Source organism: Stieleria mannarensis, from assembly GCF_014154935.1.
Taxonomy (GTDB): Bacteria; Planctomycetota; Planctomycetia; order Pirellulales; family Pirellulaceae; genus Stieleria; species Stieleria mannarensis.
In genome coordinates, this window is record NZ_JACEHH010000004.1 from 230687 (window position 1) to 288357 (window position 57671).

32 protein-coding genes (2 of these 32 running past the window's edge) are annotated in these 57671 nt (G+C 60.0%); 17 read left to right on the plus strand and 15 right to left on the minus strand.

Annotated elements, in window-relative coordinates; genetic code table 11:
• From H1B37_RS04465 to H1B37_RS04490, 6 genes are all read right to left on the minus strand, one after another.
• Nucleotides 1-1103: the 5' portion of a Gfo/Idh/MocA family protein gene (locus tag H1B37_RS04465; protein WP_182865409.1), read on the minus strand. It extends 214 nt beyond the left edge of the window; the window shows 1103 of its 1317 coding nt (coding positions 1-1103); its start codon is at nt 1101-1103; the stop codon falls past the left edge of the window.
• Nucleotides 1104-1292: 189 nt separating this feature from the next.
• A complete protein-coding gene (locus H1B37_RS04470) occupies nt 1293-2144 on the minus strand; it encodes a methyltransferase domain-containing protein (RefSeq protein ID WP_182865410.1) in 852 nt (283 codons plus the stop codon).
• 9 nt (nt 2145-2153) lie between these two features.
• Nucleotides 2154-3407 carry a glucuronyl esterase domain-containing protein gene (locus H1B37_RS04475; protein WP_220498034.1) on the minus strand — a complete coding sequence of 418 codons (1254 nt, stop codon included), beginning with the start codon at nt 3405-3407 and terminating at the stop codon, nt 2154-2156.
• A gap of 256 nt (nt 3408-3663) precedes the next feature.
• Nucleotides 3664-4935 (minus strand): outer membrane protein assembly factor BamB family protein, encoded by a 1272-nt coding sequence (locus H1B37_RS04480; RefSeq protein WP_182865411.1) that lies wholly within the window; start codon nt 4933-4935, stop codon nt 3664-3666.
• Between the two features lie 187 nt (nt 4936-5122).
• Entirely contained in the window at nt 5123-6502 is a 1380-nt protein-coding gene (locus tag H1B37_RS04485; protein WP_182865412.1) for a Gfo/Idh/MocA family protein, read from the minus strand.
• 276 nt (nt 6503-6778) lie between these two features.
• Entirely contained in the window at nt 6779-9328 is a 2550-nt protein-coding gene (locus H1B37_RS04490) for an alpha/beta hydrolase-fold protein (RefSeq protein ID WP_182865413.1), read from the minus strand.
• A 29-nt stretch (nt 9329-9357) separates the two neighbouring features.
• On the opposite strand from H1B37_RS04490, the gene H1B37_RS04495 reads away from it, so the two are divergent.
• The 3 genes from H1B37_RS04495 (at nt 9358) to H1B37_RS04505 (ending at nt 11193) form a co-directional block, all read left to right on the plus strand.
• On the plus strand, nt 9358-9612 hold the full coding sequence (locus tag H1B37_RS04495; protein ID WP_182865414.1) for a hypothetical protein: 255 nt from the start codon (nt 9358-9360) through the stop codon (nt 9610-9612).
• A 10-nt stretch (nt 9613-9622) separates the two neighbouring features.
• Nucleotides 9623-10162, plus strand: coding sequence for a Uma2 family endonuclease (locus H1B37_RS04500; RefSeq protein ID WP_182865415.1), 540 nt, complete (start codon nt 9623-9625; stop codon nt 10160-10162).
• Between the two features lie 173 nt (nt 10163-10335).
• Nucleotides 10336-11193 carry a hypothetical protein gene (locus H1B37_RS04505; protein WP_182865416.1) on the plus strand — a complete coding sequence of 286 codons (858 nt, stop codon included), beginning with the start codon at nt 10336-10338 and terminating at the stop codon, nt 11191-11193.
• Nucleotides 11194-11218: 25 nt separating this feature from the next.
• Here H1B37_RS04505 and H1B37_RS04510 read toward each other — a convergent pair whose 3' ends face one another.
• The 3 genes from H1B37_RS04510 to H1B37_RS04520 all read right to left on the minus strand — a co-directional run bounded on the left by H1B37_RS04510 (nt 11219) and on the right by H1B37_RS04520 (nt 15755).
• Nucleotides 11219-13306: an alpha-amylase family glycosyl hydrolase gene (locus H1B37_RS04510; RefSeq protein WP_182865417.1), complete on the minus strand. Its 2088-nt coding sequence runs from the start codon at nt 13304-13306 to the stop codon at nt 11219-11221.
• A 254-nt stretch (nt 13307-13560) separates the two neighbouring features.
• Entirely contained in the window at nt 13561-14262 is a 702-nt protein-coding gene (locus tag H1B37_RS04515) for a beta-xylosidase family glycoside hydrolase (RefSeq protein WP_182865418.1), read from the minus strand.
• A 41-nt stretch (nt 14263-14303) separates the two neighbouring features.
• Nucleotides 14304-15755 carry an FAD-dependent oxidoreductase gene (locus H1B37_RS04520; RefSeq protein ID WP_182865419.1) on the minus strand — a complete coding sequence of 484 codons (1452 nt, stop codon included), beginning with the start codon at nt 15753-15755 and terminating at the stop codon, nt 14304-14306.
• A 179-nt stretch (nt 15756-15934) separates the two neighbouring features.
• Between H1B37_RS04520 and H1B37_RS04525 the strand changes: the two genes are divergently transcribed.
• On the plus strand, nt 15935-18502 hold the full coding sequence (locus H1B37_RS04525; protein WP_353620777.1) for a sulfatase-like hydrolase/transferase: 2568 nt from the start codon (nt 15935-15937) through the stop codon (nt 18500-18502).
• Nucleotides 18503-18564: 62 nt separating this feature from the next.
• On the opposite strand, the gene H1B37_RS04530 is transcribed toward H1B37_RS04525, so the two are convergent.
• The gene (locus H1B37_RS04530) at nt 18565-19521 is read right to left on the minus strand and encodes an acetyltransferase (RefSeq protein WP_182865421.1); all 957 of its coding nucleotides are present in this window, start codon (nt 19519-19521) and stop codon (nt 18565-18567) included.
• Nucleotides 19522-20059: 538 nt separating this feature from the next.
• Between H1B37_RS04530 and H1B37_RS04535 the strand changes: the two genes are divergently transcribed.
• The 6 genes from H1B37_RS04535 (at nt 20060) to H1B37_RS04560 (ending at nt 33249) form a co-directional block, all read left to right on the plus strand.
• The gene (locus H1B37_RS04535; RefSeq protein ID WP_182865422.1) at nt 20060-23950 is read left to right on the plus strand and encodes an outer membrane protein assembly factor BamB family protein; all 3891 of its coding nucleotides are present in this window, start codon (nt 20060-20062) and stop codon (nt 23948-23950) included.
• Entirely contained in the window at nt 23947-24969 is a 1023-nt protein-coding gene (locus H1B37_RS04540) for a hypothetical protein (RefSeq protein ID WP_182865423.1), read from the plus strand. The genes H1B37_RS04535 and H1B37_RS04540 overlap by 4 nt, the downstream gene beginning before the upstream one ends.
• Nucleotides 24970-25185: 216 nt before the next feature.
• Nucleotides 25186-26100 (plus strand): ATP-binding response regulator, encoded by a 915-nt coding sequence (locus H1B37_RS04545; protein ID WP_182865424.1) that lies wholly within the window; start codon nt 25186-25188, stop codon nt 26098-26100.
• A 247-nt stretch (nt 26101-26347) separates the two neighbouring features.
• Nucleotides 26348-29044, plus strand: a complete 2697-nt coding sequence (locus H1B37_RS04550) for a peptidoglycan DD-metalloendopeptidase family protein (protein ID WP_182865425.1) — start codon at nt 26348-26350, stop codon at nt 29042-29044.
• A gap of 214 nt (nt 29045-29258) precedes the next feature.
• A complete protein-coding gene (locus H1B37_RS34285; RefSeq protein ID WP_182865426.1) occupies nt 29259-30647 on the plus strand; it encodes a vWA domain-containing protein in 1389 nt (462 codons plus the stop codon).
• Nucleotides 30648-30666: 19 nt separating this feature from the next.
• Complete coding sequence (locus H1B37_RS04560; protein ID WP_182865427.1) at nt 30667-33249, plus strand: hypothetical protein; 2583 nt, start codon at nt 30667-30669, stop codon at nt 33247-33249.
• A 25-nt stretch (nt 33250-33274) separates the two neighbouring features.
• Here the strand turns inward: H1B37_RS04560 and H1B37_RS04565 are convergent, their stop codons facing one another.
• The gene (locus H1B37_RS04565; RefSeq protein ID WP_182865428.1) at nt 33275-34681 is read right to left on the minus strand and encodes an eCIS core domain-containing protein; all 1407 of its coding nucleotides are present in this window, start codon (nt 34679-34681) and stop codon (nt 33275-33277) included.
• Between the two features lie 312 nt (nt 34682-34993).
• Nucleotides 34994-35896, minus strand: coding sequence for an alpha/beta hydrolase (locus tag H1B37_RS04570; protein ID WP_220498035.1), 903 nt, complete (start codon nt 35894-35896; stop codon nt 34994-34996).
• Nucleotides 35897-36151: 255 nt separating this feature from the next.
• On the opposite strand from H1B37_RS04570, the gene H1B37_RS04575 reads away from it, so the two are divergent.
• The 4 genes from H1B37_RS04575 to H1B37_RS04590 all read left to right on the plus strand — a co-directional run bounded on the left by H1B37_RS04575 (nt 36152) and on the right by H1B37_RS04590 (nt 44462).
• Nucleotides 36152-37681: a glycoside hydrolase family 183 protein gene (locus H1B37_RS04575; protein ID WP_182865430.1), complete on the plus strand. Its 1530-nt coding sequence runs from the start codon at nt 36152-36154 to the stop codon at nt 37679-37681.
• A 118-nt stretch (nt 37682-37799) separates the two neighbouring features.
• Entirely contained in the window at nt 37800-39347 is a 1548-nt protein-coding gene (locus H1B37_RS04580; protein WP_182865431.1) for a Gfo/Idh/MocA family protein, read from the plus strand.
• 530 nt (nt 39348-39877) lie between these two features.
• Complete coding sequence (locus H1B37_RS04585; RefSeq protein WP_182865432.1) at nt 39878-41938, plus strand: protein kinase domain-containing protein; 2061 nt, start codon at nt 39878-39880, stop codon at nt 41936-41938.
• A gap of 379 nt (nt 41939-42317) precedes the next feature.
• Nucleotides 42318-44462 carry a sodium:solute symporter family protein gene (locus H1B37_RS04590; RefSeq protein WP_182865433.1) on the plus strand — a complete coding sequence of 715 codons (2145 nt, stop codon included), beginning with the start codon at nt 42318-42320 and terminating at the stop codon, nt 44460-44462.
• A gap of 420 nt (nt 44463-44882) precedes the next feature.
• Here the strand turns inward: H1B37_RS04590 and H1B37_RS04595 are convergent, their stop codons facing one another.
• A complete protein-coding gene (locus H1B37_RS04595; RefSeq protein ID WP_182865434.1) occupies nt 44883-46283 on the minus strand; it encodes a DUF1501 domain-containing protein in 1401 nt (466 codons plus the stop codon).
• A 9-nt stretch (nt 46284-46292) separates the two neighbouring features.
• Nucleotides 46293-49244 carry a PSD1 and planctomycete cytochrome C domain-containing protein gene (locus H1B37_RS04600; protein WP_182865435.1) on the minus strand — a complete coding sequence of 984 codons (2952 nt, stop codon included), beginning with the start codon at nt 49242-49244 and terminating at the stop codon, nt 46293-46295.
• A 185-nt stretch (nt 49245-49429) separates the two neighbouring features.
• Here H1B37_RS04600 and H1B37_RS04605 point away from each other — a divergent pair, with 185 nt between their 5' ends.
• From H1B37_RS04605 to H1B37_RS04615, 3 genes are all read left to right on the plus strand, one after another.
• A complete protein-coding gene (locus H1B37_RS04605; protein WP_182865436.1) occupies nt 49430-50359 on the plus strand; it encodes an alpha/beta hydrolase in 930 nt (309 codons plus the stop codon).
• A 238-nt stretch (nt 50360-50597) separates the two neighbouring features.
• The gene (locus tag H1B37_RS04610) at nt 50598-53321 is read left to right on the plus strand and encodes a PSD1 and planctomycete cytochrome C domain-containing protein (protein ID WP_182865437.1); all 2724 of its coding nucleotides are present in this window, start codon (nt 50598-50600) and stop codon (nt 53319-53321) included.
• Nucleotides 53322-53323: 2 nt separating this feature from the next.
• Nucleotides 53324-54721: a DUF1501 domain-containing protein gene (locus H1B37_RS04615; RefSeq protein WP_182865438.1), complete on the plus strand. Its 1398-nt coding sequence runs from the start codon at nt 53324-53326 to the stop codon at nt 54719-54721.
• A 121-nt stretch (nt 54722-54842) separates the two neighbouring features.
• Here H1B37_RS04615 and H1B37_RS34290 read toward each other — a convergent pair whose 3' ends face one another.
• On the minus strand, nt 54843-57671 hold the 3' portion of the coding sequence (locus H1B37_RS34290) for a sulfatase-like hydrolase/transferase (RefSeq protein WP_436298211.1). The gene runs 186 nt beyond the window's last position; only the last 2829 of its 3015 coding nucleotides appear in the window; the start codon falls outside the window, past its right edge — the gene reads right to left on this strand; it ends in the stop codon at nt 54843-54845.

The window sequence follows — 57671 nt, forward strand, 5'->3', positions numbered from 1 at the left end:
CATTCCTGGTGGAATCCCGGTGACTTGGGAATTGTTTTTTCGGGAGCCTCGGGGTGGCCGCCGTCTTGGAGCGTGACCTTGTATCCGTTGAAACCTGCGTCGATCGTCCCCTTGGTGCCGACGAACAGAGTGTTACTGCCCTTTTGGGGGACCGTCTTGTGTCGCTTGAACACTTCGCTAAGCGATCCGTGCCACCAGTGCAACGTCAACGCTCCGTGACCTTGTTCGGCGGGGAACTCCAGCCGGGTCTTCATCGACTTGGGTGTCCGCAGGGGATCGATTTGGTCGGCACTGGGGACTTCATCCAGATCGACACGGTCGGGGTACTTCAGTTGCAACGCCCAGAAGGGGATGTCCAGGATGTGGCAACCCCAGTTGCCGGTTTCGCCGGTGCCGTAGTCCCACCAGAAACGCCATTTGTACGGGCAGTACTCGGGTGAATAGGGGCGTTCTTGGGCCGGCCCCTGCCACAGATCCCAGTTCAGATGGCTGGGGACCGGGGGAAACTCTGTCGGCATGTCCGGCATGCCACGTGAGCCGCCGATCGCGCAGTACACCTCGGTGACATCGCCGATCATTCCCGATCGGACCGCTTCGACGGTGCGGGCCATGCCTTCGTTGGCGTGCCGTTGGTTGCCGAGCTGGGTGGCGACGTTCATCTTCTTGGCGATCTTGGTCAGCTCGCGCGCTTCCCAGACCGTGTGGGCGAGCGGCTTTTCACAATACACGTGCTTGCCCATCAGCATCGCCTGGCGGGCCGGGTGAAAATGGGTGTGATCGGGCGTGCTGATGACGACGGCGTCGATTTGCTTGTCCATTTGATCCAGCATCACGCGGAAATCTTGGAACTTGCGCGCCTTGTCGAATTCTTGAAAACGCTTGCCCGCTTTGACCTCGTCAACGTCGCACATCGCAACGATGTTTTCACCGTCAACGCCGCTGACGTTTGCCGACCCGCGTCCGCCGACCCCAATGCAGGCGACGTTCAGTTTGTCATTGGGCGATGCCGCACGGGCCGTCGCAGAGGAGCCCAGCCAGTAGCCGCCGGAAAGGACAGCGGAGGTTTTCAGAAAGTTCCGTCGCGAATCGGAAGGGCGTTTCATGGTTGAATCCGGATGAAATGCGAGGGGGAATGAATCAGGTGGGTGCGGATACTATAGTCTACGGCCTGTCCGACGATCCTGCACGTGTGGTGCGGCTTCCGAACTCGGTTTGTCACCAACGGCGCTGGTGTGCAGGCTTTAGCCGCCCGGGTCGCTGCTTCGCAGCGAGGGGAATCTTCTGAAGGCTAGCTAGACACCAACGTGCGTTGCTGGGCGATGCAGCAAGATGAGGTCGGCGGCCAGGGTGACGGTCATGGCGGTCAACGTTTCGGCACGGGTTTGCTGGCTGTGCCTGACCGCGCGGTAGGTCATTGCCAATGCGTCGGCGATCGCGTCGGGTTGCAGCTCCACTCGTTGCTGCCAAAGCTTGTGCCGGGCAAGCTCCAGCCCCGCGGCGGTCAGTTCGTCCACGACCGCCTCCCAGCGACTGCGCCGTCGCCCCTCTTGTTGGACGCTCTCACGCAATTCGATCAGGTCGTCTTCGCCGGGAACGGCAATGATGCACGCTCCGCCTGGAACCAGCACTCGCGCGATCTCTTCGGCCGGACGGCGCCCGAACAGCGAAATCACTTGATCCACACTGGCGTCCGCCGCCGGTAGCGTCCGGTCTGCATTGGCCAACACCCACGTCGCCTCGGGCCAACCGCGGGCGGCAAGTCGGATCGCTCGCTTGGAAAGGTCAATCCCGCAATAGCTGCTGGGGTTGTCCGAAAATAACGCCGGCCCGAAGGAGCCTTCGCCACAGCCGAGGTCAAGCGTCCTGATCGATGACGACTCGTCCCCAGGTTTCGGTGACTTGATCCAAGGCCGAAGCGTTTCGACAAGCCCCGCAGCAAGTCCCCGACTGAGCCAGCGGTGACGTGCCAGGACCGCATCGTCCGAGTCGCCTGCCTTGGTCGACCTTCGGTCTTGTGGTTGCAGCAGACTCCAATAGCCCGCTTTGGCGCGATCGAAATGGTGCCCGGAATCGCAACGCAACGCGTTGTCGCGCAAACGGAGTGGTTGACAACAATTCCGGACGGTGCAGCGCAGTTCAAACATCAATCAAAACTACTTCAGCAACGTGTCGGCAAAGTCCAGGAACAGACCCCAGTCCAGTTCGCCCAGGCCGTGTCCGCCGCTGCGGATGTGATAACCGGTTTGGCCCTTGATCCGTTGCTGTCCCAGCGGCGGCATGCGAGGGGATTCAATCGACCGTTTGCCCAGCAGCTCGAAGACCGGAGCGGCCGCGACGAGCGATGCGTACTCGCCTTTCGGATCGGCCCAAAGGTCTTCGTCGGCACTGGCCACATAAACGCCTCGCGGCGCGATCAATGCGATGACCTCGTGCTGATCAATGGGCAGTTCGTGTTCACGCCCGGCGTAATTCGAGAACGGCTTGCAGAACCAGTGTGGGAAAGAACTTGTGATTCGTCCGACCGTTTCCCCATAAGCACGACGTGACAGCGCGGCCCCGCCACAACCCGAGTTGTTGCTATAGGCGATGGCGAAACGTTCGTCTTCGCACGCCGCCCACAGAGATGTCTTGCCGCCGCGGGAATGGCCCGACACGGCGACACGCGCGGCATCAATCGAATCAATCGTTTCCAAATGGTCCAGCACCCGGCTGGCCGCCCAGCCCCAGGCAGACAGGCTTCGCCACGCGGTGTCGCTGGGTGGGTCACCGCCGGCGAAAAATGCTCGAATCCCGTCCGCATAGCCGTCTTTCTTGTCGGGGTCGACGTGGGACGTATGGAAGGATGCGGTGGCGTAGCCGCGGTCGATGAGCATTTTCACCGGCCAAAACGGATCCGGTTTTTCCAGGGCGGTCGCCAGCGGAACAAAGTAGCGGTTGTTGATGTGGACCACGGCCGGCGTCGGCCGCGACGCGTTGTTGGGCAGAAAAACAACGAACGGAAACGAAAAACTGCGCTCGCCGATTTCAACGATCGCTTTCATTTCCCGCCCCGTCGCGGCGCCGTCAAACGCTTGCGTCACTTCGGCCGTTTGTTCGAATCGCAACGAGTACTCCGTGTCGGGACGACGTCCATAGACCTGATCGCGAAACAGATCCAGCAACTCACCACGGCGGCCGTCATGCCACTCCTTCGGCGAACCGACGTGCTGGCCGGTGCGGGTCACCAGCGGATCGGGCAACGTGTACGTCGGGACCTTGGATTCGACGTAATTAAACTCGCGACGTTGCCGGGTCAGTTTTTCGACCAAGTCGGGGTCGGCTTGCCAGGAGCTTGACGCGTCTTGGCTGATGGAGGCTCGCGCCGTGAACATCATCGTGGCGATAGTCAGGACGATGGGAATAAGCAAAAGATTTCGTTGCATGTTGTCGCAGGCGGTGGTGGGGTTCGCTTGGTGGAGGGGAACTATCGAACACGCGACGTTACCGTCCCTTCCAGTGCGTTGGTGTCTAGACAAATCGGTCCGCAATTTAGAGCATGGCTCCCCTTCTCCCCCACAAAGCCGGGGGAGAAGGGAGCCATTGTACGTTGTGTTGACATCAATGCTTCCAGAGTCGGTTTCGTCTTAACTTGATGCCTTTGAGGTCGGCATGAGACGAACAAGTCTACTTCGACGAAAAACAAAACAGGTGTTTTTCACCGCGGACAAACAAGTGATCTTGGATCGGAACGGGCGATCCGATCACGGACTCCTCCAGATCGTTTTCGGAAAGCAATCGGAAGTCATTGTCGGCCACATCGGCAACGTAGACGACACCATCTTCGCGCGGTGCGTAAAGTTTTCCGGCCGCGATGGTCGGTGACGCGTAGTACGAGTTGCGGTTTTTGGGCAACGCGTCGCTCCAAACCGTTTTTCCGCTGGCCGGATCGATGCACTCGACTTCCCCGCGATCGCGGACCAAGTACACGTTTCCGTTGTAAGCCGCCGGCGAAGGGACGAACGTCGAGATGTCATCACGAAACCAGTTGTGGTTCGATTCCGTAACATCCCCGCTACCGTCCATGCGGATCCCGTACAACAACGGCGAGCCTTTGTCGTTGCGTCCAAAAGCGACGACGGCCATGTCATCGACCACGACCGGTGATGCGACGACCGGCCAGAGTTGGTTGCCGTCAGGATTGAAACCACCGCAGGTCCACGTCACGCGCCCGTCCTTGGCGTCGTGGATCGTCAGATGCTGCGCGCCCCAGACCAGCAATGACTCCCTGCCCTGATGCTCGATCACCAACGGCGTCGAATAGCCGTGATCGCACTCGCGAGGCGTTTCGTAGTTTCTCGCGACCTTCCATGCGATCTTGCCGGTGTGTTTGTCAAACGCCGCCAACCAGGATTCTCCGTTGTGCATCCGGGCAAAGACGACGTGCCGCTGTGTCAACACGGGTGAGGTGCCGTGATCCCAATACAGGGTGTCTTTGCCGAACCGATCGACGAGGTTCGTTTGCCAGCGCACGGTACCGTCGGGCTCCACTGCGGCCAGCGTCCCGCTTTTGAAGTACACGAACACCGCTTCACCGTCGCTGACCGGGGACGCGTTGCTGCCGGATCCGTTACGATGTTTGCCCTTTGCTTCGGGGCCGAACTGCGTGTTCCATTTCCGGGTTCCCGACCAATCAAACGCCAACAACGAATCGACGCCGTCGGTCGGCGCGGTCACGTAGATGGTTTGATCGACCACGATCGGCGTGGAACACCCCTTGCCGGGCAGCGGTGCTTTCCATCGCAGGGTTTGTGAGTTCAGTTCGGATGGGTAGTCACCCGAGTTGACGCTGCCGATATCCTTGGGCCCACGCCAGCGAGGCCAGTCCGCATCGGCATTGGACGGGACGAGCGTGATCGCCAAAACAAGTGTCAGCAGGATGTAGCAATTGCGATTCATGATTGGTTTCTATATTGTTTCTCGGTCTTGAATGTCAGACATCGGACAGACATTCGACAATGGCACTTCGTCGTGGCAACGCGCGCCAGAGCGTGGAGAGTTCCAGGGCTGCACCTTCTGGCGAAGCTCGCTACGTTTGATCTGCGATTCACAATGATTGAATTTCAATGTGGACTTGCCCTTCACATTAGACCACGTCGGGAACCGTAAACGCACCGCGGGGCGGACGGGTGAGCAACTGATCCGCCTGGGCGTCGTCTTTGAACGTTTCACTCTGACCGTCAAAGTGCAGTGTGCGGTCGACGCGGTAAGCGATGTTGGCCAAGTGGCACAGTGCGGCCGAATAATGGCCTTGTTCGATTTCCGCCGACAGAAACTCCTGCTTGCGGGCACGGACGGCCAGGGCCCAGTTGCGGAAGTGCGGCAGGTTGGAAATCGGGCTGCCCTCTTCAAACGCACTCGGTCCAGGTTCGCGATTGCGTCCCAGGAACGTGTAATAGCTGGAGTAATCGGGGATGATCATCGTGCCTTCGGTGCCCAGGAAGATCGTTCCGACGGGGAAGTCCTTTTGCACGAAGGGGTATTTGTCGCGAAATCCGGCTTCGGCGTTCGTGTACCAATCCCGCACCGCGAACTCGATCATCTTTCCGTCGGCCCACTTCATCGACGTGGACAAGACGCCCGGCGTTTCGGCGCTGCTTTGATGGACCTTTTCTTGCATGTAGTTGGATCCGATCGACGAGATCTGCATCGGGTGGCTGTCCAACTTCAACCCCCAGCGCAGGATGTCCATTTGGTGGACGCCTTGATTGCCGATTTCTCCGTTGCCGTAATCCCAGATCCAATGCCAGCGACGGTGTTGAAAGTTACTGAACGGGTGCACGGCCGCCGGACCACACCAAGCATTCCAATCGAGTCCATCGGGAACCGGGCGTGGTGCGTGTTTGCCCAGGTCACCGCGGATTTTGTAGGCGATGCCGCGGGCAAAGTAGACTTTGCCGATCACCCCCTGATGCAGTTTGTCGATACCTTCGACGATGTTCGGTGACGACCGGCATTGGGTGCCGTGCTGGACGATCCGGTTGTACTTGCGTGCGGCCTGGACCATCTTTCGGCCTTCGAAGATGTTGTGCGATCCGGGCTTTTCGACATACACATCCTTGCCGGCCTGGCAGCCCCAAATCACGTTCAGCGAGTGCCAGTGGTTGGGGGTGGCGAAGGTGACCGCGTCGATGGACGGATCATCCAACACCCGTCGCATGTCATCGTAGGTGTCGATCTTGTGGCCGCTGCGTTCAGTCCAAACCGTTTCGGCGGACTTGAGTTTGTTTTCGTCGCAATCGCACAGACCGGCCAGCGTGACGCCGGCGGTCGATTCGTTTTCCAGTTCGACCAGGCTTTCCGCGTGGGCTTTGGCGCGTCCCCCCATCCCCACGATCGCGACGCGAATCTTGTCGTTCAAGTTTTGTCCGCGGACGATCGCCGGGGCGGCGAACAGGCTGGCCGCGCCCGCGGCGGCGGTTCGAATGGATTGGCGACGGTTGATCCGCGAAGGCGTCTCGGTCATGTCTGTCTCGCTCGATCGGGGAAACGGGAGGCGGCGTCTCTCGCCGCTGAGGATGCCTGGGATTGTAGCATGAAACGACCACAGTCTCTTATGCTCGGTCTGTGGTACGACGTCCCTTCTGGGGCGTCGCAGTGACGGTGTACGACGTCGTTTCTAGGTCGTCGTGCAGAGCCCCGCGGGCGACCGCCCGGAAGGACCGTCGTACTTGGGGGCTCGCTGCGCAGCAAGGGGAATCGCCTGAAGGCTAGACACCAGCGTGGAATCTCGGTTGCCGCGTTACTGGACGGTCAGCTTGCGGCGGTAAATGGTCGAGCCGTTGGTGATGTACAATTCATCGCGATTCGTTCCGGCCAGCGTGCAGCTGGTCAACGGCTGAGTCGGATCGGGGGTTGGCAGGACGCCGCAGGGTCGGCCGGTGGGATCAAAGATCTGCACTCCGACCGCACTGGTGACGTAGAAACGTCCGGCCGCGTCGACGGCCATGCCATCGCCTCGTGAGGCGGTCTTGTACGACGGCGGCTCATTGAATTTGAACTCGCCCTCCTCATCGATCGCCAATCGCATCGGCATCGTTGGCATCTTGGCGTCCAAACTGCCATCGGGGTTCACCCGGAACGTCCACGTGTTCTGGCCACCGGAATCAGAAACCGCAAGCGTGCCGCCGTCACCTGAAAGCGCGATTCCGTTCGGCCGCGTGATCCCGGTGTCGACCACTGTCGTCGCGCCGGTCTTCGGGTCGATTCGTGTGACCTGTTTGGCTCGGGTTTCAGTGATGTAAATCATGCCGTCAGCGGTGATGGCCAAGTCATTCGGTTTGACGCCGGTGGCAACCACGTTGACCGCACCGGATTCGGGATCGATGGAGATCACGCGACTTTGCGCCCCCTGACACCCATACAGCAATCCGTCGGGTCCGAGCATCAGCCCGCTGACCGATTCCTTGGCGATCAACGTTTGTTTTCCATCGGCGGCATCGACGCGGTAGACCGCCGGCGCCTTCATGTCGCTGAAAATGAAGTTTCCTTCGTCGTCGCAGCACGGCGCATCGGCAAACCCCAGGTCCGACGCGACGACTTCCCACGACTGGCCGGGGATCAGCAAATTCACCAGCGTCAGATCGCCGCGCAGATCATCGCTCGTGTCTACCTCTGGGGTGTGCGTCTCGCCGCGCCACAGCCACTTCATCGCGTCGGGAAACCGCGCACTGCCGAAATCGGCGTTGTGCGCATAACCCTCGGCCCAATCAAAACGGATGTCGTATCCCATGTACTTCAGTGCCGACGCCATCCGCTGATTTGCCCACGGCCAGCTTCCGAACGCGTTGTCGACGTCGCCGCTGGTGTCGGACATGTAAACGCGAATCGGCTTGGGTTCGGTTTTTCGCACCAGCGCCGGGTAGACGTTGCCGCCGCGCAAATTGGTAAAGCTGCCGACGTTCGAATAGACCTTGCCGAACTGGTCGGGGCGTTGCCAGGCGACGGTGAAGGCGCAAATCGCCCCGGAGCTGGATCCGCCGATGGCCCGCATCGCCGGATCGGACGAAATTTTGTATCGCTGTTGAACTTGGGGCAGGATCTCTTCCAGCAAAAACCGCGTGTAACGGTCGCCCAAACTGTCGTATTCGAAGCCGCGATTGGATGATTTTTTACCGCGGCGCGGCTTGGATTTATCGTGCCCCGGGTTGAGGAACACGGCGATCGTCGGAGGCATCTCGCCCCGAGCGATCAGGTTGTCCAACACGGTCGGGATTCGCCATCGGCCCTTGACGTCGCGCATCCGCTCGCCGTCCTGAAACACCATCAACGCCGCCGGTTGCTCGTTTTTGTACTGGGCCGGGACATAGATCGCCCAGTCGCGGACGGTGCCGGCAAAGATGTCTGATTCCCACGGCTCCATCTGCTCGACCGTGCCTTGGGGAACCGAGTCGTTGGCGATGGCATCAGGGTGCGGTTGCCACTCGGGCTTGGTTTGCGTTTCGGGAATCACGGTCGGCTGGGAATCGTCCGACCACAGCCAACGCAGCGCGTCGGGAAGGACCTCGCCGCCCCATTTGGCACTATGACCGCCTTCGGTCATGACCAGTTTGTAGTGGTAACCGGCGAACTGCAACGCGGCTGCCATGTCACGGTTCCCCAGCGGCCAGTTGCCGTGCAGGTTATCGAGGTCGTCTTTGCCTTCCTGCAGATAGACCTTGATCGGCTTAGGATTGTCCTTGGTCTTGCGGACCAATCCGGGATAAGCCCATCCGCCGCGGATGTTGGTGAAGCTTCCGATGTGGCTGAGCACTTTGCCGAACTGTTGCGGCTTTTCCCAAGCGACGGTGAACGCGCAAATCCCACCGGAGGAAATCCCGCACACCGCTCGACGATCGGCGTCCTGAGAAACGTTCAAGCCTTTCAATGCGACGGGCAAAAACTCATCAACCAGGAACGTTGCGTAGCGGTCGCCTAACGAATCGTATTCCAGCGAACGGTTACTGCGATCTTTCGCACCGGGTTTGGTGGCGGGAATCGTTCCCGGGTTGACGAACACGGCGATCGTGACCGGCATCGCTTGCTGGTCGATCAAGTTGTCAAACACCTCGGGCACGCGAAAGGCACCGCCCGGTCGGGCATAGTTCTTGCCGTCCATGAACACCATCAAGTTGGCCGGTTCGTCGGCGTTGTACTGCGCCGGAACGTAGACGCTGTATTGACGCGTTGTGCCGGGGAAGGTGCGACTGTCGGCAAAAACGCCTTCGGTGATCGTCCCCGTGGGGACGTCGGCGGCATTGACAGGGCTGATCGCCAGAAGGATGGCGAGCGGAAGCAAGGCGAGTGACTTCATGACGGTTTGGCGGGGCGGAAGGCGGGGAGATGCATCGCTCGAAGAACGAGAATGCGGTTACACATCATCGTTCGCCGATCTCCGCGAAGCAAGTGCCGCAAGTGATCCGGCGCCGCAGGATTGATGGTAGACTGATCAGCGGGCGGAAAATCGGTGGGATAGGCTTCCAGCCTGTCGATCCAGGGATCGACAGGCTGGAAGCCTATCCCACAAGAAATTCGACGATTGCTTTCCACCCGATCGCCGTTGACGCCTTCGCCCCGTTCCCCACGCATCCCACTTGAGCCATAACTGATGAGTTCATCCGCCCGGTATCACCCGCACTACACGATCGAAGACTATCGTCATTGGGAGGGGGACTGGGAATTGTGGCACGGAACGGCCATCGCGATGACCCCCAGCCCATTTGGCCGGCACGGTGGCCTGCTGGCCAAACTGTGTACCGTGCTGACCATTGCGATCGACCAAGCCGGCTGCGATGCGTCGGTGCTTGCGGAAGTGGATTGGATCGTTGCCGACGACACGGTCCTTCGTCCGGATGTGAGCGTGGTGTGCGGTGATCCGCCCGAGGGACACATCGAATCGACACCGGCCATGGTTGCCGAAGTGCTTTCCGATTCAACACGAGATCGTGACTTGATCCACAAGCGCGCGCTGTATCAAGAGAATTGTGTTCCGTGGTACCTGATCGCCGATCCGCTTGACAGTTCAGTTCAACTGCTCCGCCTCGGTGAAAATCAGGAATACATACACGTTGCGATCGATCCGGAGGTGGAGTTGACGATCTGCGAGACGTGTCGGTTGTTGCTGGATCTGCGTTGGTTGTCGCGCTAGTGCCGGCGGGGTCGATTGACAAACATTTTGCCGCATGAATCCGTCTCAGCTACACTGTCTGGGGAGACACTGTCTGGACACGGAACGTTGGGGGTGGGACACCAGCGTTCCCGTGTGATTCGGCGTGCCCCAAACCGTACCCTCCTTTTTATGGTGTGCAGATGTTTCGTGCGATGAACCTGACCCTGGTTGTCGGCATCCTCGTCTTGGGTGTTGGAAAATCGCCCTCAGGAACTTGTCAGGCGGCAATCACTCAGCAGATCTCCTTTACGTTTGATCCCACGCCTGACGATCTCTTTAACAACGACGATGTACGTGGCGGCGACTTTATTTCTGGCAATACACCGACAGATATCAATCGCTCGCTGATCGCGGGGCTCAATGATAACGGGGTCTCGGCGAGCGGTTCGGTCGGTGAATTCGGAAATTATGGGCTTCAGGCGAGCACCTCGCGGACAGGCGAACTGCGTGCCCAAGTGGTGATTGAAGCCGATGTCCAGGCCCCGCCGATCGGAGGTTCGCCGCGAGAAGCGTTCGCGAATTTCATCATCGACGGCGGCCAGTTTGTGTTCGTAGCCGGTGAAAACTCGACGCTCGAATTCATTCTGACGCTGTCGGCCGATCGCAGTGCAGTCTTCCAAAGCGCATTGGAGATGACGGGGTCGCCCGGTGGCAACACGCCCACGCTTACTCAGTTTGGCGCCGACATCGGCGCCGAACAAAATGGGTCGACAGTCGACATTCCGTTCAGCTTCCAGAATGTCAGCCTTGGTGTCCTGAATCCCGGCCAATCCATCCTCTTGGAATATCAGCTTGACATCATCGCTGACATTCAAGATTTCAGCGAAGTCACGATCTTCGAGTTCCAAGACCCGCTATCGGTCGAACCGCCGCTTGCGACGATTGACCAGTTGCGCCCGACGATCTCATTTGTCAGCGCCGTGCCCGAGCCTTCGTTTGCGATGATCGGTCTGGTCGCTTGCGGTATCGTCATGGTTTCACGCAAGCGGCCCGGAAGGGCGCGGAAGTGAATCTCACTCTGTGTGAAGCGTTCTGCTATTTGCGTCGCATCGCGATGACGGAAAACTTGGGGACGTTCAGATAGAGTTTGCCATCGGCTTGGACCGTTGGTTCGTAGAACGCATTTCCGGCGCCGTCCCAGCCGCCGAACCGCGCGTCTTGGCTGCACAAGACCTGCGTCCACTGGCCGTCAAGCCCCGCGCGGACTCCGTAGCTGTGATTGGTGAAGTTGGTGGGGCTGAAATTGACCACCACCAGGATGTGGTCATCGCCCCAATCGCGGCGGAAGGCGATCACTTTGTTGTTGGTGTCTTCATGAGTCCACTCCAATGATCCGCGGCGGATCGCGTCGCTGTCCCAACGCAGTTGGATCGTGTGCTTGTACAACTCCTTCATCTTCCAGCCGTCGGAATCGCGTTCGTATTTCCAATCGACGGCGTGATCGTAGTTGTCGTCAAACCAACCGTCCTGGGCAAACTCTTCGCCTTGCCAAATCATCGGGATCCCGGGCGAGAGCAGACTGATTGCCGCCGATGCCCGTGACTTGGCGTGGGCATGCCAGCTACCGCGTCCGCCGAACTCGGAAATCAGGTACGAGCCGCCGTTACGACACTCGTCGTGCGACATCGCAAAAATCACACGCTGGGTCGGGTCTGCGTAGTCGCCACCGTTGATGCCGTTGCGGACGTCGTTCAAATTTGCATTCGCCTCATCCTTGAAAGCTTTTTCGATTTGATGATGTAAATTAACCCACCACCCGGAATGAAAATTCCCCGATCGCACCATTTCACTTTCATAGGGCAGGTTCTCGCAAATCATAATCTTGCTGGGGAATTCCTGACGCATGCTCCAAACGATGTCGCGCATCGCGTCCCAGCCACCGGGTTTGTTCTTGATCTCCGTTGTCGCATCCCAGCGCAATCCGTCCAAGTGAAACTCGTTCAACCAGTACTGACAATTCTTTTTGATGTAGTCCCGTACTTCGTTTCGATCCCAGTCCGGAGCGATTCCCCATTGGGTGTGCTGGTTGTCGAAGTAGATCCCGCCATCGTTTCCTTCGCTGTCACCGTCGTAGTCCCAATACCAATTGTCGCGTCCGCCGTTGGTGCTGAAGTGGTTGTAAACCACATCCATGATGACGCCCAATCCTTTGGAATGGGCGGCATCCACGACCGCTTTCAGTTCCTGGTAGGACGGCGCGTTGCGACTGGAGTAGCTTGATTCGACCGCAAACAACCCCGTCGGGGCATAGCCCAGGTAAGGCGTCGGATTGGGATGGTCGGGACCTGGCGTTTCGTGGACCGGCAGGAGTTCGATCATGTTGGCGCCAAGGCCTTTGATGTAGTCCAGCTTGGTCAACAGGTTTTGAAAGCTGCCCGGATAGTTTTGGCCGTCGTTCTTGCCCACAAACGTCCCGACATGAAGCTCATAGATGATCATGTTCTCAAACCGAGGCGTTTTCCATTGGCCGTCGGTCCAATTGAACATGTCCGTTGACACGATGATCGAGGCGCCGGCGGAATGTTCCATCTGTCGGCCATAGGGATCGGGGCGATCGATCGTTCCGTTGATCGCGTACTTGTACTTGTGCCCCATGTTGGCCTCCGGTTCAAACCCGAACCACCAACCGCCGGCGTTCCATAGCAGGTGATCGCTGCGATCCCATTGATTGAAATCACCGATCAGTGCGACTTTGTTTGCGTGCGGTGCCCAAACCTTGAAGAACGCTCCGTTGTCGCTGAGCGTGCCGCCCGGCGGCTGGAAGCTGTGCTTGGGTTTGCGGACGTCAATCGCCGCGGCGGTCTCGTTTCCGGCGGTGTCTTTCGCGACGATCTTGATCTGGTAGGTTTGATCGGGCGTATCGGCGTTGAAGTCGAACCCGGCCGAGAAGGGGCTTTCCGTGTCGGATTTGATCAGCGTGTCGTCTTTGTAAAACGTCACCTCGGCCACCGCGACGTTGTCACTGGCGTCGGCCGCGATGTCGACCTTTCCCCCGACGGCGTCCTGGTCCTTCAAGGACGTGATCGTGACCACCGGAGCCTCGGTGTCGTGCGTCGTGTCCTCTGCCCATCCACACGCCGGCACCATCAGCAACAGCAGACTGATTGTTCTTGCACGCCACATGATCTTCGCCCCCATTACGATCGGTTGGGTGGAACGGAACCGATGCGCTTTTTAACAGGTGGGGACGCGGTCCGCAGTAGAAAAGTTTCAAGAAGAACGATTCATGGTTGCAGGCAAGTGAACAAAAAACACTTGCCGGTGAGTATGCCGGGAGAAATGGCGGAATGATTCGGGGCAGAATGATGGGGCGCGTGGGCTGGTGCGAAACGATTGATTTCAAACGGGGTGAACGGAATTGCCTCTCTCACTTTCCGCTAGCGCGGCATCATTTCGAAATGACTGGCAGTCGCCCAGCGGCCGGAGTCTTCTTCGCCTTGATAGAATTGCAGGCTGACCTGTGGCGATTGGGAAACTTCGTCGGGCAAAGTGGTCTTGCCGACGGCGATCCAATCCGGTTCACCGGGAATGCGATAGAACCCCTGCAAATCGTGGCCTTCCACCACGATCCGCAACTCGACCGATTCGGCCGGATAGGGAATGATCGCGATGGTCCGCGTGCGGTCGTTTTCTTCGCGGCCCATCACGATGTTGGTCACCCCGTGTTCGATTTCCAGCCCGATTTTGACCATCGTCGAATCGCTGTAGTACCAGACCAGATTGGTTTGTTCCCAGCGTTTCCTGGGGTGTTGCTCTAGCTGAACGCGGACGTCCACCGAATCCTGCCAAGCGGCGGGCACGGGATGAAGCAACACGTTCTTCGCATCATTGGCTCTACCCCACATGTTTCCCGGCTCGACCAAGACCTTCAGCCCGGAATCGGTCAATTTCCATCCGGCTTGATTCTCGCGCAGCCACCGCCACTCATCTCGCATCGAACCGTGAAAGGAGTCGGTGATCGCTTGCGTCGGATCGTCCGATGAATCCTGGGGCCGTTCGGTTTGGCCGATGACAAGAGTTGGCAATCCGAGGATCAAAACCGCGGTCGCCCAAGTTTGTCGAAGTGAAGGTCGTTGCATGATGATTGAACCCTTGTGGATGGAGATTCCCCCGTGGACGCTTACGAGTTGGTTTTGGAGGTGGCGGTGTTCCACGTCAATTCGTGGGGCATGATGCCTTGGTCGATCGATGCGGCGGCGGCTTTGCCGGCGGCTTCGCCCATCGGGACGGCGTTGCCGGTGACTCGGTAACTGGCGTGGGCGAAGAAGTCGCCGCTGATGCAGCGTCCCGCCATCAGCAAACCGTCCACGTCGGCGGCGACCAGTGCCGGATAGGGGATGTCGTATTGCCGAACGCCGCGTGCCCGCAGCGCTTCAATACTCTCGGGGTTTCCGGCGATTTCCAGCGAGTGCACGTCGATCGAAAACTTCGACCGGCAGACGGCTTGGGGATGCTTCAACCCGGTCGTGATGTCGTCACTGGTGATCGTGTAACGCCCTTTGATGCGGCGACCTTCGCGAATGCCGATCTGTTCTGCCGTTGCGACCACCGCCAAGTCTTTCCAAACGCCGCCCAAGTCTCGCAGCCCACGCACGATCTCGTGGACTTCGCGTCGGCCTTCGATGGTGGCTTTGGTGATCGCGCCGGCATCGAAGGCAGAGACGCCGTATTGGTGGTTGGTCATGATCGAATAGATGCCGCTGTGCAGATGCCGCAGCGTGGGCGCTCGATAGGACGGATTGATCCCGGCGTCTTGCATGAATTTGTAGAGTCTCGCTTTGGCCTCGCGTCCGGTTTCGCGGATGAATTCTTGCACGTCTTCCGGACGCGGGCCGGTGACCAGCGCCATCATCGACATCGGCTGGCAAGTACAGTCCTCGCCGAACCCGAGGTCAAAGCGGCAGCCGGCCTGGGCCGCGAGATCGCCGTCGCCGGTGCAGTCGATGAACCGATCGGCGGTCCACCCCTGGCGTCCCGACTTTGATTCGGTGATCACCGCGACCAGACGATTGCTTTCGTCGGTCACGGCGCCGACCACCATGGTGTGCAACTGGATCTTGACCCCGGCTTCGACACACATTTCTTCCAAAACGACTTTCGCCAGTTCGGGGTCATAAACGGTACCCGCGGAGCGTTTGGCGACGTCGCTGCCCCTGGCCGCCAACGCTGCGAGCACTTCCTGCATGATGCCGGATTTTCCCGAGACATCCAGGATCTTCGTCAGCATTCCGGCCGTCCAGACGCCTCCCAAGCAGCCGGCCAATTCGAGCAATTGGACCGTCGCGCCGCTGCGGGCGGCCGCCAATGCCGCCGCAATCCCGGCCGGCCCGCCACCACAAACCAACACTTGGCTGTGTCCGGCAACGGGGAGGTGCCTGCTGTTTTCTTGCAGCTCCGAATCCGACTCGGTCAGCTGACCGCTGGTTCGGAGCACATGGCCCCGGGCGGCATCGGGAACCGAACCGATCGGTTTTTCGTTGTCGCTGGCAATGGCGTTTCGATTCACCAACAATCCCGCCGGCCCCAGCACGGCTGCGGTCTTCAGAAACTGTCTTCGCTTCGATTCGGTCATGGTGATCCTTGAGGTGTGGCCTGGAACAGACGCGGTGCATTGATCGATCGGTCAAGTCTGCCTCGCGCGGGCGCATCTACTACAATCTCGATCGGTGAGTCGTGTCTTAAGTTTTTTGCGTGTTTTCGATCATAGCCGATGGTAACATCATTTTCCGGCTGTTCGAGAGGTTGAATGTTGTGCCCCGGATCATCTTTTTCATCTTCGTCACCTGTTGTTTGCCGCTGCTCGCGACGATTGCCCGTGCCGGGCGGCCCAACGTCTTATTCATCGCGATCGATGACCTGCGCGTCGAACTCGGCTGTTACGGCCAAACGTGGGTGAAGTCGCCGCACATCGACCGGTTTGCTTCACGAGGTATGCTGTTCGAGCGCGCGTATTGTCAACAAACCGTTTGCAATCCGTCGCGAGCTTCGCTGTTGACGGGGATGCGACCGGACACGCTTCGGGTCTGGGACTTGCCGACCCATTTTCGCCAGAACGTGCCCGATGCGGTCACCTTGCCAGAGCTGTTCAAGACCAGTGGCTATCACACCCAATGCGTCGGCAAGATCTTTCATAACTGGCGGCAAGACGATTGGAAGGGCGATCCGCAGTCTTGGAGCGTCCCATCGGTGCTGCATTACAACAGCCACTCCAATGACAAGCCGCTGGTCGACGGTGTCGTGCCGCCGAATTTGGCGTCCGGCAGAGGCGGCATCGAATGTCGTGAGGTTCCCGATGAAGCCTACTTTGACGGGCGAGTTGCCAACACCGCGGTCGCGACGATGCGGGAGTTGAGTCGCGGTGATCAGCCGTTTTTCCTGGCCGTCGGATTTTGGAAGCCACACACGCCTTTCAACGCTCCCAAAAAGTACTGGGATCTGTACGATCGCGAGGAGGTGCCGATTCCCAACGACGTGCAGCCACCCAAAGACGTTCCCGACCTTGCGTTGACCAGCGCGCGATTCACCGACGGGGCAGCGTCGGATGCATTGCGCGAGATGCATCACGGGCACCTGGCGGCAATCAGCTACTTGGATGCCCAAGTGGGACGCGTGCTAGATGAACTGGATGCACTCGGCTTGCGAGACGACACGATCGTGGTGCTATGGTCGGACCACGGGCTGCATCTGGGCGAACACGGATTGACGCGAAAGACGACCGCGTTTGAACTCGACGCGCGGATTCCCTTGATCATCGACGCACCGAAGCATCCGGCGTCGGGACGCACCAAAGCGTTGGTTGAATTATTGGACCTGTATCCGACACTCGCCGAACTCGCCGGTCTGCAAGCCCCCGAGGACGTCGAAGGCGTCTCGTTGGTGCCGCTGCTGGACGATCCCTCGAACCGCCACCATGATGTCGCGCTGACGCAAACACCGCGTCCGAATTATCCGCGCGGCAAACGACCCGAGGTGATGGGGTATTCGATTCGCAGCCAGCGGTTTCGCTACACCGAGTGGCGGGACTTCCAGACCAAACGTGTGCTGGCCAAGGAACTTTACGACCATCGCACCGACCCGCACGAGAGCGTCAACGTGGCCGAGCGGGATGAGCACCAAACCACCATCGCCGAACTCGCGGAAAAGCTGTCGGAAAAGCTGGCCGTGCGGCCGACGGTAGCCGCCTCACACCGTGACGAATCTCCGCACCCGGTGACGAATCCGACCAGCCCACACATGTTGGACTTGGTGACCACCGGTTCGGATCCGTCGCAAATCGATTTTGCAAATCTGCCCCGCATTGCTTCGCAGCATGCTGTGATCAGCGACGTCCGAGAACGAGCCGGGACCTGGGTTCACCAACACGCATATCTGGCACACTTCGACGACAAGTACTGGGCGATGTGGAGCGATGGTCCGGGGGTGCCGAAACGGGGACTGACGCCGCAGCAGCATCGCAACGTGGTCCCGGGGCATGACCGACCGGGGACGCGTGTTTCTTACGCCACCAGTGAAGACGGACTGCATTGGAGCGCGCCGGCGGATCTGTCGGGGCCGCCGCGACGTGAGGGATTCGGCTGGATCGCGCGTGGGTTGTGGGTCCGCGAGGGTGACTTGCTTGCGTTGGCAAGTCACTTCAACGCACCGGGCTATCCCGGCAAAGGGCTGCGGCTGGAAGCGTTTCGCTGGGATGCGTCCGAGGCGACATGGAAGGATCACGGCACCGTCTTGGACGACACGTTGAACAACTTTCCGCCCAAGCGATTGCCGCAGGGCGAGTTCATGATGACTCGCCGCGACCACCGCCAACAGGTTTCCGTGATGATCGGCGGCGACACCGCGTATGACGACTGGAACATCCATCCGCTGGCAAGCTACGACGCAAACGGTCGCCCGGAAGAACCGTATTGGTATGTGCTGCCGGATGGAAAGAACCTTGTCGGACTGATTCGCGACAACGGACGCTCGGGCCGATTGCTGCGAACGTTCTCGTGCGACAACGGGCGGACGTGGAGCCCGATCGTGAAGACTAACTTCCCGGACGCGACCAGTAAATTTTTCGTACTGCGAACTTCGCGGGGCTACTATGCAATGGTCTCCAATGCCAACCCCAAACGACGTGATCCGTTGACACTCGCCATCAGTGCCGACGGATTGGTCTTCACGCGCCTGTTTCAGCTCGTCGGCGGTCGGCACGTCGACTATCCGCACCTGATTGAACACGACGGGCACTTGCTGATCGCATTTTCCGGTGCGAAGCAGACGATGGAGGTCCTGAAGGTTTCACTGGACGATGTCGACGCGGCGATCGGTTCGCCCTAAGTGGGATAGGCTTCCAGGTGTGTCAATGCTGAATGACAGGCTGGAAGCCTATCCCACTGCGATCAGCCGAATTGCGTTTGCATGGCATCGAGGAAGGCTTGCAGTTGGTCACCGGGTAGCTCGTTGATCCCGGCGGCCGCTTTACGCCCGCCACCGGTCGGGAATTGACGGCACAGTTCATCGGCACCGGTCTTGGTTGCCAACGGGGCGCGGACACTGACCAAGTAGTCGCCCGAGGGTAACAGGCTGGCCAAGGCGTGGGCTCGATCGGGGTTGTCGCGGGCGAGTTGATTGCTGTAGACGCCGCTGACGCGCCGCGAGAAGGAATCGTTGGGAAACACAAATGCCGCACAGGCGTCGGTTTTCAAAACCGGATCGATCGACGCCGCATGATTCATGTCGCTGTCGTATCCGTCGCGAAGCGTTTGGAACGTGGTGTCGGTGGCGATGAATTCGAACGGGTCGGCATAGGGCTGGATTTTTTGATAAAGCTGGTCCGGCGGGAAATACAGATCGTCCAGTGTGCTGCCATACCCGTTGTAATTGAGCAGCGTGCCGAGTGTTTCGAGTTGATCGAGTTGCGACTCGCTGAGGTCGAGCGGTTGTGCGGCACTGCGAGCGGCGTCGTGCAAGTTGTCGCCGAACAGCGCGGTCACCGCCCAGGGCAAAAACGCGCCGTCGAGATGTTGATTGACCAGCCATCCCGTGCAAACGTCTCCGGCCGTGTCGATTTGCACGCTCAGGTTTTTCGACTCGGGGATCTCGCCGGCGAAGTGGTGGTCGAAATAGCTGACCTGGACGCCACCGTCGAGCAGTCGCACCAGGTCGTCGCGGTTCTTGTCCAGCGAGATGTCCAGGACAGTCACGCTGTCGCCGGACTGAGCCTGGACGCGCCGGAGCAGGCTGATGTCGCGTTTGACGCCCGTCACCAAGGTGCTCTCACGCGGCTCGGCCAAGCGAAGTTGATGCAAGGCACAAATACCGTCCGCATCGCCGTTGAACACATCGAAATGGGGCACGTCAATCTCCTGGACTGGAAGGAAAACGTGGAATTTAGCGAGACAGCACGGATTCGAAAACCGAGGAGGCGGTCTGCCATTGGATGGAATCAATTTTCCTGCCTCCAAAATCTTCCTACCGCTTGACCGCGATTCGGTGTCCGGTCGTGTCGGCGGGAATCAAGAGACGGATGGCAGAATGACTCGGGCAGAATGATGAGAGGCGTGTGAGCTGTCGCCAAACCGGTGCCCCAACGGAGGACCTAGCGATCGGCCGCAGCGAAGGCGTCAGGTAGCGGAACTCGCCAAGAGTTTCGCATGCGTGGTTGCCCATTTCGGGCTCGCCGTTTCGGGTGAAGTCTGCTTGATCGTTTGATGTGTTTTTGGCGACGCTTTGATAGTTCGGCCGGGAATTACGGGCCTGACGCCATGAATTGAGATCTCGGCGGGCAGTGGGCGGGGCAGCACGAGGTGATCGGGGCGGCTAGACTGGATGTTCCCACACGGATGACTTCCGCATCCATCCCCACCCGATCGACCCGCCGACGGATTCCCTGCCATGATTGCACGATTGATTTTCGCGACTTGCGGTTTCGTGTGCCTGTTTTTATTGACCACCGCCCGAGCGGACTGGCCGGTCTATCTGAACGGGAACGACCGGGCCGGTTTCACGTCCCAAACCCTGGACCCTTCGCTGCGACTGGCCTGGACCTACAACTCTCCGGCCAAACCGATCAAGGCCTGGTCGGGACCGCGTGAGACGCCGATCGAAGGTCACGTGATGAAGCACCGCGTCGATTTTGATGACGCATTGCAGGTCGTGATCGGCGATGGCCGCGTCTACTTTGGCAGCACGGTGGATCATCGCCTTCACTGCGTCGACGCAAAATCGGGCCGACCGATCTGGGACTTCTACACCGAGGGGCCGATTCGTCTGGCGCCGACGCTGGCTCACGGCAACGTCTACTTCGGATCCGACGACGGCCTGGTTTATTGCTTGCGTGCGACCGATGGCCAAGTCGTCTGGGAAATGCGTGTCGGTCCCAAGGATGATCGCTTGCTCAGCCGCGGCGAAATGATCTCGCGTTGGCCGGTGCGAACGGGCGTGTTGATCGACGGCGATGTGGCTTATTTCGGTGCCGGCGTTTTTCCGCATGAAACGGTTTACTTGTGCGCCGTCAACGCCGTCGACGGTTCGGTGATCTGGCGCAACGACACGATCAGTGATCAGAACGCCGGCCGCAACGACCTATCACCGCAAGGCTATCTGTTGGCCAACGACAATTACTTGTATGTGCCCTCGGGGCGATCGTTGCCGGTGGCCGTTGACAAAGAAACCGGAAAGATCGTCTTTCAACGCACCCACTCGTGGCGCACCGATGCCGGTGGTGTGGTCGGCGGGACAAAAGCACTGCTCGGCGACGGTCAGGTCTATGCCGGCGGACCCCACCACTTTTTGGCGATGAACCAGAAAACCGGCGACGTCGGCGAGTCTTGGATCAACGGCCGGCAAATGGTCTTGGCCGGCGAACTGGCTTACTTGATGGACGGCGAGAAGATCTTTTGCGTCAATCGCAGCGAGCATGCCCGCGCCAGCCAAGAGAAACAGAAGTGGTTTTTGAAACTCCGCGAGCGGCCGACGACGCCAGAGAAACTGGCCCACGCCAAGCAGATGATGAAGGAGGCCATGAAGGGCGGCATCATCTGGGAACACGCCAGCGATTTTGACGGCGTGCTGGTCGCTTCGAACAATGCCGTGATCGCCGGCGGCATGAACGAGGTTGTAATGCTTGATCGCGAGAGCGGCGAAGTCCTGTGGCGAGCCGAGGTCGACGGCAATGTCCGGGGACTGGCGATCGATAGCCATGTTTTGACCGTCAGCACCGACAGCGGAAATGTCTATGCGTTTCGAAGCGATGTGTCCGGCGAGCAAACCGCGACGTGGCCGGGTCCGGCGGAGACGCCGTTTCCCGTCGATGATCAGACCGAATTCTACCAGGCGGCGGCTCGCGAAATCCTCCAGCGCAGCGGTCATCAGACCGGATACTGTCTGGTCGTCGGCAGCGGCCAAGGACGGCTGGCGTACGAGTTGGCACAGCAGAGTGGCTTGACGATCTATGCGGTCGAGCCCGATGCGGCCAAGGCGACGGCTTCGCGCCAGGCACTCGAGCGAGCCGGCATTCACGCCACCCGCATCACGGTGGTCAACACGTCCATCGACGCCATGCCGTTTTCCAACTACTTCGCCAACTTGATCGTGTCCGAGTCGATGTTGCTGTCGGGGCGTTTGCCGGGTGACCCGGAGAAGATCGCGCGGCATCTAAAACCCTGTGGCGGCGTCGTGATCCTGGGGCGTCCCGCAGCCGCGGCGGACCTGCCAGAGATGGCGTCGGCGGAGGAGACGACGGCGTGGCTGACGCAGTTTTATCGGCAGGAGGAAGGCGAGGTCGTCACCGGACCGGATTGGCAACTGCTGCGTCGCGGCAAATTGCCAGGGGCCGGCAACTGGTCCCATCAATACGGCAACGTCGCCAACACGTCTTACAGCGACGACCACCGCATCCGCGATGGGCTGGGCGTGTTGTGGTACGGCGACCCGGGACCGAGTGCGATGATCAACCGTCACGAAGCGGCCGGCGCACCGCTGTCGACCAACGGGCGGATGTTCATCCAGGGGACCGACCGGCTGATGGCCTATGACGCCTACAACGGCAACTTTTTGTGGGAGTTTGAGAATCCCGGCGCGATCCGCACCGGCGTGTTCAACAACCGCGAAACGCACAATTTGGCCGCCAGCGATGATGCACTTTATGTCGCGATCAACAATCAATGCCTGGCACTTGATGCCGCCACGGGCACGGTCAATGCGACCTACCAAACCCCGGAATCACCCGACGGCGTGCAGCGGGCATGGGCCTATCTGGCCTATGACAACGGCCAGGTGTTCGGCACCAGCACGATTCGCGAGGAGTTGGAGCAGCGGATGCGCAGGCGTGGATTGACCGTCAAAAGTCAAACCGATGCGGTGTTTGCGGTCGATACCGAAACCGGCGAGCGGATGTGGACCTACCGCGGCAGCAACATCTTGCACACCACGATCGCGATCGGCCCCGAGCGAATTTATTTCATCGACAGTTCGATCACGCCCGAGGAACGCCAGCAGTTGTATTTGAAGGACAAGGGCGACTTGAAACAGTTGACCGGCGAAGCGGCCGAGCAGGCCGAAGCGGCGATGAAGGACTACGACGTGCGGTTGGCCGTCGCATTGGACCGTCGCACGGGCGAAAAGCTGTGGGAGAAAGCGGTCAACGTCACCGACACCACCAATGTCAGCGCCGGCGGCGGCAGTTTGACGTTGATGGTTGCCGACGGGCGAGTGGTCTTGTGCGGTGCGAACGCCAACGGCCACTACTGGAAACAATTCCTCTCGGGCCAATTCGATCGACGTAAATTGCTGGTGCTCGACGCGGCCGACGGCACCGAGCTGTGGTCCAAGAACGCCAACTACATGAACCGACCGGCGGTCGTCGGCGACGTGATCTATGCCGAGCCCTGGGCGTTCAACTTGCACAGCGGCCAGCCGAAAACGCGGCAACACCCGTTGACCGGCGCCGAAAGCCAGTGGCGTTTCAGCCGTCCGGGGCATCATTGCGGCGTGATCACCGCGACGCCGAACATGATGTTCTTTCGATCTGGCTTCATCGGCTATTACGACCTGTACGAGGACAGCGGGACGCGTCACTTCGCCGGCCAGCGACTCGGGTGCTGGGTCAACGCCATCCCCGGAAATGGTCTCGTGATGATCCCTGAAGCCAGTGCGGGGTGCGTGTGTCAGTTTTCGATCGCGTCGACCGTGGTGATGGAACCGAAATCCGAAAACAAGTCTTGGGGAATCTTCAGCGCCGTCGGCCCGACCACGCCGGTCAAACGGATCGGAATCAACTTCGGCGCCCCCGGCGATCGCAAAGAGATCGCCGGCCACGAATGGTTCGGCTATCCAAGGCCCAGCAGTCGCGGACGGTTGGAGTTCGTGTTTGATTTGAAACCACAACTCGCCAGCGGTGGCGGGTGGTACAGCCGCAATCTGGAATCGGTCGACCTGGACGGATCGGATAAGCCCTGGGTCTATGCTTCGGGGGCGCGGGGGTTGAAGCAATTTGAAATCCCGCTGTTGGGAAAAAACGATCCGGCGGCTCGGTATGACGTCAAACTCTTGTTCGCCAATTTGGACGAAACCGACTCGGGACCGTTTGCGATCAAGTTACAATCGGAAGCCGTCAAATCGGGAATCGTGATCCAGGCCACACCGGGAGAGCCTGCGGAAACGAAGTCCATCGAATTTTCCGACATCGTCGTGGACGACTCATTATTGGTTGAACTGGTTCCCGAAGATCCATCACGGTTGCCGATCCTGTCGGGAATCGAGGTCACACGAAAGGAAGAGCGATGAATCGAATGCGACAACCGCTGCTTATCATCTCAACCTTACTGATGTCGATCGGACTGGTCGCGATCACCACGCCGCCGGCCGACGCCTGCCAGGTGCCGGTGTTTCGTTATGCGCTGGAACGATGGCCTGCAGACAATTACGAACTGGTCGTCTTGCACGACGGACCGCTCGGTGATGCGGAATCGAAACTCATCGAGGCCCTGCGCGATTCCGGCCACCAGGGGGAGGGAGCAGCCAATAGCGGTGTGAAGGTGATCGAAGCGGGCAAGGTGCAAGACGAACTGTTGCGATCGGTCTGGGCACAGCACGGCCGACCAGGGCAAGCGGTGCTGGCGTCCCTGTATCCGATCACGGCACAAGAAGTCCCGGACCGCTTGATCGACGCCGGCCCACTCGATGCCGACATGGTTGCGCATCTGGTCGACTCGCCGATTCGCCAAGAGATCGCGAAACGGTTGGTCGCCGGCGAGTCGGCGGTGTGGATCTTTGTGCCTTGTGGCGACCCCAAGCAGGACGAAGTCGCGTTGAACAATCTGACACGTTTCGTGCAGCAGAACGAGACGTCGTTGGAGCTGCCCGAGCAGGAGGAGATTGAGGACGAACAAGCGTTGTTGGAGCAGTTGGCGATCGAGTTGCGGTTGGATTTTTCGATTCTGACACTGCATCGCGATGACCCTCGCGAACAGTTTTTGCTAAAGATGCTGTTGGCCAGCGAGCCGGACCTGGAGGAATTGGACCAACCGATGGCGTTTCCGGTGCTGGGGCGTGGCCGGGTGTTGTACGGGTTGGTCGGCAAGGGGATTTCGGAATTGACGATCGGATTGGCGTCACGATTCATCATCGGCCCGTGTTCCTGTCAGGTGAAAAACCAGAACCCGGGGTTTGATTTGCTGATGGCGGTCGATTGGGAAAAAAAGATCGGCACGGCGAAGTTAAGCGACCCGTTGCCCGAGACGACCGAGGCGCCGGTGCTGCTGACGATCCCGCCGGGGCGAAAAGCGAAGTCGTCCGGCAACTGATCGACGAGTGACCTGGTTGGTCGCTTGTCGCGCCGAATCGTCGGTTTTTATCGTACTTTTGGCGGAAAAGGCACGTCGTGTTGGCGGCCGATGGCGGGGCATCACCACCTGCCTGAGCCCCCGACCGGGTCAAACCCGCGTCGATACGGTATCATCAAAGGCTTGTCCTGTTTGCCCCCCGGGACCTTCTCTTTGATTCAGCCAAGGTTGACTTCCATGACCACCGTCCTGATCGTCGATGATTCCGCCGTCTGCCAGCGTGTCGCTGGCGCCTGTGTCCAGGCAGCCGGATGCGACGTACGCTATGCCGCCGATGGCTGTGAAGCCCTCGAATCAGTCAACGCGGACAAGCCGGACATCGTCCTGACGGATTTGCAGATGCCCAAGATGGACGGGTTGGAGCTGGTCGAACGGCTTCGCGACGTCTATCCCCAATTGCCGGTGATCCTGATGACGGGATTCGGCAGCGAAGATGTGGCCGCGCGTGCGCTGCGGGCCGGGGCATCCAGCTACGTCCCCAAGGAAAACCTCAGCAAGGGCCTCAGCGAAGCCCTCCGCACGGTCATGTCGGTCGTGCACGCCATCCAGGAACGCGAGAAAGTCCTCGCTTTTTTGGAGGAAAGCGAGTCGCGATTCGTGTTGGGGTATGAACCGGGAGGGATCCAGGCCTTGGTCGGCTACCTGCACGAACAATTAAAGCTGCTGAACTACTTTGACGAGTCGACATTGGTGCAATTGACGACCGCGCTGAGCGAATCGATGACCAACGCGATCGACCACGGCAATCTGGAATTGGATTCCGACTTGCGGGAAGAGGACGACGGATCCTACCGAGCACTCGCCGAACAGCGGATCCAAGAGCCGCCGTATTGCGATCGCCGCGTGACCATCAATGCGACGTTGACGCAGTCCGAGGTCAAGTTTGTCATCACCGATGAAGGGCCGGGGTTCGATCCGACCTCGCTGCCCGATCCGACCGATCCGGAAAACCTGCTCAAGGCCAGCGGCCGCGGCATCATGTTGATTCGCACGTTCTTGGACGAAGTCACGTTCAGCGAAAAAGGCAACGAGGTGACGCTGATCAAACGCCGCCAGACGCCGGAAAACGGTGACGACGACTCCGAGTCCTGACCGCCCCCGAAAGCACGACGTCCCTTCCAATGTGCGATGCCCCTTCCGATGGACGCTGCCCCTTCCGATGGACGCTGCCCCCTTCCGGGCCGTCGCGATTCGCTGCGAAGCAGCGAGGGGGGAATCGCCTAAGAGGTTCGACACCGACGTGCGCTGCACGCGAGACGTGATTCGACTAGGCTCTCCTTGACCTCCGTCTTCCGCGATGGCGACGATCAGGATCACTCGACCGAATTCAGGCACCAAGATGCATCCCCACGACCGTAGACCCGAACGCCGTTTTCCGTCGCGATGGATTGAGCGTCTTGAAACCCGATCGCTGCTGTCAGCCGATCTGGGCGCCCCCGTCGGTGACTTTGCCCCCGGCTTCGGCTCCGAACACTCGCATGACGAACCGGCGTGGTCCGGAGACGTGCTGTCGGGCGATGGCGACGTGCACACCGTTTATCAACAAAATCCCCCGCCGGGACCGGCGTGGTTGGCCAACTCGTCCTCGCCGAACTTGCGTCTGATCGCGGGCTACGTTCGCGACGGTCAAGGCAACCCGATCGAATCGCCGTTTTTGGGCCAACGGCTGGCGATTCAGGTGCAGTTTGAAACAACGAACCTGCCGTTCGGGGCGGCCCATGCGTTCCACTTCACCGTCGACGGAGTCACTCTGGGCAGCGGCGTGCTGAACACCGGTGCGGGGCAATCGGCCTACACCGGGTTTCGGTGGCGAGCCGGATGGTTCGCGACGCCGGGAACGCATCAAGTTGTTGTGACCGCGGATGCGTTCAATACGGTTGCCGAAAGCGACGAAACGGACAACTCGATCAGTTTCACCTTCACGACCGGACAGACCACATTTGCCCAGCCGCTGATCTGGCCCGTCGAAGGCACACCGTTTGTCGACCACGCGTTCCTGAACTATGTCGATGTCGATCCGACCGGGGGAATCGAAGACTTTCGTGGTGGCGGATATGCATATGACGGCCACTCCGCGTGGGACATCGCCGTTCGTGGTTATGACGAACAAGATGCCGGGATCGAGATCTATGCCGCCGCGGACGGAACTGTGGTCGACACCCATGACGGGGAATTTGATCGACAAACCAACCTCGGGTCCACCTTCCCGCCGGTCAACTATGTCGTCGTCGATCACGGTGACGGGTGGACGACACGCTACGTCCATCTGCGACGTGATTCGGTCCAAGTTTCTGTGGGCGACGTCGTTTCCGCCGGCGACAAACTCGGTTACATGGCCAGCTCCGGTTGGTCCGATATCACTCACCTCCACTTTGCACTGGAGCACTACGGGTTTTCCGTCGAACCCTGGTACGATCCATCAACGTTCTTGCACGGCTCGGTCGCGGCGCTCGAGTACATCGGCGAAAGCCAGGCCGTGCTCAGTAACGGGATTTCCAACGTTCCCGTCGCAGCACACGTCCGTGAAGGGACGTCGCAGATCAACGTCTTTGAGCAGAAACCGGGGCAACTGGTTTACACCTGGAATTGGTTCTCCGGCGTCGAACAAGGCGATGAGATCCATCTGGATTGGCGTCGCCCCGACGGATCGGTGTTTCGAGTCAATCATGTCACCGCGGGCAACGATTGGGCGCACCAGTGGCGCTGGTATTCGTACTTTCTTCCCGACCAGCCCGACCTGGGGACTTGGACCATCGACGTTCTGGTCAATGGAGTCAAACTCGCCGAACAGTCCTTCGTCGTCGCTTCCCAAGGGGTCCCCGAAGCACGTGTGCTACAAAACGGCGCGCTGATCGTCGATGACCGTGTCACCCCGATCGACTTCGGCACGATTCCGCAGTCGTCGTTTCCGCCATCACGTAGCTTTGTGCTGGAGAACCACGGCGAGGCGGTGCTGAATCTCGGCGACGTCGCGGTCCCGTCGGGGTTCACCGTCACCGACCCGTTGCCCGCTTCCCTGGCCCCCGGACAATCGGACACGTTGACGGTGCAGTTGTCGACAATGGTGCCAGGTCAATTCGCGGGCCAAGTGAGAATCGAAACCGACGACGCGGATGAAGGCGTCTACGAGTTTTCAGTGGAAGGAATCGTCACGTCGACCACTGCCCCGCAACAATTGATTTTGGGCCTGAGCGAACGCAAGACACCGGAGGGAACAACCCTGATTGGAAACGTACGACGCAGTGATGACGGCGCGGGGACATCGGGCCCTTTGGTGGTGAACCTGGCGTCGGATTCCTCGCGGGTCACGATCCCCGCTTCGGTCACAATTCCGGCGGGCAGTGATCGCGTCCTGTTTCGGATCCAGACCGCCGTGGATTCCAGCAGTTCGTCCGATGATGTCGTGCAGTTTTCTGCGACGTCGGCGGTGACGCCCGCGGCCCAAAACGAACTGCTGCTAGTCGACCTGCCGGTGGCGCCGACGGTCGTCGACGTTGACGTTAATGGTGGCGATCCGTCAAGGTCATCGCTTGAATCAATCACTGTCCGATTCGACCAGCAAGTGGCCATTGATTTATCCGGCCCCGAGACCGCGGTTGAAGTGGTCAACCGGGACTCGGGTGCGGCGGTGCCGATCGATCTGGCCGCCTCGGTCGCCGATGACGGATCCGTCTTGGAAATCACATTCCCCAGCCCGACGGAGTTGGCCGATGGAAACTATCTCTTGATCCTCAATGCGCCGCTGATCACAGCATCCGGTTTACCACTGGACGGAAACGGCAACGGAATCGCGGACTCCGAGGACGACTACCTGTTCGGTAATCAATCAACCGATGCGTTCTTCAGGTTCTACGGCGACACCGACGGGGATCGCGATGTCGATGGCCAGGACTATGGTCGCTTCGGTCGAAGCTTCTTGAAATCGGTCGGCCAAGAGGGGTTTGACGCTCGCTTGGACTCCGATTTTGACGGGGACGTCGATGGGCAAGACTATGGCCGATTCGGGATCCGGTTCTTGCGGACCTTGCCGGAGTGACGCTTGCGTTGTGAGTTTTTTGCCGGCTTTTTGAGTCCTTTGTGACGGGGACGCACGTTTGGATTTGGGGGGGGCGTTGGGTGATCAACGGTGCGTCGGGTGATGTGGTTCGCCGGGGGCGATTGCGGACGCGGTTTCGTGGGGCCGCTCGCTTACGCTTCCCGCTGGCATTGGGTTGCGTGGGGGCGTGTTGTTACTTTTCTTGAGGTGATTCGTGTCTGATCTTGTGACCGTGTCCAACGGCAAACGGTTCTTTCGAATCCCGACGGGCCAACTGCCACAAGCTCAGCGTGGGGGATACTACCGTCCCGGGGTAATGGGGCGGACCATTGTTTCCGACGGAACCCAGATCTTTGAAATTCCGCTGGAAGATCTGCCGGCGGCGACCGCCGATGGGTACCGCGACGTGCTGGCGATCGAGCGACCGTCGATCGTCTGTGATGCGGCCGATCCCCCTGGCAAATCCTCGGAGGACACATCAGCCCCGCAGGCATCTGCACAGACGGTTTCCGCGTATCGCCGCGCGGAACTGGAGCACGAGGCCTTACACGAACAGCTTCACGGTGCGTATGAGGAGGCTTCGCTGCTCTGGAAACCGCTGGCGTGGAGTCGACTGTGGTGGTTCGAGCATCGCGAGGGGCTGTTGGATCAATTGCGAACCAGCGGCTTGAGCATCGCGTTGCACGTGGCGCTGCTGTTGCTGCTGTCGACGATCTTCCTGGTCGAAGAACGGATCTCCAACCCGGACATCATCACCGTTTCGACCGCGATCGAGGAATCGATCCAGGAGGTCGTGATCGAACAGGTGGAGGTCGAAGTCACCGAACCGGTTGAAGAGGTCGTCGAGGAAGTCACCGAATCGATCGACGTGACGTCGGAGGTGACCGAGCAATTCGTGTCGGTCGATCTGAGCGATTCTTTTGACGGCAGTCTGCTGGCGCCACCGGCCGGCGAGGGTGATGGCGAAGCGATGGCAACGCCGGCCAAGGCCAAGGTGCAGTTTTTCGGTTCGCAAACCGAGGCGGTCGATTTTGTTTTCGTGATCGACAACTCCAACAGCATGACGCAGGGACGGTTCGAAACCGCGCTCAATGAATTGATCAAAGCGGTCGGCAAACTCAACAAACGCCAGAAGTTCTACGTGATCTTCTACAGCGACACCGCCTATCCGCTGTTCCATCCCTATTCCCCGAAAACGCTGGTCCCCGCCACAGCCAAGAACAAGCAGATGCTGGTCCAGTGGTTGCAAACGGTGCCGCTGTGTTTGAGAACCGACGGCAAGGAAGCCCTGCAGCTGGGATTCAACCTTGAGCCGGACGTCATGTTCGTGCTCGGTGACGGTGCCTTCACCGACGGCGCCTCCCGCTACTTTAGCCAGCGACCGAACAAGAACGTCGTCGTTCACACCCTGGGGATGGAGGTGAATGCCAAGAACGCCGCGACCTTCAAACAACTGGCCAACAAGCACGGGGGGACCTATCAAGACGTCGGCGTCCACCCGCAAGCCGCCGTGGTCGCAAAGCAGTTTCCCCGTCCGAAGAACAGGACGCGAAACGGCTATTGGGGACTCAAGCTGCCGGCCAACAACAACAAGATGAAATAAGATCGGACATGGACGGCCAATGACGGACTCTCAATCCTGGCGCTCGCGTGCGAAGGCTTTGTCGCCGGGCTCAGCATCCAACAAGCCGGCATCCAACAAGCCGGCATCCAACAAGCCAGCTCCTAACAAACCGGCGTCAAAACAAGCCGCGCCCGCAACGGTCGGCGATACAGAAGCCCCGACGGTCGAACCGGCGTCCAAACGCGATACACCTCAACGCGATGCACCCGACGGTTGGCAGTCGCTCGATGCGGCAACGGCCATGCAATTGCTGTCTGTGCAGGCGGACAATCCGAGCGATGTCGCCGACGCCGATGCCGACCTGACGGATGAAACGCCGCGGCCGGGCCGCCGTCGGCTTTCCTGGGTGGAATGGATCGGCATCGTCGCCCTGCTGGGGCTGTTGATCGCCACGGTGCTGTTGTACCTCCAGCGACCACAGACCCCGATGCCGATGGACCCGACTCCGGCCGCCGCACCATCAGCCAGTCGTGTGCTCCCACCCCCGTCTCTGACCGCTCCTGGTCGGTCGGTCGCAGCGAACGACAGCCCCAGGCCGGGAACGCGACCGGCGACCGATCAACCGCTTGGAGCCTCAGCAAACGCCATTGCGGAAACGGTGTTGTCCGATGCCGGTGACGGTTCGTTTGCACTGCAGCCGTCGGACGGCGTGCCGGCTCCGAAAAAGCCCGACGGTAAAGGAGCCGACTCCTCCCGAAATCCATCACCGTCCACGAAGGCTGCTCCGCCGGAGTCGGCCAAGAGGCGGCGGCCCGCGCCTCGAGCTCCCGATCCAAGTTCGATTGTTCCGGTCCAGCGAAAGCCGGTCGAGCATGCTGCGGAAAAGCCGATGCGAGAATCGGTCCCGCTGCCGCCGCGATCGCCCGCCTTCGTCTCCTTTGACCGAGTCTATGCCGTCGCGTTTGAAAAGCACCAAGCGTACTCGGCTGAGAAAGCGTCCAACCCCGCGTCGGAATCGGCGAAAGCGTTGTTGGTGGAGTGCGTGACATTGTTCGAGCAGTGTTTGGGGCGGCCGAAAAGTGAATCGACGCCCGAACAGCGTTTTCAGATCGCATCCACGCTTGCCATGCTCTACCTCGACGCCGGGCACCTGTACCACGCCGCCGTTTATGGGGGCTTCGTCACGCGACTGGCCGACCCAGGGCAACCGATCACTCAGGCCGCCGCGACGCTCACGTTCGCCGCCTTGCAAGAAGCTCATCAAGTCCACTACACCGGCGCGGATCGTTCGGGTGACCTGCATCAGTTAGAAAAACTGTGTGACCTGATCGTCCGCCGCGGCATCAAGCACCCACAGTTGGACACGATGCGTTTCGCAACGGCCCAGTTGTACGAACGAGACGGATTTCATCTGACCGCGGCGCAGAACTACGTCCAAATTCCCAACCGCTCGCCCCTGTATGCCAAAGCCCAGTTGGCCGCGGGGCGACAGTTTTGGGCGGAGGCGAATCGCCGCGAAAGGGACGGAATCAAGAACCAGCACGACGCAATCGTCAGCTGTGCGGCCAAGTACCTGCGCACCGCGATCGAACTGGCCGACGCCGATCAAACGCCGACATCGCCACAGCTGGCGGGCATGTTTTCGCTTGCCGAGATCTCACTGTTGCGTGGTGATCCACAGCAAGCGATCGAATTGCTGGACGGTGATCGTGGTGTGATTCGTCAAGCCAAAAAGGCGAAGCTGTCCGACGCGTTTGTCACCGCTGCCCAGGAGTGTCTGTTTCAATCCTATTCGCAATCGGCTGACTTGCAGGGAATCCAGGCGTCGCTCGCGGCTCTTTCCAAACGCTACGGCGCGAGCGGTCGCGACCGGATCGCAGGTTTGCAAACCAAAGTCGCGAAGGATTACCTGGCCGATCTGGATCCCGATCAACCGGTTTCGATGGAACAAGCCCGGCAATTCGACGCGTTGTTGGAGACCATTTTGGATCCGAAGCGGAATCCGTCGGTCGGCGTGATATTGTGGGCCGTCCAGGCTTGGTCGGACCTGGAGACTCGGGCGGAAGACCCCCGGGTCCGAACGTTGTGTCGGTCGCGATCGGACCAGTTGCTTCAAAAGGCAGCCGATTCGAAGGAGCTGAGTGAGGCCGAAAAGATGGCGTTGCGGCTGAAGCGAATCGATTTGGCGCAGCGATCCGGTGATGCGACGCAGGCTCTCACGCTGCTTTCCGAAATCCTCCGTCAATCACCCGCCGCGATCGATCTTCAAATCAAAGCGGCCGAGATGTTGCTGGCCGATGCCCAGGCAACCGGCGACGCGGGGCGATTCGCCGAGGCGGTGGGGGGACGCGGCGACGACGGGATTTGGGGCTGGGCAAAACTGACCACCAATCTGGCACGCATGCACTTCGACAGCGATGACAAAACGCGATACCTGGACCGGTTGCTCCTGGCCGGATTTCATCTCAACGAGACGCGCATCCTGCAGGCTCGCGCGACGACGTCGCCCGATGAGCGACGACGCCTGCTGGATGATTCAAAGCGACATCTGCGACAGTTGATCGCAACGTTCGCCCACTCCTCCGACAAGTGGACGACGAAACTGCAAACGCTTGAAGCGATGATCGATGGCTTCGAATGACACGTTCGGCGACAACAAACTTGTACTAACCGCCTCGGAAGTCATCGGGGTTCTCGATGCAGGGGTCGGAGCCTCCCCATCCACACGCGGTGATACCGAACAGGTAATACAAGCTACGAGCACTCCGCTGCCGCCGACCGATCCAGGCATGCACATCCGGGCCGGCAACGACTTCGATCCGGGTGGATTCCGCCGAATGGATCCTGTGAAGCTCATCAAATCCGGCTTGCACCGCGGGGCGGACCGCTTCGAATTCGCGGCGAAATTGCCGGTAGCTTCCGATCGTTCTGGCCCTTGCCCGGCCGACGATGTCATAGACGTCCGAGGCCCCGCGTTCGATCGACGATTGGGTACAGGTGCTGTCATGACAATGGCTTCGGACCTGACCGGAGGTGAGGTATTTGCCGTCGAGACGCCGCATCGAATCGCTTTCAAGCATCATCTGTGCCATGCGTCGCACGGTGGGATCGACCGATTCGTCTTCAGCGAGCCGGGGGAGCCAGCCGACGATTTCGTCCAGCCCCGGTGGACTGGGTGGGACGGGCAATGGTGCCGGGTAACGCGACTGGTCAATCTCGATCCGATCAACGTGCGGTCGTCCGCCGGCGTCCAATGCGACTTCGCGATCTCCGGGCCCGGTCATCATGTGAATGAAACGGATCGGAATCCACAATTCCATCGGTCGGCCCATCGCCAAGGCGTGGGGATTGTCGCGACTCCACGCGACACGTTCCCGTTGCAGGTGCGTGTGCAATTCGCCCCGAAATGGCATGCTTCGAACAAGTCCCGGCGCTCGATCGGATTGTTGGCTCGTCACCAACGATCGCAGCGCGACGATGATGCGTTCTTCGATCGCGTCGTCCGTGGCGGCGTGCGGAACCATCACTTCAATGTCAACCACGCTCGGTGCCCTGCCGCCAGGGATGGTGATCCAACGAAACACCGTCACATGCAACCCGTGCTCGATCTGCCTTCTCCGGTTGGCGTAGATGGTTGAGGGAGAGGCGTGAGCACGCGGCAGCCGAATCGGTTGTCCCGACACCAAGGCGTCGCTGATTTCATCTGCCTCTTGCTCTTCGTCGCAATTCGCTCGGCCGATATTGTTGGGGGCCAACGATGCTATCCTGCCCTGGTGCGGCTGCTGCAGGACATGAACCAACTCGTGGGCAACCAATCGCATGTCTGGGTTCGCGTCACCGAACACGACATGACGGCCGAATGTGAATGCTTCGGCGCCCAGCATTGCCGCCGCCCTGCTTGCGATGCTGCCGAAAAACACTCGCACGTGATCCAAATTGGCTCCGAACCGCTCTTGCAGCTCGCGCTGGTACGGGATCGGAACACTTGGCGAATTCATCAGCCGAAGGATCAACGCGGCCAGTCGTGGTTGGATCGATTGACTCTCGATGTGCTGGTCTGGATGAGCACGCATGACATCCCTCACGGATTTGGGGACCACGTTCTCGTTGTTCGATGCGAGCGGTCTTACAGAGACCCTCGCTTGACCACGAACGCTCACAAGTGTTGTTCATCCCGGTACCGTGCACGTTGCATACCATTGCGCGTCACTCGCGCTCGCGCCGCGAATAGCGGATCGATTGCGCGAACCCGCGCATCATTCGTGCGGATTCGCACCTCGCGAACCTCGCCGTCCCCCGTGCGAGGCGGCCGGGACCCTGAACCGAATCACCTTCGGCCCGGAATCACTCGGCCTTCCCGTCGTGATGTCGTTCCCGGTCTGTCCTCACGGAATCAACTTCATCGTTTTCATCCAACTCGCCGCTTGTTCGGGCCAGCGGGTGACGGGTTGGTCGGTGACGCGCAGACCGTATCCGTGGCCTCCGGTCGCATAGACGTGTAGCTCGGCCGGGACTCCGGCTTCTTTGAGTGCTCCGGCCAAGGTCAGACAGTTGTGCGCGGAGACGCGATCGTCGAAGGCATGTGCAAAGAACATCGGCGGCGTGTCCTGGTTGATCGTGATGTAGTCGTGAAGCTGCGTCGTGCCCTTTTCCACCATGCCGGCGGCGTAGATCAGCAGCGCAAAGTTCGGCCGGATGGAGACCTGGTCGACTTTGTCCACCGCTTCGTATCGACGATCTTCCTGGAAGATGGCGGTCAAGCCGGCGGTCTCCCCCCCGGCGGAAAAGCCCAAGATCCCAATTTTTTCCGGATCGATCTTCCACTCGTCGGCACGGGATCGCACCAGACTCATCGCCCGCTGGGCGTCTTGCACGGCGGCCCGCCAACGGCGTTCCGGGTCGCGCGCCGGTACGCGGTACTTCAGCACGATCGCGGTCACGCCAAGTTTGTTGAGCCACTCGGCCACCTCGGTGCCTTCCAAGTCATAGGCCAGGATGTGGTGTCCGCCGCCGGGGCAGATCACCACGGCGGTGCCGTTGCTTTGTTCGGCCGGCGGTCGATACACCGCGATCTGGGGCGTGGAAACGTTACCCAACTTGATGATCCGGCGTCCGGCGATCAGGCGGTCCTCCGGTTTCGTCTGATCCGCTTCGGCGGGCAACGTTTTGGTTTCCCCCGGCGGCGTCCCCGGCCAAACGTTCATGACGATCGGGTCGCCGGCGGAAACGTGGGGTGATGTGGCGAAAACAGAACTGACAAGTAGGAGGATCGACAGGGTGGATTTCATGCGATGTTCCAAGGGATTACGGATAGAAGGTGGGCTATTCTAACTTCGGTGGCCAGACGGTGCGGCTAGCTCATCGGCACGTTGATCCCCGAGCAATGGGAGAATGATTCGGGGCAGAATGTTGGGGGACAGTAGGCTGATCCCAGGAAGACTGAGTGGCACTCGCTGGTGGCATCGGGATATGCTGCAGGCCCCGACGGTGACTCGCCGCGTTCCTTCCGCCCTGGCAGCATCCTCATTGCGATCTCCACTGACATGCCATCGCCCAGATCCATCTGCATCACATCCATCTTCGTCACGCTGTTGATCGGCCTTTCCGCCCGGGCGCACGACTACTTCACGATCCAAGTCGTGGACGACGTGACCGGGCGAGGGGTTCCGATGGTCGAACTCAAGACGGTCAACGACGTTTGTTATCACACCGATTCGGCCGGGATCGTTGCCTTGGACGAACCCGGTCTGATGGGGCAAACCGTGTTCTTTCATGTCAGCAGTCACGGTTACGAGTTTCCCAAGGACGGCTTCGGTTTTCGCGGCACACGATTGAAGGTTCAGTCCGGTGGAACGGCGACGGTAAAGATCAAGCGGTTGAACATCGCCGAGCGTCTTTATCGAATCACGGGCGCTGGGATCTATCGTGACAGCCTCCTGGTCGGGCGTCCCGTGCCGATCGAGCAGCCCGTGTTGAACGGGCAAGTCTTCGGATCCGACAGCGTCGTCAATGCCGTCTACAACGGAAAACTGTACTGGTTCTGGGGTGACACGAACCGGCCGTCTTACCCGTTGGGCAATTTCCATGTGCCCGGTGCGGTATCACGATTGCCGAGTGACGGTGGGCTGGCCCCCGACGTCGGTGTCGACTTGGAATACTTTGTCGACCAAAACGGCTTTGCCAAACCGATGGCCAAGCTTCCCGGCGCCGGCCCAACCTGGATCAATGGCCTGATCACGCTGAGAGACGATGGCAACAAGGGACGCGAGCGGATGTTTGCCGCCTACGTCAAAATCAAACCGCCGCTGACCGTTTATCAACGAGGATTGGCGGAGTTTGATGACGGAGCCAACCGATTCGAAAAACGACTCTCGTTCGCGGTCGATGCACCGCTGTATCCATTCGGGCATCCCTTTGTGCATGAAGACGACGGCGTCGACTATGTGTATTTCGCCGATCCGTTTCCCATCGTCCGCGTCCCCGCGACGGTCGATGCGTTGATGGACTTGGCTCAGTACCAAGCTTACACGTGCTTAACGCAGGGCAGTCGCGGCGATGCCTTCGAAGTGGAACGGAGCGATGGTGAGCCCGTGTTCGGTTGGAAACCGGACACGATCCCGTTCACGCCCCAGCTTCAGAATCGACTGGTCAAAGCCGGGTATCTTGATTCGGACCAAGGACTGTTCCAATTGATGAACGAACAAGACCAACCGGTCACGATGCACCGCGGGTCGGTGGCCTGGAACGCATATCGAAACCGCTGGGTGATGATCGGGGTCCAGCACGCGGGAACATCGATGCTGGGGGAAGTCTGGTACGCGGAATCCGAGCGACTGACCGGCCCCTGGACCCACGCCCGCAAGATCGTCAGCCATCGGCGGTACAGTTTCTACAACCCGAAACAGCACCCCGTTTTCGCTAGAGACAACGGACGGGTGATCTTTTTCGAGGGCACGTACACGGCGACGTTTTCGGGCAACGACGATCCGACGCCTCGCTACGATTACAACCAAATCATGTACAAACTGGACCTTTCCGATCCCCGGCTGGGTTTGGCGGATGGGAAGCACTAAGGGACGCATCTTTTCGCTCACGTTGTCGCGGAAAATGGGTTATGATGGTTGGCCGTCCTCTCGATCGTTTGAGACCCCGTCCCACCCCAAACCCCGCATCCGCATGGAGCCTTTTCCGATGAAACAGATTACCCGCCGCCAGTTCAACGCCGCATCGGCCGCCTCGCTCGCCGGGCTGGCGACCGCCGTCCACACCAGTTCGGCCGCCAAGGCGGCTGACAGCCCCAACGAAAAACTGGGCGTCGTGGTCGCAGGGGTAAATGGACGCGGCCAGTCGCACGTCGCGGGTTTTGGCAACGATCCGCGTGCGGAAGTACGCGCCATCGTCGAGGTCGATTCCAAGGTCGCCGAGCAGCGTGCCGGATCGATCGAAAAACGCACCGGAAAGAAGCCGACGGTGTACCGCGACATCCGCGAAGCGCTCGAGAATGACGATCTGCAAATCGTCACCTGCGCCACGCCGAACCACTGGCACGCCCTGATCGGTGTGTGGGCGATGCAAGCGGGCAAAGATGTTTACCTGGAAAAACCGATCAGCCACAACGTCAACGAAGGGCGCGCGCTGGTCGCGGCGGCCAAGAAGTACGGCCGCATGTTCCAAACCGGAACGCAGTGCCGCAGCAGCAACGGCGTGATCGACTTGGTCGACTTCATCCAAAGCGGCGGGATCGGCGAAGTTAAATTGGCTCGCGGGCTTTGCTACAAACGCCGCAAATCGATCGGGCCGCTGGGCGATTACCCCGTCCCCGATTCGGTCGATTTCAACCTCTGGAGCGGGCCGGCCACCTACACCGACCCCAAAGTGACACGCCAACGATTCCATTATGATTGGCACTGGCAACGTCACTACGGCAACGGCGATTCGGGCAACCAAGGCCCGCACCAAACCGACGTCTCGCGTTGGGGGCTGGGACTGGAACGTCACCCCAACTCGATCCTGACCTACGCCGGACGTTTGGGGTACCAGGCCGAACGCAAAGATCCCAACTACGTCGACGCCGGGGACACCGCCAACACGCAAGTGTCGATCTACGATTATGGCGACAAGACCATCGTGTTTGAAACGCGCGGGTTGAGTGTCGACAACAGTGCCGACGATGAAATCAACGAGTTGTTCGGCAGCACCCGAGGCAACAAGATCGGAGTCGTTTTCTACGGCAGCGAAGGCTATGCGATCCAAGGTCCGAATTACGAGAATGGACGGGTCTTTGACCTGAACAAGAAGCCCGTGCGTGATTTCAAACACAATACCAAAGAAGACGGTCAACTCAACGAGTTGCACATGAGCAACTTCATCGATGCCGTGGTCTCGCGTGATGGTTCCAAGTTGAACGCCGATGCGACGTGCGGACACCTGTCCGCCTCGATCGCGCACCTGGGCAATATTTCCTATTACGTCGGACAGGAAAACCGCGTCAGCCCCGACGACATCGCCGCTGCCGTCGAAGCCTTCGGTTCCTCCGACGACGACTCGGAAACGCTGCAGCGAACCCTGCGACATCTCCGCGACAACGGTGTCAAACCCGAAGTCGAACAACTGTCGCTCGGACCGGTGTTAAAATTCGACCCCGTCGCCGAACGTTTCGCCGACAACGATGCCGCCAATGCGATGTTGACACGTCAGTATCGCGACGGATTCGTCGTCCCGGATCCCGACAACGTCTGATCGGCGGGTTTGGAAAACCTGTGGGATAGCCTAGCGAGGTGAATTTTGATTCTCTCTCTCTCTGGGAGAGACGGCGTTTGCACAGCAAGCAAACGCCAGAGAGGGGCCTCGGCTTGAGAAAGTCTTGGCGACTTCCGCCACGATCAATTCGGTCACTTCTACATTCGACCCCATAGGAATCAAGTTAAGCGGACGATCCATCGCTGAGTCGAATTCACTCTCCCTCTGTGAGGGTCGCGGAGGAGTGAGCGACGACGCGGGGAGGGTTGCCTGTGGCTCGAAGGCACTTAAACACCGCGAATCGACCCTCCCCTCGCTGCGCTCGACCCTCCCTGCCAGGGAGGGTGATTTCCAAAAACCGCACGACCTCTGGCTAAGAGGCGTTTCGATTGGGCCAGCCGTCGATTTCAGTTACTCCCTCGCTGCAAGATTCTCCGTAACAACCTCGCCCCCGGTCCGCTTGGTCCATCGTACGGGAGCGTCTTTCGACGCTCATTGGTCCAAAAACCGACGATTGCAGGCCCGGCGATATGGTCATTCTCGAACAAGGCAACGAGCCGATTCCGGGCTACTTCTTGGCCGAAAAGCTCGGCGAAGGGTCGTTCGGAGTCGTCTGGTCGGCCGACGGACCGGGCGAGACCAGGGTCGCACTCAAGTTTCTGGATCTACATCAGGCCGGGGGAGCGAAGGAGTTGGAGTCGATCTCGGCGATCAAGAACATTCGACACCCCAACTTGCTGCCGATCACGGGGTTTTGGTTGCTGGATCGATCCGGAAAACCGATCCGCGACGGCCGTGCGAATCGGTTTCGTCTGACATCCAGCGAGCCGGCTACCCTGGTCATCGCGATGGTGGTCGGCGAGAAAAGCTTGGACGACGTGTTGCAAGACTATCGCTCGCGCGGCCGGTCGGGGATTCCCTTGCCCGAGCTGCTGGACTATGTCGAAGACGCCGCCCGGGGATTGGACTTTCTCAATGCACCGCGGCACGACCTCGGTGACGGGCGGCGGGTCTCCATCGCCCATCGCGACATCAAACCCGACAACATCTTGCTGGTCGGCGATGCCGCGGTGCTATGTGATTTTGGAGTCGCCCGCCCTTGCTATGCCGAATCGATTCGCTCGACCGGGATGATCGGTTCCCCCGCGTTCATCTCGCCGGAAAGCATTTCAGGAAACGCCGCCGGCGGTGCCAGTGACCAGTATTCACTGGCGTTGACGTACTACTACCTGCGCACCGGTGACCATGCGATTCGGGCGACCGATCAAGCGGCGGCGCTGCATTGTCACGTCAGCGGCGAACTGGATTTTTCCAAGGTCGGCCCGGCCGAACAACGCGTGCTCCAGCGGGCCACGCGACTGGAGACGAACGAGCGTTTCGAGTCCTGCCGGCGAATGACGCGTGCGCTCCATCGCGCCGTCGCTCTGTCGTCCCAGGCGGTGTCGCTGGATCCGTCGATCAGGCAGCTCAATGCCGACGTGACCGAGACCGCGATCGACCCCCGATTCGATTCCACAACGGCGGCCGCGGGAGCAACCGCCGCGGTGCCGCGCCCGGCGTCCATCGTCGGCAGGACAGGATCCTGGCGGAAACGAGCCCCCGGTCGCCCCCGCCCGATCCGCCGGGCGATCGTTTCAGTCGCGATGGTCACACTCGCAGCCATCGCGGTGCAATTCGTCTCGCCTGGTCCTCGGGCCCAAATCGGCAAACGGGATCACATCGCAGAACAACGGCCCGAAGGCTTGCGCCGATCGAATGAGCCTCGCTTGACGTCCGACGGCCCGGGGCAGCGCTCGGCCCCGTCGCCGATCGGCGCGGTCAACGCGGTCAACGCGCTGGGCTTGCGGCAAACGGTTGAAGTCCCACGGAGATCGGCCTCCGAACACCACTCCCTTGCGCCCGATGCTGAACCCGCTGCGATGGTCGTCGAACCGGACACAGCCGACACCACCGACGTGAACAAGGATTCGACCTCATCCAACGCCGGCGCGGAATCCGCAATCGAATCGGTCGCTGACGAGGCCATCGCGGGGGAATCCGTCGCGCCCGAAACCACGGACCAGGCCCCCGCCTCCTCGCCCGCCAGCACCGAGACGATTAACGGGGAAGACCTGACGATCGCCGTCTTCGCCAAACTTGGTGGCGCACTCAGTCATGACCAGACGGAACTGGACCTGTCGGGGACCAAGGTGACGGTGGAGGATCTTTCGCGGTTGCGTTTCCTGCCATCGCTTGTTTCTTTGTCGGTGGAGAACACACCGATCGACGATGAAGGGTTGGCTGAAATCGTTCGCCGGCAGCCGAAGTTGCAATCACTGTACCTTGCCAAAACCAAAGTCACCGATGCGGGACTGAAGCACTTGCGAGAGCTACGTGAATTGGTCCGTGTGGATCTGGCATCGTGCAAGGTCCGCGACGAAGGGTTGGTGCATTTGCACGCGCTGGAGAACCTGCAAGCGGTCGGATTGAGTTCGACGGCGGTATCGCCAGCCGGGATGGAAACACTGAGCGAAGTCCTGGCACACCGGGCCGTGATCCAAGGCCCCGAATTCAGCCTGTTGGGCGGCAAACGATTCGACGTGATGCATTGAGGATCGTGAGCATTCTGGATGGTCGCGGGAGCAGCCGGTCGCAGCAGTCGATCCGCTTTCCACCATTCTGCCCCGAATCATTCTGCCATCGTTCCCCCTGATTACCACCGACGTGACAGGGCACGGTGGGTGGAGAGGTAGGAAAATTTAGGAGGTAAGAAAATTCGCTCCATCGATCGATGGTGGTGCCCTTCATCATTTTCTTACCTCCAAAATTTTCTCACCCCAGCTTCCGCAGCGCCTCTTGACTTCACACCAAGCGCGGCCCAAGCGTGTATCCTGTGGGCCCCTCCAAACGTTTCGTCACGGTAGGCCCGATCGGCATCGCGTCCTGACCGACCGTGAAAGACTTGGAACGCGCCCCCGTGAGACCGAGCTGATGACCTGGATCGATTACGTCGTTGTTGCTGTTTACTTCATCGTGATGATCGCCATCGGATTGTGGGCGATGGGGCGTGTCAAAGGCCAAGAAGATTACTTCATGGGTGGGCGTGGTTTCGGCAAACTGCTGCAAACCTTTGCCGCCTTCGGCGCCGGAACCGGGGCACACGAACCGATCCAGGTCGGCCGCACGGGTTGGACCAGCGGGCTAAGCGGTGTGTGGTCGGCGTTGATGTGGCTGTTCGTCACGCCGGTGTATTGGATCACCGCGGTGTGGTATCGGCGGATGCGCCACCTGACGCTCGGGGATTGGTTCGTCGAACGTTACGATTCCAAAGCCCTGGGGGCGGCCTACGCCGTTTTTGCGATCATCTTCTACATGTTTTATCTGTCGACAATGTTGTCGGCGATCGCCAAGTTCGCGGTGCCGTTGATGGGCATCGATCAAATCGCGGGGTTGGACCTGAAGTACGTCTTGATTCCGGGATTGGCGGGAATCGTGATCGTCTACGGCGTGCTGGGAGGGCTGACCGCGGCCTACTGGACCGACTTGATTCAGGGGATTTTCATCATCCTGTTGAGCGTCCTGCTGATTCCCTATGGGCTTTGGGCGTTGGTCAAAGAGTTCGGCGATCCGGCGACTCAGGGGTTCATGGACGGATTCAAGATCATGCACGAGCGTGTTTCGCCGGACTACTTCAGCCTGTTTGCCGGGCCCAGTGCGGGCGAGTTTCCGCTCCAGTACATCGTCGCGCTGACCTTATTGGCATTGGTCGGGATTGTCGTCCAGCCACACTTCATCGCGACCGGCGGTGGTTCGGCAAAAAGCGAAAATGAAGCTCGGATCGGCTTGGTCGTCGGCAACTTTTTAAAGCGGCTGTGCACGGTCGGCTGGGCGATCACGGCGTTAATCGCGTTGGCGCTGTTGGCCAGTCGTCCGGAATTGGCGGTCGACCCGGATTTGGTTTGGGGAATCGCGGCACGCGAGATCCTCGGGCCGCTGAACTTGGGGCTGGTCGGTCTGATGCTGGCCTGCTTGATGGCCGCGATGATGAGTTCGGCCGACACGTACATGATCGTCAGTTCGGCGCTGATCACCCGAAACCTGTATGCGGCCTTTGTCAACCCGACGGCGACGGACCGCCAGAGTGTCAAAGTGGCGCGATTGACCGGGTTGGCGATCATCCTGGGCGCGTCGGTCGTGGCGATCACCATGGCCGACGTGTTCGCGCAGTTCACGTTTGCGATCGAATTGCCGATCCTGTTTGCCGCCCCGTTCTGGATCGGAATGTTTTGGCGGCGTGCCAATCGCACCGCGGTGTGGATCACGATCGCGTTCTCGGCGTTGTTCTTTTTTATTCTGCCGGTCGCCATCCCGACGCTCGCCCCCGGCATGCGACTGGACCCACAGTGGACGACGACCACCAACCGCATCACCAAGTCCATCATGCGCTCCGCCACGCCGGCTGATGTCGCCCGGCATGAAGCCTGGGTCGAAGCGATGGAGCAAGCCGAGGGTGACCAGGCGATGCGTGACAAGATCGGTGCAGAACCGCCCCGCTGCCAAGTCGGAGATCAAATCGAAGTGATCCTGGTATCCGGCGACAAGTCGATTTTTTGGACCGGCGGCGTTGAACCCGTCGGTGAAGACTCGCTGGAAATGATCAGCACGGTGCGCGAGGGGGCGACATCGATCCTGACCCAGCGACGCGTCGGACAGTTACGGGGCGAAGGGCAATTGAAACTCGATTTCCTGCTTTACCATTACCTCGGAGTCGATCTGGCCAACGTCTCCAAGGCGACCCTGGAAACGTTGCGTTTGCCGACACGGGTGATGTTGCCGTTTTTGGTTCTGATCGTTGCCAGTTATCTGACGCCACGCACCAGAGAGTCAGTTTTGGATCGCTATTATGCCAAGATGAAAACGGAGGTCGATCCGGACCCGGAAACGGACCGGCGAAATCTGGAAGCGTCGTACAGCGATCCGAAACGGTTCGAAGACCGTCGGCTGTTCCCCGGCACGGACATCGAAGCCTTGCGCCCACGCACGTCCGATGTCGTCGGCTTTGCCATCTCCGTCGCAGTTTGCTTCGTCGTGATCGCCCTGCTCGTGTGGCTGGCCGGCATCGGCGCCGCAGGGTAGGCGTCTGCTTCTCCTAACTCGTTCCAAGGCTCGGGACGTGAAATGTATTGCTGATTCATGACGATGCGTTCCCACTTCCAAATGGCTCCCCTCTCCCCCGGAAAACCTGACTCGCTGAAGCTCGCCAGGTTTTCCGGGGGAGAGTGGAGCCAGAATCATCAATATTGTCTTGCTCCCAAGGGTATTGGTCAGCAATGAATTTCATGTTCTCCGCCGTGGAATGCGATGGAAGGGGGGCTCCGCCTTGCAAGTGATCAGGCGGAGCCTGAGAACAAGGAAAGTACGATGGCCCTTCCGGACCGTCGTCCTTCGTACATCGTACATCGGTGCGACGACCTCGAAAGGACGTCGTGCTGGCAATCCCAAAATCCAATCGGAACAGTGCACTCGACGCCGATGCGAAACTCTAGGCGAGTTCCGCTACCCAAACACCTCACCAACCGCTTGGCCGCCGAAGACCGTGGGGACTTCGTCGCGGCCGTGGTGGTTGTAGGTCAGGCGATTGGCGTCGATCCCCAGGGCGTGCAGGAGGGTGGCGTGGAAATCGTGCGGCGACACCGGTCGCTCGGTCGCCACGTACCCCAGCGGATCGGTTGCACCGATGATCTGACCGCCGCGAACCCCGCCGCCGGCCATCCACACCGAGTATCCCGCCGGTGAATGATCACGTCCCTTGCCCCGGCCTTCCATCGTCGGTGTTCGGCCGAACTCGCCGGCCCAAACCACCAGCGTCGTTTGCAGCAGACCGCGCTGTTTCAAATCCGCCAGCAAACCCGCGATCGGGACATCCGTCCGGGCGGCCATCTTGGTGTGGTTGCCTTGGATGTTGCCGTGCGCGTCCCAGCCCCCGACACGGACTTGCACGAATCGCACGCCGCGTTGCACCATCCGCCGAGCCAATAGACACGCCCGGCCGACCGTTTTCGCTTGCGGTTGATCGAGTCCGTACATCGATCGCGTCTGCTTTGATTCATCCGCGATGTCGAATAACTCCGGCGCCGACGTCTGCATTTGAAACGCGGTTTCATAGGACTCTAATCGCGCCCGCAATTCACTTTGTCCTTGAGCGTTCTGACCACCGAATTGTTCTAGATGCCGCCTGTTGAACCAGCGGATCAGTTCCAGTTGATCACGGCGCTGCCGAGCGTTGGTCTGCGGCGGCATCGCGACGTGCCGAATCCCTTGCGCCGGATCGACGATCGTGCCTTGAAGCCCCGAGGGTAAAAAACCGGAGCCCCAGCCGGCCGCTTGTGGAAACTGCATTCCATCGGTGTGCAGGTTCATGCCGACAAACGCGGGCAAGCTTTCGTTGGCCGTTCCCAAACCGTACAGCGACCAACTGCCGATACTGGGGCGATCTCCCGCCGCGGTTCCTGTCAGGGCGACACACTCGCCCGGACCGTGGACCGGATTGTTGTGTTGCATCGATCGAATCACGCACAGATCGTCGACGTGCCGGGCTGTTTGGGGAAACAAAGTTGAAACCGGGATGCCGCTTTCACCGTGCCGGTCGAAGGTCCAGGGTGATCCCATCAGGTTCTTTAGCCCGGCGCGTTTGATCTTGGGGACCGTGCGGGCAATGCTTTCGGGCACGTCCTTGCCGGCCAGGCGTTCGAGTTCCGGTTTGGGGTCAAAGGTATCGACCTGGCTGGGGCCGCCGGACATGAACAATAAAATCACACTCGATGCCGTCGCGGCGTGGTGTGTCGGGTGTGCCCCAGTCGCTTCGGCGTGACGCAACAGGTCAAACGTCATCGCACCGGCACCGAGTCCGCCGCCATACAGGAACCGTCTGCGGTTGATCCAGTCGTGTTGTGACATGCGTTGACTCTAATTGACGTATAAGAATTCGCTCAAGTTCAAGATGACCAAACACAGCGATTGGAGCGAATGGTCTTGCAGATAATGTTGCATTCGGTCCGCTTCTTCACCGGACGGCTGCCGACCGGTCGCCAGACGAAAGGCGACTTCGGCGTGCCGGTCTTCGCCGGCGGTCTGACGAACACGCTCGGCAAACCGTTGACTGATCGATTGCATGAAATCACTGTTCATCAAATACAGCGGCTGCAACGAGACGGTGGAAACGCGTCGCCGGGAGCAAGTCGTCACCGCAGCAGGACTGTCAAACAGCGTCAGTGATTCTGCGATCCGGTCGCGTTGTTGTTGCAGATAAACGCTGCGACGATGGCTGGAATTGGAAAGGTCGTCGCGGACGCTCGGACCTCCCATCGTGTCATCCAGGCTGTCCGCGACGGACAGCACACAATCGCGAATCGCTTCGGATTCCAGCCGTCGCGGGATCCAGCGCCAAAGGCTGTGACATTCGGGGTCGGCGTCTTGGTTGGACGGTGAAACCGCCGCGGATTGCCGGTAGGTTTGCGAACGCAAGATCAGCTGATGGATGTGCCGCGTGCTCCAGCCGCTGGCGATCAGTTCATCGGCCAACCAGTCCAACAATTCAGGATGCGTCGGCGCGGTCCCCTGCGTCCCGAAATCGCCCGAGGTCGCGACCAGCCCGGTGCCGAAATGCCATTGCCAGATTCGGTTGACCCAGACCCGCGCCGTCAACGGATTCTGTGGTGATGCGATCCAGTCGGCCAAATCGGTTCGCGAATCGACGTGATCGGGTGTCGGTCCGAAAACCGCCGGCCAGCCTGCGCGGACTTCCGGGCCGGCCGACTTCGGATCGCCGCGCAACCGCAAATAGGTCTTTAGTTCGGCGACCGACTTTAAATCCCGCGTCAACGGCCAACGCATTTCGTGGGGCGCGACGATCGTTTCCGAATCCGCATCGCTCCAGCCCCAAACCTGCGGGATCGACGCGATCGCCGCATCAAGCGCCTTGAACGCCTTTCGCTCTTGGGCGTTCATCCCCGCCACGACGGACTTGGGGATCACCAACACCGGTTCGGGGACACCCGCGGCGCGTTTCCGGTCGACCAGCCGCGCGTGAACCGTATCAAAGACCTGCCATCGCGTCTTGATCCATGAGGACGCTTGATCGGGGACACCGCCGAGCAACAGGTTGCCGGGCTGCCCGTTCGTAAAAAACGCTTGCAGCCGGTAATAGTCGCGGATCGTCAGCGGGTCGAACTTGTGCGTGTGACACTGCGCGCATTCGAGTGTGATTCCCAGAAACGTTTTGGCGGTGGTGTTGACGACATCGACCAGAATGTCGTGACGTTGAATCTCTTTGTCCAACTCATTGCCGCTGTAACGTGCCGCGGCCAGGAAACCGGTCGCTTCCAAACACCGCGAATCGGCCGGCAATTCATCGCCGGCGATTTGCTCGCGGATGAACTGGTCATACGGTTTGTCGTTCTGAAAACTCTCGATCACATAGTCGCGGTATCGCCACGCGTGTCGTCGTGGCCGGTTGTGTTGGTGCCCGTTGCTCTCGGCCCATCGAGCCAGGTCCAGCCAATGCCTTCCCCACCGCTGGGCGTAGGCCGGCGAGCACAACAGTTGGTCGATCCAGTGATCGAGTGCTTCGTGACTGGTCGCTTGCTCGAGACCGGGGAAGGCCGACGCGGGCAACCCCGTCAGGTCCAATGCGATTCGTTGTTGAAGCGTGGGCCAGGATGCGGTGTCGGCGGGTGTCGTGCCGAATTCCTGTTGCTTTTGTGCGATGAACGCATCGACGGGTGTTCGCATTCGGTCGGTCGGAATCCCGGTGGGGATCGGCGGGCGACGAGGGGGCTCCAATGCCCAGTGATCCGATTCCAGCGTTGGCGTCGGCAGCAAATGATGGTCCCAGCAGACGCCTTCGTCGATCCACGTCCGCAGCACGCGGATTTCGTCGCTGGTCAGCCGCCCCGCGTCGTCATCGGGCGGCGGCATCTGCTCCGCCGGGTCAGATGATGCGACCAACGCGATCAGGTGACTCGCATCGGCGTCACGGGGAGACAATTGATTTAAAAGGTCGTCGTAACAGTCCAACCGCAATCCCGACTCCGGCGCTTCACCGCTGTGACACTGGAAACAATGTTTGTGCAAGACGGGATAGACATCGTCGGCAAAACTGACCGTTGCGGCTGTCGTCGGCACGGGCGGCGGCGGTTTAACTACCGGAGCAGTCGGCGCGGCAATTCCGAACGCTTCGGTCCAACTGGTTGCCAGCGAAAGATCCGACACCGAGATTCGGTCGTCGGGTTCCGTCTTCATCCCCGTGGCAAATCCGATCCAACCGATCGACCGAATCGCTTTGCTTGAAGCAACCGTGATCGCGGGAGATTCCGCGTCGGTGATTTCCGGGTCGATCCAGACGCTCAACCGATCGTAGGGCTGATCGCCGCCCGATTGCGACCGGGCGATTTTGGCGAGGACGGTGTAGACGCGATCGCCTTGCAGTTGGATATCACTAAAGTGCTGAGACGACGAGGCGTAACGTGCCATGAACACGTTTGCGTCGCCGTCCACATGCAGCCCGATGTTGGGGACGCCGCCGTTGTGCCCGGCCGTATCGCCCCCATCTTGTTCATCCAACCACAGCACCAAAAATTCTCCGTTGCCGTTCTTCGGCGTGTCGATGCTGGATGCGTCATACCGTAGCTCGAACCGCACATACAGCTGATCGCCGTCGAAGGGCTTGGCCAACGGTCGGCGGAGCGGGTTGTTTCGCCCGCCCGTTCCGTGGATTTCAAACCACTGAGCGACACCGCCGGACCGCGACCGCGTCCAGTCCCCTGACCAATCGACCGGATTGTCCGCTGCGTCCAATGGCTGCAACGCGGTGCACGTGACGACGAAGAAGACGATGACGATGGCCAGAAAACGCATCATGCCGGTCGGGTGGTGGGCGATTGGCTTGGAGGGGATCGGTTAGTATAGCCCAATCGCGACCGCCGTGGTTTGTTCCGCACCCTCTGTCTTTCCGAGCCGAGATTCGTATGCGATTCCCCGCCGCAATTTGTCCCCGATTGAAACGTCACCAGCATACGCGCTGGTGTGCAGGCTTTAGCCGCCCAATGTCGCTGCGACACAGCGCCCCGGAATCGCCTGAAGGCGATACACCAACGGTTGTTGAACTCCTCTTTACTTATGCTCGTCGCCTTTTCCTGGTCCTGTTCATCACATTGGCCGGCGGATCGCTGGCTTCCCCTGCCAGCGCCGAGGACGCTCGAATCGTCAAGCGTCTGAGTTTCAGCCAGGCCGCTGCCGCACTGACACTGGATCTGTACCTTCCCAACCAGACCACCGATCCGGTTCCCTGCGTGATCACGATTCAAGGCGGCGGGTTTCGCCCCCAGAACGGACAGCGATTCAAACCGTTTGCCGAACATTTGGCCAGGAACGGTTTTGCCGCGGCATTGATTTCCTATCGCGGCAGCCCCGAACACCGGCACCCCGACACGCTGGCCGATGTCAAAGCGTCGGTCCGGTACATCCGCAGCGTCGCCGACCGCTACGGAATCGATGCCGACCGGATCGGCGCCATGGGCCGCTCGGCCGGCGGCACGCTCGCGGCGCTATTGGCGGTCACCGGAACATCGGATGATCCTGATAGCCAGATCCAAGCCGCGGTCTGTTTCGCCGGCGTGTTCGATTTTGTCGGGCGTTTCACCAGGCAGGAACAATTGGCGATGCAGCCGAATTCCCAGACCAAGATCAAGACCAACGGCCAATGGATCGGCACCGCGTTTTCGCCGCGGGATCCGCAGTGGTTGGCCGCTTCGGCGATCACGCACGTCGATCCCGGCGATCCGCCGATCCTGTTTTTACACTCCCGCAACGATTCCACCGTGCCCTGGTTTCAATCGCGAGACATGCACCGTGCGATGACCGCTGCCGGCGTTGACGCCGAGATCCTCCTCTATGAAACCGGAGGCCACGGCGTGTCACCCAAGCACAGGAATTCGCTCGACGACATGGTCGCATTCTTTCACAAGCATCTTTAAAGACGCCGGCAATGCCAGCGGCATGCGTCAGCGAGCGGCCACTCGTTGCGACCACGCGGGCGTCGACCGAACGTCACCGCCCGCCACTGGCTGACGCCACGTGCTGGCAACTGCCAGCGAGCAGCACATGATACTTACCCCTCCCGCAAGCTGGCCACTCGGAGATCCGAGCGACAGATTTGGGGTAGAATGGGGAGGCACATTTTGCGTCTCAACGTCCCTCCGCCCCCCAATCTCGATGACCAAACGAGAAAAGAACACCCTCCTGACCGTTGTCGCCGTCGTCTTGATTCACGCCTGCATCATTTCATCGCCCGCCAGCGGCGACGAGGTCACCGAAGGCGAAAAACTGTTCGCGTTGAAAGTCAAACCGTTGATTGCCGAGAAATGCTTGGCCTGTCACGGGGGCGAACCCGACGACATCCAGGGCGGGCTGGATTTGCGGACACGCGAGACGTTGTCCGCCGGCGGAGATTGGTTCGAAGACGAAGTGCTGGTTCCCGGCAACGGCGAACAGAGCTATTTGTACCGGACCGCCAGCCGATCGGAGGAAGGCTATGAAATGCCGCCCAAAGAGGCGGACAAACTGACCGAAACACAGACGTGGTGGATTCGGGATTGGATCGATGCGGGCGCACCATGGCCCGACGAAGACCGCATCGCATGGATCCAGGAACGACACGCCGAAGGCGAGCAGGTCGCGACTTCGAAAGCACTTTCGGACGACTGGCAGAATCGCCGCTATGAACCCGAAAAACTGTGGGCCTATCGGCCGCTGAAACAAACCGAGGTTCCCGATGGATCGCATCCGGTGGACTGGTTCATCGACAGGCAGTTGGCGGCGACCGACCTGCCCCCGGCGCCACCGGCCGAGGCCGGTGAGCTGATCCGCCGAATGAGTTTCGGTTTGACGGGGCTGCCCCCGGAACCGCAGGATGTCCGCCGATTTAAGACAGCCTATGCAAAGCATCGTGATACCGCGGTGCGTGAACTGGCGATGGAATTGATGGCGTCGCCGCACTACGGCGAACACTTCGGACTCCGTTGGTTGGACGTTGTGCGATACGCCGACACCGCCGGATTCGCCAACGATTACAGCCGTCCCAACGCGTGGCGCTACCGCGACTATGTCGTCCGCGCCTTCAACGACGACAAGCCGTACGACATTTTCATCAAACAGCAAATCGCCGGAGATGAAATCGATGCCGACGACCCCGAGCATCTGATCGCGACAGGTTTCTTGCGAATGGGGCCGTGGGAGCAGACCGGCATGAGTGTGTTCAAAGAAACGCGTCAGCAATGGCTGGACGACATCACCGATTCGGTCGGTCAAACCTTTCTCGGTCACGCCTTGCAGTGCGCCAAGTGCCACGATCACAAATTTGATCCCGTGCCGACGCGTGATTATTACAGCATGATGGCGGTTTTCTCAACGACCCAATTTGCCGAACGAGACGTGCCGTTTTTAGACACCGAAAACACCAACGGGTTCGAAGCCTCTGACGCCTGGGTTCACGCCAAGGTGGCCGCGTACCAGGATCAGCGAAAGGAACTCAGCCAAAAGGTCGCCAAAGCGAGGAAGCAGGAAACCGGTGACGCGAAGGTCGGTGACAACGGGCTGGATCCCGGTGACGAAGCCTCCTTGGCCCGGATGTCCAAGAACATCGCCCGTCACACGTGGGAACTCGATCGCACCCGGCCGATCGGCTTTTCCGTGTACACGGGCAAGACGATCCAACGCAACAATGTCGGCAACCGAATCAACTTGCCGGCCAACCCCTGGGGCAAGGGGCAAATGGAGTCCGACACGATTCTGGCCGGCGGCAACGTTTATTCACCGACCGACCCGGTCCAACCGGGGCCGCTCAGCGCCGCAGTCTCGCTGGGGCAGATGCAAACGCCGTCCTTTCCGGCCGGCAAGGGCAAGCGTCGATTGGCGTTGGCCGATTGGATCGCCGATGCCGATAACCCGTTGACCGCTCGCGTGATGGTCAACCGCGTCTGGTCCTGGCATTTCGGCAAGGGGCTGGCCGGCAATCCGAACAATTTTGGCGGCACGGGAGCCTTGCCGACGCACCCGGAACTGTTGGACTTTCTGGCACGCTGGTTTGTCGATCACCGTTGGAGCATCAAAGAACTGAACCGATTGATCGTCACCTCCCAAGCCTACCGTCGCAGCACCCGGCATCCGCAACCGGAACGGCAAGCCGCCGCCGACCCCAAGCGGGAACTGTACGCCACGTTCTTGCCGCGTCGATTGACGGCGGAAGAAATCCGCGACGCCATGCTGGCGGCAAGTGGGGAACTCAATCGCAGCGTCGGTGGAATCCCGGCCCGTCCGGACATCAACTTGGAAGTCGCTTTCCAACCGCGACAGATCATGGGCGGAACGGCGTCGGTTTACGAACCCGATCCGACACCGGAGCAGCGTAACCGTCGCAGTCTATATGCCGAAAAGATCCGTGGGCTACGGGATCCGTTCCTGGAAACGTTCAACCAACCGGGGCCGGACAAGTCGTGTGAACTTCGCGAGACGTCGACGGTCGCGCCCCAAGCGTTGACGCTGCTCAATTCCGAAGAAGTTTTTGACCGGTCGCTCGGCTTTGCCAAACGCCTCGTCGACGAAAACGTCAACGATGGTGCGACGATCGACCGTGCGTTTCAACTGGCATTGGGGCGGTTGCCGACGGCCGATGAACGTTCGCTCTGTCTGGAGCAATGGAACGATGCGACCGCCGATGAAGCGGCGCGGCCCCACCCTGCCAAGGTCTGGCCGGACCAGATCGAGCGAACGGTGATGGCCGAAAAGACCGGACAGCCCTACGACTTCATCGAGTCCATGCCAGCCTACACCCATTACCAGAGTGATCTTCAACCCGCCGACGTCGACGCGAAAACCCGCGGACTGGCTCACGTCTGCCTGGTGATTTTCAACCTGAACGAATTCGCTTACCTGGATTGAACATGAGTGGCAAGTCTTCCAACCGATTCGCATTGCCAACGCGGCGAGAGGCTCTGTATGGTCTTGGTGCCGGACTCGGTTCGGTCGCGTTGACGTCGTTGCTGCACGCCGAACAGGGGCAAAGGACGCACCATCAGGCCAAAGCCAAACGTTGCATTTTCTTGATGATGGAAGGCGGTCCGTCACATCTGGACACCTTTGATCCCAAACCCGAGTTGACCAAACAGCATCTCAAGGCGTTCACCCGCAGCGGCGAAATGGAAAGTGCGATGTCGTCGGGGAAACGCTACTTTGTCAAGAGCCCATTCCAGTTCACCAAAGCGGGCGAGTGCGGCGCGGACATCTGCACCGAGTGGAAACAGCTGCGCGAGATGGTCGATGAGATTTGTTTCTATCGCGGGGCACAGGTCGAATCGGTCAATCATCCGACGGCCTGCTATCAACTCAATACCGGCAACCAATTCGGCGGCGATCCCGCGATGGGCGCCTGGGTGACGTATGGTCTGGGCACGATGAACGAGAACCTGCCCGGGTTCGTCGTGTTGCCGCGGTCGAGTTATCCTCAGGGCGGTGCGGGAAATTGGTCCAACGGGTTTCTGCCGGCTGAGTTTCAAGGCACACCGCTGCGGCCCACGGGAAGTCCGATTCTGAATTTGAATCCGCCCGACGCCATTTCGCCGTTGCAGCAACGCAAAAACCTGGATCTGCTGGGGCAGCTTAATCGCCGGCACCTTGAATCACGCCCCGGTCGTGGCGAATTGGAAGCACGCATCTCCAGTTATGAACTCGCCTACCGGATGCAGACCGAGGTGCCCGGTGTTCTGGACTTGGACGGCGAGTCCCAGGCGACGCTGGATGCCTACGGTGTGGGAGAGGCGGCGACGGATGCGTTTGCACGCAAGTGTCTGTTGGCGCGGCGGTTGGTCGAAAGCGGAGTGCGTTTCGTGCAAGCCTATGCCGGAAACTGGGACAGCCACGATTACATCGAAAAGGCACACGGGGCGTTGATCCGATCGGTCGACAAACCCATCGCGGCGTTGCTTCGCGATTTGAAACAACGCGACATGCTGAAGGACACGCTTGTGATATGGTGCGGCGAATTCGGCCGCACCCCCGACAACGGGCTGCGCGGCGGCGGGCAGTCCTATGGGCGTGATCACAACGCCAAGGCGATGGCGATGTGGTTCGCCGGCGGCGGGACCAATGCCGGGCACACCATCGGGGCGACCGATGAGATCGGTGCAAACGCGGTCGAATGCGTGCATCATCTTCGCGACGTCCACGTCACGCTGCTGCACCTGCTGGGGCTGGACGACAACCGGCTGACCTACTTCCACGCCGGCCGCCACAAACAGCTCTCCCAATTCGGCGGCCAGGTCATCAAGGAATTGCTGGGTTAGCCGGGACGGCCAACGAATGCAGTGCGGCAGAACAGTGTTCCGGAGAACAAAGGTGCGAAACGGCAGGGGCCAATCACTGTGCCAATCACTGGGGCGATCACTGGGGCGATCACTGGGGCGATCATCGAAGATTCTTTGTCGCTTTTTCGATGCGTTCTCGTTGCTTTCCGCTTAGCCCCTGCTTGTAGTGAAACTCTGGGGAATGGTCCAGGTGATGCCCCTTCATCTCCGGGTCATTGACGCTGCGACTCAAATCGCAATCAAAACGCGTCAAGATCGAGTGATTCCGGCTCCAATCGCCCCCGGCATTGGTGAAGTGGGAAATGCCCCAGGTGATCCCTTGGCCGTCTTTCGTGTCGGTAAACGCGTCGGGAATGAACGGTCCACCGGCGGTCGGCATCAATTCGACGATCGATGCGATCTCAAAATTCACCCAATCCTCGGCATACTGAATCGTGTTGTGTTCCATGCCGTCCCGGATGACCAACGCGGCGACGCCTTGCTTGAACGGAAACAATGTCGTCTCGTGTCCCGAGTTGATCACGGGGTTGAGCGGATGTTTTTTGAAGGGGCCGAGCGGATGCTCGGCGATCGCCAATCCTTGCATCCGGATTTTGGCGGGATTCAACTCGGGACGTTCGTCAAAATCCGACTTGTAGTAAAGGTATATCTTTCCATCGTGGACCAAAGGGTAGGGATCATGAATCGAGAATTGATCCCACTCGCCCTCGGCACCATTGGGAACCACCACCTTGTTAGCCGGCGTCCAGGGGCCATCCGGAGAATCCGCATAGGAGACCGCCACAGGACAGTCGTCGCCTCGAAGTCCACTGGCTTCGTTGAACGCTTGATAGTACAGATAGTACTTGCCTTTCCAAACCAGGATGTCCGCCGTCGCCACGCTGCGCCAGCCAGGATGGGGTTTGGGCGGTCGAGCCACCGCGATGCCCTGTTCTTCCCAGATAAATCCATCCTTGGAGGTCGCGTAATAGATATCCGCCAGGTCCCAGTCGGATGAAGGAATCGCATCGGTCGTCTCAGCGGCTCGCGACAATCCCACCGGCTTCACTGGCGTTTTGCGACCGGTGTACCACACGTAGTACTTTCCGTTGGCGTAAATCACCTTGGAGGGGTCACGGCGCGTGATCGTGCCATCGCCGCCGTTGTAATCAAAACCTGCGAGCTTCGTGTATTTGAATTGGGTGTACAGTTCATTCTGTTCCGGGCGTATCGAAGGATAGGCATCGTAGTTGCGTTGCATTGCCGCACTCAACGGCCGGTTCGGCTTGTCGGCTGGCACATGAAACGGGAAAGCGGTCGGCGGTGTATCGCCTTCGTCCCCTAAGACGCTCAATCGTTCCGCATGAACAAAGTAGGCCCCGCGAACCTTGTCCTGTGGATCGGTCAGGAATGTCGAGAGGATTGCCGGCCCCTGAGGCAACTCGACCTCAAACGTCACGGAGGTTTCGTCTCCGCCGAGTCGCTTCGACCACTGTTTGTCTCCGATCTTCAGCACCGCCAGTTTGGCATCCATCGGCGCCGGTGCATCGTCGGGGAATCTGGACAGTCGAATCGCGTATCGGCCAGCCGCGACGACATCGATTGCCCAAAAGCCGTTGATCGCCAGTGCGTCGTCGCCGAGTTGGTCTTGTTTCCAAATCACGTTTCCGTTCGTCGGGTGCCAATCGCGTACGGTCAGCAGCGTCGGGTTTTCTTCGGCCGCGCCGATCTTGAACCGTGTGTACGCGGCGCCATCGGCAAACACATCGGCGAAATGCCGCTCGTACCGTGACCGTAGTTGGCGAACCACTTGGGGATGCTTCGCGGCCACGTCGGTCGTCTGACTGGGATCCTTGTTGATGTCATAGAGTTCATCGCCGACCAAACGCCATTGCTGGGTCAGTACTGCGTAGCGGGATCGACCTTGGTTCACGCTGACCAACCGGGGGCGGTCGGGTTGGCGTTGAATAAACAGGGTTCGTTCGGGCCAGGAATCAGCGTCGCCACGGATCAACGGCTGCAGGCTTCGGCCGTCAAACGCGACGCCCTTCGGCTTGGAAAGACCGCACCAATCGATCAACGTCGGCAACCAGTCGCGGCAGCAGGTCAGTTCGCGGATCCGCCGGCCGGCATTCAACTCGGCAGGCCAGCGAACAAAGCAGGCGACGCGATGGCCGCCTTCGTACACCGAACCTTTCTTGCCACGCATTGCCGCGTTAAACCCGTTCGCACCCTCTCGATCGATTCCTTCGGCGGTGCCGTTGTCGCCCATGAAAATCACAATCGTGTTGTCGGCAAGGTCACGGGAGTCGAGCAGTTCGAGCAACCGCCCCAGGTTTTCGTCAAAGTTGACAATTTGCCCGAAGAACTTTGCGCGTTTTTCATCATGCCCATCCGCCAGAAAGGGCTGGTAGTACCTTTCCGCCACCGTGTGCGGACTGTGCATCGCGTTGAGCGGCAGGTAGACGAAGAACGGGGCCGCGGACGACTGTCCGATGAATCGATTGCACTGGTCAAAAAACACGTCGGTGCAATAGCCCTGGATCGTTTCCCGCGTTCCGTTTCGGTAGTAGGTGTCGTCGAAATAGTCATTTCCGATCGGGTTGCCGATCTCGTCGATGCCGCCGGCCAGATGCCGGACGACTTGCTGAAAGCCACGATACCGCGGCGCGTACGGCCAAGTGTCGCCGAGGTGCCACTTGCCGAACATCGCGGTGCGATAACCCGCCGCGGAGAACACGTCCGCCATGGTCGCTTCATCGGGGGCCAGAAGTTGCCGCCCCTGCACGACATCCCAGGCTCCGGCGCGTGTCGAGTATCGCCCGGTCATCAGCGCGGCGCGGGTCGGCGTGCAGACCGGATCGACGTGATAGTTCTCCAACCGCACGCTCTGCCCGGCAAGCCGGTCCAGGTTGGGTGTTTGCAAGAACGGGTTTGAGTGACACGACAT

Coding starts and splice junctions, on each gene's coding strand:
- H1B37_RS04470 (WP_182865410.1), bottom strand. CDS start 2,144: ATGTTTGAACTGCGCTGCACCGTCCGGAATTGTTGTCAACCACTCCGT.
- H1B37_RS04480 (WP_182865411.1), bottom strand. CDS start 4,935: ATGAATCGCAATTGCTACATCCTGCTGACACTTGTTTTGGCGATCACG.
- H1B37_RS04485 (WP_182865412.1), bottom strand. CDS start 6,502: ATGACCGAGACGCCTTCGCGGATCAACCGTCGCCAATCCATTCGAACC.
- H1B37_RS04490 (WP_182865413.1), bottom strand. CDS start 9,328: ATGAAGTCACTCGCCTTGCTTCCGCTCGCCATCCTTCTGGCGATCAGC.
- H1B37_RS04495 (WP_182865414.1), top strand. CDS start 9,358: ATGCATCGCTCGAAGAACGAGAATGCGGTTACACATCATCGTTCGCCG.
- H1B37_RS04500 (WP_182865415.1), top strand. CDS start 9,623: ATGAGTTCATCCGCCCGGTATCACCCGCACTACACGATCGAAGACTAT.
- H1B37_RS04505 (WP_182865416.1), top strand. CDS start 10,336: ATGAACCTGACCCTGGTTGTCGGCATCCTCGTCTTGGGTGTTGGAAAA.
- H1B37_RS04510 (WP_182865417.1), bottom strand. CDS start 13,306: ATGTGGCGTGCAAGAACAATCAGTCTGCTGTTGCTGATGGTGCCGGCG.
- H1B37_RS04515 (WP_182865418.1), bottom strand. CDS start 14,262: ATGCAACGACCTTCACTTCGACAAACTTGGGCGACCGCGGTTTTGATC.
- H1B37_RS04520 (WP_182865419.1), bottom strand. CDS start 15,755: ATGACCGAATCGAAGCGAAGACAGTTTCTGAAGACCGCAGCCGTGCTG.
- H1B37_RS04535 (WP_182865422.1), top strand. CDS start 20,060: ATGATTGCACGATTGATTTTCGCGACTTGCGGTTTCGTGTGCCTGTTT.
- H1B37_RS04540 (WP_182865423.1), top strand. CDS start 23,947: ATGAATCGAATGCGACAACCGCTGCTTATCATCTCAACCTTACTGATG.
- H1B37_RS04545 (WP_182865424.1), top strand. CDS start 25,186: ATGACCACCGTCCTGATCGTCGATGATTCCGCCGTCTGCCAGCGTGTC.
- H1B37_RS04550 (WP_182865425.1), top strand. CDS start 26,348: ATGCATCCCCACGACCGTAGACCCGAACGCCGTTTTCCGTCGCGATGG.
- H1B37_RS04560 (WP_182865427.1), top strand. CDS start 30,667: ATGACGGACTCTCAATCCTGGCGCTCGCGTGCGAAGGCTTTGTCGCCG.
- H1B37_RS04565 (WP_182865428.1), bottom strand. CDS start 34,681: ATGCGTGCTCATCCAGACCAGCACATCGAGAGTCAATCGATCCAACCA.
- H1B37_RS04570 (WP_220498035.1), bottom strand. CDS start 35,896: ATGAAATCCACCCTGTCGATCCTCCTACTTGTCAGTTCTGTTTTCGCC.
- H1B37_RS04575 (WP_182865430.1), top strand. CDS start 36,152: ATGCCATCGCCCAGATCCATCTGCATCACATCCATCTTCGTCACGCTG.
- H1B37_RS04580 (WP_182865431.1), top strand. CDS start 37,800: ATGAAACAGATTACCCGCCGCCAGTTCAACGCCGCATCGGCCGCCTCG.
- H1B37_RS04585 (WP_182865432.1), top strand. CDS start 39,878: ATGGTCATTCTCGAACAAGGCAACGAGCCGATTCCGGGCTACTTCTTG.
- H1B37_RS04590 (WP_182865433.1), top strand. CDS start 42,318: ATGACCTGGATCGATTACGTCGTTGTTGCTGTTTACTTCATCGTGATG.
- H1B37_RS04595 (WP_182865434.1), bottom strand. CDS start 46,283: ATGTCACAACACGACTGGATCAACCGCAGACGGTTCCTGTATGGCGGC.
- H1B37_RS04600 (WP_182865435.1), bottom strand. CDS start 49,244: ATGATGCGTTTTCTGGCCATCGTCATCGTCTTCTTCGTCGTCACGTGC.
- H1B37_RS04605 (WP_182865436.1), top strand. CDS start 49,430: ATGTCGCTGCGACACAGCGCCCCGGAATCGCCTGAAGGCGATACACCA.
- H1B37_RS04610 (WP_182865437.1), top strand. CDS start 50,598: ATGACCAAACGAGAAAAGAACACCCTCCTGACCGTTGTCGCCGTCGTC.
- H1B37_RS04615 (WP_182865438.1), top strand. CDS start 53,324: ATGAGTGGCAAGTCTTCCAACCGATTCGCATTGCCAACGCGGCGAGAG.